Source organism: Mesorhizobium sp. M0244, from assembly GCF_040321795.1.
Lineage (GTDB): Bacteria > Pseudomonadota > Alphaproteobacteria > Rhizobiales > Rhizobiaceae > Mesorhizobium.
The window spans coordinates 1-56,505 of record NZ_JAMYSE010000033.1 but is presented as its reverse complement, the minus strand read 5'-3'; the positions used below and the strand labels follow the sequence as shown (position 1 = coordinate 56,505).

Genomic DNA, 56,505 nt, shown 5'->3' with positions numbered 1-56,505 from the left:
AAAGCCGGCACGACATTAAGCGCGAACTGCCTCTCAGGCCTTCGGCATAGGCATTTCCTTGACGGTCGAGGAATCGGCCGGTGCGTCGCTGCCGAACCACTTCTTGTGAATCGCGGCGAGTGAGCCGTCCGTCTTCATCGCGGTCAGCGCGTCGTTCAGCTTGCCGAGCAGCGGGTGGTCCTTGGTCATCATCAGGCCGTACTGCTCGCCGGTCTTGATACGCTGCTTTACGGCGAGATCCTTCATCTTGGTGAAGGAATATTCCAGGCCCGGAATGTCGCTGACCGCCGCATCGACGCGGCCGGAGCCGAGATCGAGCAGCAAATTCTGCTGCGTGTCGTAGCCTTTCACCTCGCTGAACCCGTCCGCTTCCTGGTGCGCCTTGACCCAGGCTTCGCCAGTCGAGCCGGACAGCACGCCGACGATCTTGCCCTTGAGGTCGGCCTCGGCCTTGATTGGGCTGTCGGCCTTCGCGGCGATGCCCATGTCGGAATCATAGTAGGGCTGCGTGAACGACTGCGACTTCAGCCGCTCCGGCGTAATCGTGATCGATGAGATGGCGACGTCGATGCGCTTCGAGGTGGTGGCGGCGAACAGCGCCTGGAAACCGAGGTCGGCGATATCAGTGGTCATCCCGATACGCTTTGCCGCTTCGTTGATGATGTCGACTTCGAAACCCTCGAATGTGCCGCTCTCGTTCTTGTATTCGAAAGGCGGATTGGTCGGATAGGCGCCGACATTCAGCGTGCCTTCGGCATAGGCCGGGCCGCCGGCGATGCCGATGGCGGCCGCAAGAAGTAGCAGGTTGCGACGGGTGAAGTTCATTTTCGTTCCCTCTGGTTGTGATCGGGCGGGTTTGGCCCCGCACGGTTTTTGATGCGCCAATTGACCGGACTGCCGGAAAGCCCTCCCGGCACGGCAGTCGTAAGACATCGGATGCTATCCAAAGTACGGCGCTTTTCAAGGCGAAAGTTTAAGCTTAAAAAATTGCCGCGTGATGCCAGGCAGACGAGCTTGCAGGCGCCAAGGGCCGGTGTTTCAGGCCTACCGCCCCTCGCGGAATGCGGGTCAGTCCGGAATAACCGCCGTAGCCTGGACCTCCACCTTGGCGCGATCCTCGACCAGCGCCATCACCTGGATGGCGGCCATCGCCGGAAAATGCCGGCCGATCACCTCGCGATAGGCCTCGCCGATTCCCTTGAGATTGGCCAGATATTCGGCCTTGTCGGTAAAATACCAGGTCATGGAGGTGATGTGCTGCGGCTTGGCGTCGGCCTCGGCGAGCACGGCGACGATATTGGCCAGCGTCTGCCGCACCTGGCCGACAAGATCGTCGGTCTCGAAGCGGCCCTGTCCGTTCCAGCCGACCTGCCCGCCGACGAAGACAAGCTGCCCACGCGCGGCGACGCCATTGGCGTAGCCGACGGGTTTCGCCCAGCCTTCCGGCTGCAGGATGGTGTGCATATCAAAGCCTCCCAATGCTCAAATCCGGTCACTCAAAACTCGAAGACAATCAATTCTTCCACACAAACTCCGGTCTCAGGCCGCTCCCATCACTTGCCGTGCAATCACCACCTTCTGCACGTCGGACGCTCCCTCGTAGATGCGCAGTGCCCGGATCTCGCGATACAGTCTTTCGACGATATGGCCCTTCCGGACGCCGTCGCCGCCATGCAGCTGCACAGCCTTGTCGATCACCTCTTGCGCCTTGTCGGTGGCGAACAGCTTCGCCATAGCGGCTTCGCGGGTAACGCGAGCCGCGCCCATGTCCTTGGTCCAGGCGGCACGATAGACCAGCAACGCGGCGGCATCGACATCCAGCGCCATATCGGCGATGTGGCCCTGCACCATCTGCAACTCGGCCATGGGTGCACCGAACAGCCTGCGCTCGGCCACTCTTGTGATGCTTTCGTCCAGCGCGCGCCGGGCAAAGCCGAGCGCCGCTGCGCCGACAGTCGAACGGAACACGTCGAGCACGGACATGGCGATGCGAAAACCGTCGCCCGGCCGGCCGATCAGCGCCGAGGCTGGAACGCGGGCGTTGTCAAAGGACAGGCGGGCGAGCGGGTGCGGTGCGATCACCTCCAGCCGTTCGGCGATGGTCAGGCCTTTTGTCTCGGCCGGCACGATGAAAGCTGAAAGCCCCTTGGCGCCGGGCGCCTCGCCGGTGCGGGCGAAAACGACGTAGAGATCAGCGATGCCGCCATTGGAGATCCAGGTCTTTTCGCCGGATAGCACGTAGCTGTCGCCATCGCGCGTTGCCGTCATCTCCATATTGGCGACGTCCGATCCCGAGCGCGGCTCCGACAGCGCGAAAGCCGAAATCGCCTTGCCGGCGCGCGTCTTCGCCAGCCAGCGCTGCTGGTCGGGCGTGCCGAACAGGCTGAGTGCGCCGGTGCCGAGCCCTTGCATAGCGAAGGCGAAATCGGCCAGCCCGTCATGCCGGGCCAGCGTCTCGCGCGTGAGGCACAGCGTCCGCACGTCGAGCGGCCCAGAGTTTTCGGTGTCGAGTGCAGTCGGCTTCAGCCAGCCGTCCTGGCCGAGTTTGGCTACCAGCTCGCGGCAGGCGGCGTCGACATCGTCATGCGAGACCGGCAGGTTTTTCGCGCACCATGCTTCCAGCCGCTCGGCCAGCTCACGATGGTGGTCCTCGAAGAACGGCCAGGAGAGGAAGGATCGGTCAGGCATGACTGCCTCCGCTCTGCTTCGGGCCTGCCAACCTGTCCATTCCCGGGGATGCAGCTTCCATGCTAATTTCCCTCGAACACCGGTTTTTCCTTGGCGACGAAAGCCGTGTACGCCCGCTCGAAATCGCCCGTCTGCATGCAGATCGCCTGCGCCTGCGCTTCCGCTTCGATCGCCTGGTCGAGGCCCATCGACCATTCCTGGTTCAGCTGCGTCTTGGTGATGCCATGGGCGAAGGTCGGGCCGGAAACGATGCGCGCGGCCATGTCGAGCGCGTCGGCCTCGAGCACTTCGGCATCGACCAACCGGTTGTAGAAGCCCCAGCGCTCGCCTTCCTCGGCACTCATCGTGCGGCCGGTATAGAGCAGCTCGGCGGCGCGGCCCTGGCCGATGATGCGCGGCAGGATCGCGCAGGCGCCCATGTCGCAGCCGGCAAGACCAACGCGGGTGAACAGGAAAGCCGTTTTGGCCTGTTGCGTGGCGATGCGGATGTCGGAGGCCATGGCGATAATTGCGCCGGCGCCGACCGCCACGCCGTCGACCGCCGCAATAATCGGCTTGCCGCAATTCAGCATCGCCTTGACGAAATCGCCGGTCATGCGGGTGAAGGCGAGCAGCGCCTTCATGTCCATCTTGACCAGTGGACCGATAATGTCGTGGACATCGCCGCCGGAGCAGAAATTGCCGCCATTGGGCAGGAACACCACGGCATCGACATCGTCGGCGTAGACGAGGTCGCGAAAAGTGTCACGCAATTCGGCATAGCTATCGAAGGTCAGCGGGTTCTTGCGTTCGGGCCGGTCGAGCCGGATTTTTGCGATCTTGCCTTCGACCTGCCAGAGGAAATGCTTCGGCTTGCGGCCGGCCATCTTTGTCATTCCCGTCCCTCCCAATTGCTGCGGAAGGAGGTCAGCATGCCGGTCAGCCGGCGCGCCTCGTCCTCGCTCACATTGCCCAGCAACTCGCCGACCCATTTTTCATGTGCGGCGGCGATAACGGAGAAAGTCTTCGACCCCTCTTCCGTCAGCCGAACCACCGAGGTGCGGCGGTCGCCATTGCGTCGGGCCCGCATGACCAATCCTTCCGAGACCAGCCGGTCGATAATGCCGGTGACATTGCCGTTGGACACCAGCAGGAAGCGCGACAGGTCGCTCATCAGCATGCCTTCCGGCGCGCGATAGAGCGCCGCCATCACGTCGAAGCGCGGCAGCGTGGTGCTGAATTCCTGCCGCAAGCGTTCGCGCAGTTCGGCCTCGATGGTGCGCGAGGCGCGCAGCAGGCGTATCCACAGCCGCAGGCGGTCCTTGCCGGGTCCGGACGGGGCGGGCAGGGGACCGGCTACCATGTCTCACCTCCGGAGATCGAAATCGTCTGCCCGGTGATCGACCGGGCGGCATCGCCGCACAGATGAAGCACGGCGGCCGCGACCTCTTGTGGCTGGATGAAGCGGCCTTGCGGGTTGGTCGAGGCAAGGCTTGTCCGTGCCTGCTCGGCCGAGCGGCCGGTCGTTTCGGCGATGCGCTGGACGGCGCCTTCCAGCATCTCGGTTTCGACGAAACCCGGGCACACCGCATTTACGGTCACGCCGGACTTGGCGGTCTCGACGGCAAGTGCCCGCATCAGGCCGACGACGCCATGCTTGGCTGCGACATAAGCTGCGACATAGGGATAGCCTTTCAGTCCGGCGGTGGAAGCGATGAATATGATACGGCCCGTCTTGCGCGCGGCCATGCCGGCCAGCGCCGGCTTCACGGTCAGGAACGCACCGGTCAGGTTGACGTCGAGCGTGCGCTGCCAGTCTGCCAGCGAGGTCCGTTGCGCCGGCGCACTGCCGGACATGCCGGCATTGGCGACGACGATGTCGAATGGTCCACGTGCCGCTTCCGCGGCCTCGTGTAGCGACGCCATTGCCGCTTCGTCGGTGACATCGGCGACAATGGCGAAGATGCGCTTGTTCTCAGCGGCGACCGCAGCCAGCGGCTCTTCACGCCGGCCGCAGATGGTCACGTCGATGCCGGCGCCGGCAAGCGCCAGCGCGATCGCGCGGCCGACGCCGGATCCGCCGCCGGTGACCAGCGCATGCCGCCCCGAAATCGTCGCGGCGGCACTCATACTTTCAGCCCCGCTGCTGCTTCGCGTTCGGCCAGCCGGTAGAGCTGGTCGCGGCCGGGCAGATAGGGATCCGGCCATTTGACGCCGCGATCGCCAAGCGTGACGGCCGCATGCAGCGTCCAATAGGGATCGGCAAGATGTGGCCTCGCCAGTGCGACGAGATCGGCCCGGCCGGCCATCAGGATCGAATTGACATGGTCCGGCTCATAGATATTGCCGACCGCCATGGTCGCCATGCCGACCTCGTTGCGGATGCGGTCGGAAAACGGCGTCTGGAACATGCGGCCATAGACCGGCCTTGCCACGGCCGAAGTCTGGCCGGCCGACACGTCGCAGATGTCGACGCCGGCTTCATGCAGCAGCCGCGCGATCTCGACGGCATCGGCCGGCGTCACGCCCTCGATGCCGAGCCAGTCATTGGCGGAGATGCGCATCGAGATCGGCTTCTCGGCCGGCCATGCGGCGCGCACCGCATGAAAGATTTCCAAGGGATAGCGCATGCGGTTTTCCAGCGAGCCGCCATAGGCGTCGGTGCGCCGGTTGGTCAAGGGCGTGATGAAGGAGGACAGGAGATAGCCGTGCGCGGCGTGGATTTCGAGCATGTCGAAGCCGCAGCGCGCCGCCATCTCGGCCGAAGCGACAAACTGCTCGCGCACCATATCCATGTCGGCGCGGTCCATCGCCTTCGGCATCTGGTTCTGCGGCGACCACGGCACGGAAGATGCCGCCATCACAGGCCAGTTGCCCGAGGTCAGCGGCACGTCGGTTCCTTGCCAGCCGAGCCTAGTTGACCCCTTGGCGCCCGAATGGCCGATCTGGGCACAGATCTTGGCCTCCGTCTCGGCATGGACGAAATCGACCAGCCGCTTCCAGGCGACCCCGTGCTCGGGCGCATAGAAACCGGGGCAACCCGGCGTGATGCGGCCTTCCGGGCTGACGCAGGTCATCTCGATGTAGACGAGACCGGCGCCGCCTTTGGCCCGTTCGGCATAGTGGGCGAAATGCCAGTCGGTCGGACAGCCGTCAACCGCCTTGTACTGCGCCATAGGCGAGACGACGACGCGGTTCTGCAGCACCATGTCGCGCAGCCGGAAAGGCGCAAACATCGGCGTGCGGCGCAGACTGTTGCCGCCGGCGCCGGCCTGACGCTGGAACCATTCCTCGGCGCCGGCAAGCCATTCGGCGTCGCGCAGCCGCAAATTCTCGTGACTTATGCGCTGCGAACGCGTCAGCAGCGAGTAGTTGAACTGCACCGGATCGAGGCCGAGATAGCGCTCGACCTCTTCGAACCATTCGAGGGAATTGCGCGCCGCCGACTGCAGCTTCAGCACCTCGGTGCGCCGCGCGTCCTCATATTTGCGGAAGGCTGCTTCGAGGTCTGGCTCGGACTCGACATAGTCGGCCAGCGCCACCGCGCTTTCCAGCGCCAGCTTGGTGCCGGAACCGATCGAGAAATGCGCGCTCGCCGCGGCGTCGCCCATCAGCGCCAGATTCTTGTAGGACCAGCGTTCGCACAAGATGCGCGGAAAATTGATCCAGGCCGAGCCGCGGATGTGATTGGCGTTGGTCATCAGCTCGTGGCCGCCCAGATGGCTGGCAAAGATGCGCTCGCAGACGGCAATCGATTCCTGCTGCGACATCGCGCCGAAGCCGAATCGCTGCCAGGTCTGCTCGCTGCATTCGACGATGAAGGTCGCGGTGTCGCTGTCGAACTGGTAGGCATGCGCCCACACCCAGCCATGCTCGGTTTTTTCGAAGATGAAGGTGAAGGCGTCGTCGAATTTCTGACGGGTGCCGAGCCAGACGAACTTGCACTTGCGGACATCGATATCGGGCTTGAACACGTCGACGAAGCTGGCGCGGGCTTTCGAGTTCAGCCCGTCGGCGGCGACGACCAGATCGTGCGTCTCCATATACGGCCTGGGGTCGGCGATATCGGTCTCGAAGACTAGCTTGACGCCGAGTTCGCGCGCCCGCCGCTGCAAAAGGGTGAGCAGCCGCTTGCGGCCGATGCCGCAAAAACCGTGGCCGGTCGAGACCGTGCGCACGCCGTCATGGATGACGGCGATATCGTCCCAATAGGCGAAATGCTTGCGGATCCAGACGGCGCTGACCGGATCGTTCCTGGTCAGGTTTTCCAGCGTTTCGGCCGACAACACGACGCCCCAACCGAACGTATCGTCGGCACGGTTGCGCTCGAACACCGTCACCTCATGCGCGGCGTCCCTGAGCTTCATCGAAATGGCAAAGTAGAGGCCGGCTGGTCCACCGCCGAGAACCGCAACCTTCATTGTGCGATCTCCTCTTCGCTTCTGTTTGTCGAGTTTACGCCTGAGGCTGATTAATTCAAGCTTGAAGTTTCAAGATTGAAACAATCCGCTTCGGATGACTCCGACTTGCCGTCGGTCGGTTTCAACAGGGCGCGTAATATCCCGGCTATTTTTCCGGGTTCTTCGGGCTCCACAGCACCGTTTCTGCATCTTTTTCATAAGCCATGCCATTGGGATAGCTGATTGCTTCCAACTGCAAGCCCCAGGGCGCCTGGAAATAAAGGATGGTCTGGCCGGCGGCCGGGCCTTCGGTAACCGGCAGCGGCCCCATACGCGTCTTGATGCCCCTTTGATCGAGATAGGCTTTTGCGGCGGCGATATCGTCGACATAGAAGGCGATGTGGAAGCCGCCTATGTCGCTGTTGCGGGGCGTCAGGTCCTTCTGGTCCGGTGCAGTGTATTTGAACAGCTCGATGTTCGACCCGTGTCCGCAGCGGACCAGGGTGATCTCCTCGATCACCGCCTTGGGATCGACGCCCAGCAGATCCTGCATGAATGTGCCCTTGTCGTCGGCGAACGGACCGAAGGACATCGCCTTCTTGCAGCCGACCACCTCGGTAAAGAAATCGACCGCCTGCTTCATGTCGGGGACAGTAATGCCGGTGTGGTCGTGGCCGCGCATGCCGGGAATGGAGCTGGCACAAGCGGTGCCGATGCTTCCCAGCACGGTGGCTGCAAGCGTAGCGTATCGGATTGCATTCTTCATATCTGTCATCCTCCATCGCGGGACACTTGCGGACGCACGCCCGAGGCCCGCTCTTCGGCGTGCGGTTGAAGTTGCAGGTGTTTCATGCCGGCGCCTTTGCGGCGGGCAGTAGCCAGCCGTCATCGATCTCGGGCAGTGGAATGGCGGCGATGAGGTCGCGCGTGTAGGCCTGCTGCGGGTGCTCGAACAAAGCGTCGGTCGCGCTGGCTTCGACAATCGCCCCTTCGCGCATGACGATCACTTGCCGGCAGAGCCGCCGGATCACCGACAGGTCGTGGCTGATAAAGGCAACGGTCAGGCCCATTTCGGCTGCGAGTTTTTCCAGCAGCGTCAGGATTTGCGCCTGGGTCGACACATCGAGGCCGGAGACGATTTCGTCGGCCAGTACGAATTTCGGCGACAGTGCCAAGGCGCGGGCAATGCCGACGCGCTGGCGCTGGCCGCCCGACAGTTCGTGGCGGTAGCGGCTGGCGAAACCTTGCGGCAGGCCGACGCGCTGCAGCGCCTCCGCGACACGGTCCCTGAGATTGTCGCCAAGCCCGTTTTGCTTCAGGGGTGCTGCGATGATGCTGAAGATGGTGCGGCGCGGATTGAGCGACGACATCGGGTCCTGGAAGATCATCTGCAGATTGCGACGCAGCGGCCGGAGTTCCGCCTCGGGCAGATGCGTGATGTCGCGGCCGTCGAAAATGACATTGCCGGCGCTGGGCTCCAAAAGGCGCACCAGCGTGCGGCCAAGCGTCGATTTGCCGGAGCCGGATTCGCCGACGATGCCGGTCACCGATCCCCTTGGCAGGTCGAAATCCAGCCCTTTCAGGATCTCGGCCTGCGGCGCCCGGCCGATCAGCGGCTTGCGCGTCATGTCGGGCAACGCAACCTTCAGTCCGCGCACGGAAAATAGCGGCTCAGCCATGCGGCCGCCTCCATGCCCGGTCGGCGGCGGCGATCTCCGCGGCCAGCCCGGCCAGTACCTTGTCGTCGACCGGCTTCAGCGACGCGAACGGATCGGTGTAGCGCGGCGTCGCCGCCATCAGTGCCCGCGTATAAGGATGCTGCGGTGAAGCGAAGAGGGCTGCCGTCTCGGCCTCCTCCACCACCTTGCCGGCATAGAGCACCGAAACTTTCTGGCTGATCTTAGCAACGACACCGAGATCGTGAGTGACGAACAGGATCGCCGTGCCGTGCTCGCGCTGCAATTGCGCGATCAGCCGCAGTATCTGCTTCTGCACCGTCACGTCGAGCGCCGTTGTCGGCTCGTCGGCGACGATCAGCCTTGGCTCGGCCGCGAACGCGGCGGCGATCAGCACGCGCTGGCGCATGCCGCCGGACAGCTCGTGCGGATAGCTTTTGAGCACACGGTCCGGGTCGCGGATCTGCACCTCGTCCAGCAGCTGGCGGATGCGGGCATCGGCCTTCTCACCGCTCCAGCCGAGGATGCGCACCAGCCGGTCGGTCATCTGCGGGCCGATGCGACGCGACGGGTTGAGGGCGGTCAGCGGATCCTGCGGGATCAGCGCGGTGCGCGCGCCGATCAGCGCACGTCTTGCCTTGGGCGCCAGCCGGCCGAGGTCCTCGCCTTCGAGCAGCATATCGCCTTCGACGATGCGCACGCTCAGTGGCAGCACGCCGAGCACCGCCTTGCCGATCATCGTCTTGCCGGCGCCGCTCTCGCCAACCAGCGCGCGAACCTCGCCGGGCTGAACGGAGAGCGATACCGAGCGCAACACGCGTACGCCATTCGGCAGCACCGCGCTCAAGTCTCTGATGGCAAGGCACGGTTTCGCGTTCATCGCAGCACCGGATCGAAACGCGCCCTGAGGCCCTCGCCGAACTGGCTGAACGACAGCACCGTCAGGATCAGAGCGACCAGCGGAAACACCAGCACCCACCAGGCCTGATGGATCGACAGGCGACCCTCGGCGATGATGCTGCCCCAGGTCGGGTCGTCGGTCGAGATCGACAGATTGACGAAGGACAGGATCGCCTCGACGATGACGGCGATACCCATTTCGAGCGATAGCAGCGCCACGATCGACGGCACCACGTTGGGCAGCACCTCGCGCAGCATGATGCCGATCCGGCCGTAGCCGGCGATGCGGGCGTTCTCGACATAGTCCATGCGCGACTGGCCCATGGTCTCGGCGCGGATCACCCGGCAGAAGCGCGTCCAGTCGATGACAACGATGGCGATGATGACCGAGCTCAATCCGGTGCCGAGCACGGCGACCAGGAGGATTGCGAACAGCACCGGCGGAAACCCCATCCAGATATCGACGATACGCGAGATGATGCGGTCGGCCAAGCCGCCGAAATAGCCGGCGATCAGCCCGAGCGCCGAGCCGACCAGGCATGCAGCGATAGCCGCTGCGAAGGCGACAATGAAGGCGATGCGGGCACCGAAGATCAACCGCGACAACAAATCCCGGCCGAGGCTGTCTGTGCCGAGCCAATAGCCAGGCTCGGCGCCATTCAGCCAGAATGGCGGCAGCCGCTCCAGCATCAGATCCTGCGCCAGTGGGTCTTGCGGTGCGACCAGCGGCGCGAAGATCGCGGCAAGCAAAGCCAGCAATAGCCAGCCGCCGGCAAGCCACAGCCTTGCGCCCGAGCCATGTCTCGAAATACGCCCCTCATCCATGGCGCAGCCTCGGATTGAGCAGCGCATACATCATGTCGACGGCAAGGTTGATCAGCACGAACAGCAGTGCGAAGACCAGCACGATGCCCTGGATCAGCGGCAGGTCGCGATTGATGACGGCATCGATCGCCATATTGCCGAGACCTTCATAGGAAAACAGCCGCTCGACAATGACCGTACCGCCGATCAGGAAGGTGAATTGCACGCCGACCAAAGTGAGCGTCGGAAGCGCGGCGTTCTTCAGCGCCTCGCGTAAGATGACCTGCGTTTCCGAAAAGCCCTTCACCCGCGCCAGCACGACATAGTCGAGATCGAGCACTTCCTTGAGAGACTGTTTCAACAACTGCGAAATGATCGCGGCAAGCGGCAGCGCCAGTGCAATCGCCGGCATCAGCATGTGCGCCAGCAGGTCCTTGGTCAGGTCGAAGCGCAGCCGCACGATGCTCTCAAACAGATAGAATTGCGTGACGAAGGGCAGGTCGAGTTGCGGCGACACCCGGCCGGAAATGTCGAAAACCGGCACCAGCACGCCGAACAAAAGGATCAGCACCAAGCCCCACAGGAAATCGGGAATCGAGAGCGCCGCACCGCTGGCGATGTCGATGCCTGCCTCGACCGCGGTGCCGCGTTCGCGCGCGCCGAGGATCGCCGTCGTGCCGCCGATCGCCAGCGCCATCAAGAGCGCGACGATCGCGAGTTCCAGCGTCGCCGGCAGGCGGTTGAAGACCAGCCCCAGAACATCCTGCCGGAGCGAAATCGAAGTGCCGAAATCACCTCTGATGACACCGGCCAGCCAGATGAAGAATTGCTGGACGATGGTCTTGTCCAGCCCGTAAAGCGCGCGCAGACGCGCGATGTCGGCATCGGTGGCACCGGGCGGCAGCATCATCGCGATCGGATCGCCGGGGGCGACACGGATCACGACGAAGACCACGACGGCGACGCCGAACAGCGTGATCGCCATCGTCAGAAGACGGATCAGGAATCTCTGCAGCAGCATGGTCGCCCGTGGCGGAAAATGCGCGCCGTCGTTCTGGACGGCGCGCGGCAAGCCCAGGACCGTCTCAGGCCGGGGTCATCAGCGCCGGCAAAAGCGCGCCGGACACATGCTGCACGACATTGACGCCCTTGGCATGCACGATCGGCTGCGCATACTGGATCAGCGGCAGCACATAGGCCTGCTCGGCAATGTACTTGTCGACGGCCTTCCAGCCGGCAATGCGCTTGACCTCGTCCTTCTCGCCCCATAGCGGGTTGATCATGTCGATCAAATCCTGGCTGTCCCACACCGAATGCGGGCTCGGGCCATACATGGCAAAGCCGGTCGAGGTGGTGGGGTCGCCGATGGCATTGCCCCAATTGTAGAAGGCGGCTGGTGCCAGCTTGTCGGCGGCGCGCAGTTCGTAGTGCTTGGCGATCTCGTAGACCTCGATCGTCGCCTCGATGCCGACCTTGCGCCACATGCCGACGATCGCCTGGATCATCTCGTAATCTTTGGGCTTGAAGCCCTTCGTCGTCTGTATCGTGAACTTGACCGGTTTTTCCGGCGAATAGCCGGATGCCGCCAGCAATTCCTTGGCCTTCTCCGGGTTATGCTCGACCTTGATCGACGGATCGTAAGCCGCGTATTCCGGCGTTTCCAGCGTATCGATCGGCTGGCCGTAGCCGCGCAGCAGTCGGTCGACGAGCAGCTTCTTGTCAACCGCCATCACCGCCGCCTGGCGCACGTTCTTGTCCAGCATCACGTCGATGTCGTTGAAGAAGATCATGCCGATGTCGGAAACGTTCTTGCAAGAGCCTGCAAGCTCTTCCGTGGCGATCAGGCGGTCATACTCCTCATAGGGAATTTCGAGCGTCACCTGCGAGGAACCGGACTCGATCTCGGCGACGCGGCTCGCCGCGTCGGTGACGAACTTGATGGTCACGTTCTCGAAGGCCGGCTTGCCGCCCCACAAGTTGGGATTGGCCTTGAGCCGCAGGAAGGCGTTGCGCTCGAATTTGTCGACCATATAGGGGCCGGTGCCGATCGGGGCTTTCTCGAAGCCCTCGGCGCCGACCTTCTCGTAATAGGCCTTCGGCATGATGTAGCCGGTGAGGAACGACATCCACTTGAAATACACCGGGTCGAACTGCACGATATCGCCGGTGATCTTGTTACCGTCGATCTTGAAGTTGTTGACGTTCTTCCAGACGAACTGGATCGGATTGCCGGTCTTTTCGTCGCCCGCCCGCTGCAACGACCAGACCACGTCTTCGGCCGTGAACGGCGAGCCGTCATGCCAGGTGACGCCCTCGCGCACCGTCATCGTGATCTTGCTGCGATCCTCGTTCCAGCCCCATTCGGTAAGCAGGCCGGGAGCGAAGGAAAGGTCCGGCTTCTGCGGGATGAACTGGTCGAACACCGACTGGTAGAGGCCCTGGATGGTCGGGTTGACCGCCGAAGGCCCGGTGGTCGGGTCCCAGGACGGCAGGTTGACATTGTAGGCGATGGTCAGTTCACCGGCTGCCTTGGCGATTTGCGGCAGGCCGATGACGGTGGCGCCAAGCGCCGCTGCGCCATATCCAAGCAATTCTCGTCTGTTGATTGTCATGGTCGTTCCCCTGTTGGTTTTTATGCGCGGTGTCGCTGTCGATTGGTGGGTTCAGGCTCCTGGGCAACCGCGCACTGTCCTCCTTCACCCTAAATGAAAAATGCGGCTCTTACCTCCCGCCAAGTTGTTGCGCGAGCATGAAGCCCGAGGCCGCACCTGTGCCGGCGCCCGGCCATGTTGCCGCCCCGGTCAGATGCAGATTGCCGACCGGCGTGTTCCAGCCGGCGTAACCGCGCGCCGGCCGAAACAGGAAGTTCTGCGCCAGATGATGGCTGCCGCAGATCTGGTCGCCGCCGACAAGGTTCGGGTTCTCGCGTTCGAGGTCGATCGGCGAGAACACGGCACGGCCAAGGATCTTCCGGCGAAGGCCTGGCGCATAGGTCTCGATGATGTCGAGAACGCGCTCGGCGTAGCGTTCCCTAACCTTGTCCCAGTGATCTGGCGCGATCTTGTCCGCCGCATCGCCTGATATTTCGGCGGGCAGCATACGCACCTGCACCCACAGCACGTGTTTGCCGTCCGGCGCGCGCGACGGGTCGACCGCCGTCGGCTGGCCGACGACCAGCACCGGTTCGTCCGGCAGCGTGCCGGACATCGCCTGCTGATAGGTCCGCGACATGGCGTCGAGCGACGGCGACAGATGCACATAGGCGAACTGCCGAAGTTCGGCGCCGGCGCGCCAGTCCGGCAGATCGTCCAGTGCCAGATGGATCATCATCGTCCCCGGCGCGTGGCGGAACTTTTTCATTGCCGCGTCGAAGTCGGCGTCGCCGGAGCCGTTTGGCAGCAATTTCCCGGTCAGCGCTCTGGGCGCGACACCTGCGATGACCGCCTTGGTGGCGCTATGGGTTTCGCCGGAAGCGAGCCGCACGCCGGTCGCCTTGCCGGCCGAAACCGTGATCTCGGCCACGTCAGCCCCAGCGACGATCTTGCCGCCGGCAGCCGTGAGCATGCCCGACAAGGCCCGGATAATCGTGTCGGCGCCGCCTCTGCCGAGCACCATGCCGAAGCATTGGTTGGCCATGGATTCGAGGTAAGGAAACACCGCGCCGCCGGCGATGTCAGGCGCGAAATCAAGATGCATGCCCCAGGTGGCGAGCGTCGCCCTGACATGCGGCGACTGGAAAGTCTCCTCGAGCCACGCGCGGGGTGAGGAAAGCAGTAATCGACCGGTATCGAGCGCGCCGGCAAAACCCTTCTTGCGCCAGAGGTTCCAGGCGGTGCCGGCGAGCGCACGGCCGCTCATCGGCGAGCCCAGCAGCCGGAACAGGTGCTCGGCCTCTGCAGGGAAAGCCGCAACCAGACGGCGCCATGTCTGTGCATCGCCCTCGGAAAAAGCCGCCATGCGCGCGGCAGTCTTTTCCAGATCGCTGCTGACGCCGAACCAGCTTCCGTCCGGGAAGGCGCTGGCAAAGCTATCGGCCACCGGCGCGAATTCCAGCCCGTGGGTTTTCAATTCATTTGCATATTTCTTGTGAAAGGCCGAGCCGGCGAAAAGGCTCAGATTCATCGCGCCGAAATCGTGCCGGAAGCCGGGCAGCGTAAATTCGCGCGTCTGGACGGCGCCGCCGATCGTTGGATTGCGTTCGAAAACCGCTGTGTTCCAGCCTTTGAGCGCCAGATGCGCGGCGCATGCCAGACTGTTGTGGCCCGCCCCGACAAATATGGCGTCGAACTCGCTCACGCCCCGTCCCATTCCTTTATGCTTAAAGATAATTGCAGATGCATATGTTTTCGTCTAGTAGGATATTAAGGGCCGCAACGAGCCTTCAGAGCCATCCAAGAAGAGGGAACAGAGACCATGGACACGCAACAACTCCTCGGCGAAGTCGCCGGCCAGCTTCTTTCAGGCGCCATCCAGGTGGTCGACCTGACGGCGCCGCTCGGGCCCGACACGCCGCTGATCAAGCTGCCGCCGGAACTCGCCGTCGACACGCCGAAGATCGAGATCCATGCCATCTCCGCCTATGACAAGAACGGACCTTGGTGGGCGTGGAACTGGCTGAAGCTCGGCGAGCATTCAGGCACGCATTTTGATGCGCCCAATCACTGGATCACGGGCAAGGATTATCCGGACGGCGCTACCGACACCATTCCGGCTCAGAACTTTGTCGGACCCGTCAATGTCATCGACTGTTCGAAGGAAGCGGCCGCCGATCACGATTTCCTGCTCACCGTCGACTACATCAAGGCATGGGAAGCCAAACATGGCACGATCAACGCCGGCGAATGGGTGGTGATGCGCACCGACTGGTACAAGCGTAACGGCTCGGAAGCCGAATTCCTCAACGCCGACGAGACCGGACCGCACACGCCCGGCCCGACCGCCGAAGCCATCCAGTATCTGATCAGCAAGGACATCAAGGGCTGGGGCAGCGAGACAATCGGCACGGATGCTGGCAAAGCAGGGGGAATGGAGCCGCCATTCCCGGCGCACAGCCTGATGCACAAGGCCAACCGCTACGGTCTCGCCAGCCTCTGCAAGCTCGACCGGCTGCCGCCGAAAGGCGCCATCCTGATCGCCGCACCGCTCAAGATCGAGCACGGCACCGGCAGCCCGATCCGCGCGCTGGCGCTGGTGCCGCGCGCTTAAGCGACAGGCCACGCCGATGAGCGATATCGACCACATCATCGTCGGCAGCGGCATCAATGCGCTGGTCTGCGCGGCGATGCTTGGCGGCAAGGCGGCGAAGGTGCTGGTGCTCGAGCGCAACGACCGCATCGGCGGCTGCATGCGCACCGAGGAGATCACCGCTCCAGGCTTCATCCATGACGTGATGGCGACGACCTTCGTCCTGTTCATCACCTCGCCGGCCTATGCGGCGCTGGGCAAGGACCTGGCGCGGCACGGCCTGGAGTTCTGCAACACCGGCACGCCGACCGGCGTGCTGCGGCCGGACGGCAGCCATGCCGTCGTGCGTACCGACCGACCCGCCAATGTCGCGGCTGCCAATGCGCTTGCCGCAGGCGACGGCGACCGGCACCGCAGCGATGTCGGTGAGATCGAGCGCAATGCCGGCCTGCTGTTCGGGCTGCTCGGCGGCAGCCTGTGGTCCTATCCCACGGCCAGGCTGCTGGCGGGCGAAGCCTGGCGGCGCGGGCCGCGCGGCCTTGCCGCCTTTCTCGGCGAAGCGCTGGTTCCGGCACGCGGCTGGCTGGAGAGCACTTATCAGTCGGAAATCACCCGCGCGCTGTGGGCGCCCTGGGTGCTGCATGCCGGCCTTGGGCCTGAAGACGCGTTCTCCGGCCAGATCGCCAGGGTTATCGCCTTTGCGCTGGAAGCTGCCGGCGCGCCGATCGTCAGGGGCGGCGCCAAGAATCTGCTTTCTGCCTTCGAAGCGCTGATCAAGGAGCGCGGCGGCGTGATCCGGACTGAAGGGGACGTTGCCTCCATCATCCAGAGTGGAGGCCGAGCCACCGGCGTGCGGCTGGCTTCGGGCGAAACAGTCAACGCGAAGAAGAGCGTGATCTGCTCGGTCACGCCGACCCAACTTTACGAGCGGCTGCTCGGCAAGGATGCTGCAAAGGACGACATCGAGGCGGCGCAAAAATACCGCTACGGCAAAGGCAATTTCCAGATCCACTATGCGCTTGACCGGCCACCGGCATGGCGCGTCGAAGGGCTCGACAAGGTCGCGCTGCTGCATTTGACGCCTGGATTGGATGGCGTGTCGAAGGCCTGCAACGAGGCCGTGCGCGGCATGCTGCCGGAAGTGCCGACCATCTGCGTCGGTCAGCCGCACGCGCTCGACCCTTCGCGCTGTCCGGACGGCAAGGCGATCCTATGGTTGCAACTGCCCGAGGCGCCACGCTATATCAAGGGCGACGCCGCCGGCAAACTGCAGACACCGGCGGACGGCCGTTGGACCGAGGCATTGCGCGAAGCCTATGCCGACCGTGCCGAAGCGATCCTCGCCAGCCATATCGACGGGTTCAAGGACAGCGTCATCGCACGCCACGCCTATTCGCCGGCCGATCTGGAAGCGATGAACATTAATTTGGTCGGCGGCGACCCCTATGGCGGTTCCTCGACCATCGACCAGTCGTTCCTGTGGCGGCCGTTCAAGACGAGCCGCAACCACGACACCGGGGTCAAGGGCCTCTACCATATCGGCGCCTCGACCCATCCCGGCGCCGGGCTTGGCGGCGGCTCCGGCTTCCTGCTGGCGGGGAGGCTGTGATGGAACAGAAGGTTGAAAAGCGCCAGCGCATCTCGACTTTGGGTCAGATCGGCCTGCAGCAGTTCGCGCCCTATCTGATGAACCGCATTATGGGCCGCTACAACGCCACCTTGCGCGACGATTTTCGCAAGCAGGGCCTGACCATCCCACAGGTGCGAACACTCGCCGTGCTGTCGGTCACCGATGGCGTCACCGTCAATGACCTTTCGGTGTATACTGTGATCGAGCAATCGACGCTGAGCCGCACGCTTGATGCCTTGGAAACGCAAGGCCTGGTGCGGCGCGAGCCCGGCGACACCGACAGCCGCGTTCGCAAGGTGTTCCTGACCGATGACGGCCGCGCCGAGTTCGCGCGCGCCTGGCCGGCCATGCATGATGCGTTCGAGGCCATGTTCGACGACGTCGACGATGCCGAATATGCGGCGTTGATCGCCACGCTGCAGAAGATGCTGAAGAACATTCGCAAGCACGACATCTGATCTTACGCGCCGCCAAATTGCCGGCGGCAACGGAAGGAGCAAAAAATGGCCGAACGGTCTTTTGCCAAGGAAGTCGAGAAGCTCAGGCTCGGCGCCGGCGAGGAGTTTTCCGGCGAAGGCATTCTCGCCATCACCAAGGCGCTGCTGCAATGCGGCGTCGGTTATGTCGGCGGCTATCAGGGTGCACCGATCAGCCATTTGATGGACGTGCTGGCCGACGCGCAGGATATTCTGGGCGAGCTTGGCGTGCATTTCGAGGCAAGCGCCTCGGAAGCCACCGCCACCGCCATGCTGGCGGCATCGGTGCACTATCCGATCCGCGGTGCGGCGACCTTCAAGTCGACGGTCGGCACCAATGTCGCGTCCGACGCGCTCGCCAATCTGGCCTCCGGCGGTGTCACCGGCGGTGCGCTGATCATCGTCGGCGAGGATTATGGCGAAGGCTCGTCGATCATGCAGGAGCGCAGCCATGCCTTCGCCATGAAAAGCCAGGTCTGGCTGCTCGACCCGCGACCGAACCTGCCGTCGATCGTCAAGGCGGTCGAGGACGGCTTCGAGCTTTCGGAGGTTTCCAACACGCCGGTCATGCTGCAGGTCCGCATCCGCTGCTGCCACGTCCATGGCCATTTCATCGCCAAGGACAACAAGCGCCCGGCAATGACGGTCGCCGATGCGCTCGATGCGCCGCGCCGCGACACCGGCCGCATCGTGCTGCCGCCCGCGTCCTTCCTGCACGAGAAGGAAAAGGTGCAGAAACGCTGGCCGGCGGCGGTCGATTTCATCCGCAAAAACAAGATCAACGAGTTCTTCGGTCCGGAGCACGGCGCGGTCGGCATCGTCATGCAGGGCGGCATGTACAATTCCGTCGTTCGCGCGCTGCAGCGCCTCGGCCTGGCCGACACCTATGGCGACACCGACGTGCCGCTCTATGTGCTGAACGCCGTCTATCCGCTGGTCGATGACGAGTTCCTGTCCTTCTGCGAGGGCAAGGACGCCGTTCTCGTCGTCGAGGAAGGCCAGCCCAACTACATCGAGCAGGCCTTTGCCGCGATGCTGCACAAGGCCGGGCGCGGCACCAAACTCGTCGGCAAGGAGCATCTGCCGATGGCCGGCGAATACACCGGCCAGGTGATGCTCGACGGCATCGGATCGTTCCTGCGCGCCACCATCCCGCATCTGCTGCCAAGCGAGGTCCGCGCGCCGAACAAGATCGGCGATGGGCTCGACACCGCCGACCTGATCAATGTCGTTCCGGGGCGCCCGCCCGGCTTCTGCGTCGGCTGCCCGGAACGACCGATCTTCGCCGCCACCAAGCTGGTCGAGCAGGAGTTGGGCAAGCACCACATTGCCTCCGACATTGGCTGCCACCTGTTTTCGATCATGCCGCCCTTCGAGCTGGGCGCCACCACCATGGGCTACGGGCTGGGGCCGGCCTCGGCCTCGGCGTTCAACTCGCCCGATGCCAAGCGCCGCTCGATCTCCTTCGTCGGCGATGGCGGCTTCTGGCACAACGGCCTGACCTCTTCGATCGGCAATGCGGTGTTCAACAAGAACGACGGCGTCATCGTCATCGTCGACAATTTCTATTCCGCCGCGACGGGAGGGCAGGATATCCTTTCATCCCGCGCCGGCAACAAGACGAAGTCGACAAAGCATCCGATTACCGAGGCGGTAAAGGGCATGGGCGTCAAGTGGCTCCGCCACATCGACCGCACCTACGACGTAACCAAGATGCAAGCCACGTTGCGCGAGGCGCTGACGACGGACGAGAAGGGCCCAAAAGTTATCGTTGCTTCGTCCGAATGCATGCTCAACCGGCAGCGTCGCGAAAAGCCGCTGGTCGACAAGGCGATCAAGGGCGGCGAGCGGATGGTCAAGCCGAAATTCGGCGTCGACGAGGACATCTGCACCGGCGATCATGCCTGCATGCGGCTCTCCGGCTGTCCGTCGCTCTCGGTGAAGTCGCTCGACGATCCGTTGCGCGACGATCCGGTGGCGCATATCGACCAGAGCTGCGTCGGCTGCGGCAATTGCGGCGAGGTGGCCGATGCGGCGGTGCTCTGCCCATCCTTCTACCGCGCCGACGTGGTGCACAATCCGAGCCGCTGGGACCGTTTCCTTGAAGCCGCTCGCCGCGCCACGATCGGCCTCTTGCAGCGGCGCCGCGAAAGCCGGCGCCTGATATTCGCCGATGCTTGACGCTGTCCCTTCATCCCGCTCCAGGGCGGGCGCGCCGGACGACGAGCCCGTCATCAAGCTTGCCGTGTTGGCGGTCGGCGGCCAGGGCGGCGGCGTGCTGGCCGACTGGATTACCGACGTTGCCGAGCGCAACTTCTATGTCGCCCAATCGACCTCGGTCGCCGGCGTTGCCCAGCGCACCGGCGCCACCATCTACTATGTCGAAATGTGCCGCGACACCGGCCGCCTGCCGGTCTTCGCGCTGTCGCCGTCGCAAGGCGACGTCGATATATTGATCGCCGCCGAACTGATGGAAGCGGGCCGCGCCATCATCCGCGGCTTCGTCACGCCCGAGCGCACCACGCTGATCGCCTCGTCGCACCGCATCGCCGCCGTGTCGGAAAAGATCGAGCCCGGCGACGGCCGCGCCTCGTCCTCGAAGGTGCATGCCACGGCGGAAGCCGCCGCCAAGCGCTTCATCGCTTTCGACATGGAGAAGATCGCCGCCGACAATGGCTCGATGATCTCGGCCAGCCTGCTCGGCGCCCTGGCGGGGTCCGATGCGTTGCCGTTCACGCGCGAGAGCTATGAGCAGGCGATCGGCGCCGGCGGCCGCGGTGTGAAGGCCAGCCTCGCCGCCTTCGGCGCCTCCTTTGATCGGGCCCGCGGCGTCGCGAGTGCGCCATCGGGCGACAAGACTGCACAGCCGGTGGCCGCTAAAACCGGCTCGGGCGCGGCGACAAAAGTCAGCGGCCCGGAAAGCCTGTTGAAGGGCTGGCAACAACTGGCGTCGCGCGTCGCTGCGCTGCCTGTACCCGTGCACGACATGGCGCTTCGCGGCCTGAGGAAGGTCGTAGACTATCAGGACGTCGCCTATGGCGGTGAGTATCTCGACAGGCTCGATAAGGCAGTCGCTCTGGACGATGCCGAACATGGCTACGCGCTGTCGAACGCCGCGGCAAAGCATTTGGCCAACGCCATGTGCTACGACGACATGATCCGCGTCGCCGACCTGAAGACGCGCTCGAGCCGCGACCAGCGCGTGCGCCGCGAGGTCGGCGTCAAGCAAGGCGCGGTCCTGCAGGTGACGGAATATTTCCATCCGCGCATCGAGGAATTCTGCGGCACGCTGCCGGCCGGCCTCGGCAGCTACATCGAGGCGCGGCCGAAGCTTGCCGCCTTTCTCGACCGCCGCATCAATCGCGGCCGTCACATCCGCACCGACAGCTTTGCCGGTTTCGCCGCTTTGTGGTTCATCGGCGGTCTGCGCCGCTGGCGCCGCCGCCTGCTGCGCCACAAGGTCGAGACCGCGCATCTCGAGCGCTGGTACGCGCTGGCGCTCGGCCATGTCAGCCAGGACTATGCGCTCGCCGTCGAAATCCTCAATTGCCGCCGCCTGATCAAGGGCTACAGCGACACTCACGCCCGCGCGCAGTCGAAATTCGACCGCGTGCTGTCGGCGCTCGACCTGCTCGAGGGCCGCGCGGATGCCGCCGACTGGATCCGGCGCCTGCGCGAAGCCGCGCTGAAGGACGAGAAGGGCGACATGCTCGACGGCGCGCTGAAGACGGTGGCGTCGCTTAGTGGAACCCGGTGAGCTGCGCGGCGGTTTTCGAGTCTCGGGGCAGCGGTTGCTTCGCAGATATCCGCTTCGCCGGTCTTGCCGACGCCTGCTGCCGTGGCCACCTGCCTGTTCTGTGGGCTTCAAGCCTACGGCAGCGGCAAACATATCGGACTCCGAGACAATTGACGTCCGGTTCCGAGCGGCGAGGTGCCAAATCACCGCGGCCATATGAACGAGCGTGTTGCACTCATTGCCTACTGCTGTACCTTCAATGTTCTGGAGGCGCGGGCTTGATGCTGCTTGAGCGAGAGGATCCACTTCGAGGCGGCATATATGGTGATCATGATCACGCCGGGCCCGATCGGGCTCGCGACCGGCAGCCTTGCCTCCCTGCACGGCTTTGGCAGGACGATCCCGCTGGTGGCCGGGATCGGCGCCGGAACCGCCGTGCTGGCAGCCCTGGTGGCGTTTGGCGCCGTTCACCTTTCCGGGTCGCTGTCGGTGCCGGCGGTCAAGATCGCCGGTGCGGCCGTCCTCGGCTGGGTGGCCCTGCGCATCGCCAGAACGGCGCCGCCGACCGCCGGCGAAGAGCCTCGGCAAGCTGGATTGTTTGCCGGCGGGTTTCTCATCAGCATTCTCTCGCCTGAAACCGCCACCTTCTTTGCCGTCGCCTTCATGGGGCTGATGCTGCCGCTCCGGAATTCGGGCGAGATGCTGACGGTCGCGGTCATCGTCGCGATCATCGACATAGGCTGGTACGGACTTCTAGCTGTCGCCCTTTCGCGTCCGCTCGTGCGCGCTGCCGCGATGCGGCATCACCGGCTCATCTGCCGGGCGGCTGGGGTCGTGCTGGCAATGCTCGCCCTCGTCTCGGCTGCGTCAGCCTTTCCGCTCAGCTGAGCGCTAGTTGAAGAAGGCGCGCGGGATAAGTCGTTTGGTGCCGCTTAGGTGACTCGAACACCTGACCCCATCATTACGAATGATGTGCTCTACCAACTGAGCTAAAGCGGCCCGGGAAGCCGAGCTTCCAAGATGGGCTGGGTGATAGACGCAACCAGCGTTGAATTCAAGATGGCAGCCGCGAATTCAAGACGAAGCTTGGCAATTCGTGTCGGTCGCAGGCCGGGCGCAAGCGCAGCCGCCGCGCCGATCCGCCATAGGTCGCGCGATGCCACACCGGCAGGCCGCCCGCCGCCGTGACGGGAAAATCAGCGAAAAATGTTGATTCCTTTACCGAAAACTGCCGAAATGAGCTTTGTACCCCTCGCCAACGCAGAATGCGGCCGCTCGCTTGTTGATTGATTGGTCGCCTGCGGCTAACGATCATGACAATGTGAGCGAAATTGCAGAGGGAACTCGCTTGGACGCGATCGAAAAAGCGATCCGCAATGCCTTCGAGAAAGGCAATGCCGACGACCGGGCGTTTCGCGAGCGGGTCTATCGATCGGCTTTCGCGGCACTGGACCGTGCCCTGCAGGCCAATCCAAACGTGACCGTGGAAGTCGCCATCAAGCGCCGCAAGGCGGTCCAGGCGAAGATCACCGAAATCGAATCGGAATTCCTGCCGGCGGTTCCCGACGTCGCCACGCCGACCGACAGTTCCGAGGCCGCACCGGCGGTGGAGCCTCCGGCTGAAGCCGAAGCCGAGCCCACGCCCGATGTCGTCGTGGAGGGGCCGGCGGAGCCGCCCGAATCCGAAGCGCCCCGGTCGCGCGTCTTGCCGGTCGTCCCCGACATCATGCCCGACGCGCCTGTTCCCGAGGCGCCGGTGATCGACATGTGGGCGCCCGCTCCGACCGAGGCCGCCGACGCGGAAGTGACGCCCGACCGCGACGACCGGCGGGCGAGGCGGCGGCGCCTGCCTTTGACCGCGATCTTCTTCGGTGTGACGCTGCTCGCAGCCGCCGGCATCGGCCTTTATTTCGCCAACCAGACCGGCGTCTTCAAATCGGCGACCGAGCTCGACACGGCGCCACCGGAAGCGCCGCCAACGGTGGACGGCGATGATTTCACGCCGGACGACACCGCTTCGCCGCCAAAGCAGGGCGAGCAGGACCAGGCGCGCGACTGGATCAACGTGTTTTCGCCGGGTGACCCGACGCAGGTCAATGCGCCGTCGGACGCCAAGGCCGACGTTATCCAGGACGAAAGCGGTTCCTTCCTGCGCATCCGCTCGGGGGCATCCGGCTCGGCCATCAGCTTCGACGTCGGGCAAGGCGTGCTGGAGAGGATCGCCGGCAAGCATGCCACATTCGACATCATCGCACGCTCCGAGGAGGGGCAGGAGACGCAGATTTCCGTCGACTGCAATTTCGGCGAACTCGGCGACTGCGGCCGCAAGCGCTATGCGGTCGGTCGCGAGCGCAATGAATATCTGTTCGACGTGCGCCTTCCCGACAAGCGTCCGGGCGCTGCCGGCACCATCGCCATCAATTCCGACTTCGACAAGCAGGGCAAGTCGGTCGACATCTACGAGATCCGCGTTTCAGTCGTTCCCTAAAGCGCGTCGCGTTCGATCGGCCTCATGCGACGCGCTTTAGGTTCTTGTTTTGATGCATGTCGTTATTGCAAAACCGCTGCACACCTTTGCGCGACATGCATTAACTGTCGAGCAGAGCCTGCAGCGTCTCGATGCGGTCAGCTTCGGCCGCCGGCTTATCCCAGCGCAGCCGCGAAATGCGCGGAAAGCGCATGGCAACGCCCGACTTGTGCCGCGTCGAGCGGTTGAGCCCTTCGAACGCCACCTCCAGCACGAGGCCTTGTCTGCGGTCGGCACGCACAGAGCGCACCGGGCCAAAGCGCTCGATCGTGTTGTCGCGGACATATTTGTCGATTTGCCTCAGTTCCTCGTCGGTGAAGCCGAAATAGGCTTTTCCCACCGGCACCAGTTCCTCTGATCCTTCCGGCCCGGACCAGACGCCGAACGTGTAGTCGGAGTAGAAGCTCGAACGCTTGCCGTGGCCGCGCTGGGCATACATCAGCACCGCGTCGACCGTGTGCGGATCGCGCTTCCATTTGAACCACGGGCCCTTCGGCCGCCCGGCCACATAGGGCGAATCCCAGCGCTTCAGCATGACACCTTCGATGACCGGATGCAGCGGCTTGCGGCGCAATTCCTCCAGCGCCTGCCAGTTGGTGAATTCGACCAGCGGCGACAGATCGAAGCGGCTCGGATCGAGTGTCCTCGCGAAGGCCTCGAGCCGGCCGCGCCGTTCGCGGAAGGGAAGTCCGCGCAAATCCTCGTCCCCAATCTGCAGCACGTCGTAGCAGCGCATAAAGGCGGGGTATTGCTGCTGGATCTTAGGCGCTACGCTCTTGCGGTTCAGCCGCTGCTGCAGGTCGGAGAACGTTCCCGTCGCCTGCCGGGGGTCACCGACCAGAAGCTCGCCGTCGAGCGCGCCTGAAAAATCCATCGCCTCGGCAAGATCGGGAAAGGCGCCGGAGACATCGTCACTGGTGCGCGAATAGAGCCGGCGAATGCCGCCTTCGCAAACCGCCTGGACGCGGATGCCGTCCCATTTCCATTCGGCCGCGTAGTCGGCCGGGTCGAGTTTTTCGAGGTCGTTGTCGCCGACGGCATTCGCCAGCATCACCGGCCTGAACAGCGCCAGCGCCGTCTTCCTGGGTTTTTCCGCCTTGCCTTCCAGCCAGGCGAACAGCCCGGTATAAGGCGGCGTCAGCCCGTGCCAGAGTTCCTCGATCTCGGCGATTTCGACCTTGCCGAAATCGGCGAGCGCCTGCTTGGCCAGCCGCGCCGAGACGCCGATGCGCAGGCCGCCGGTGACCAGCTTTATGATGGCAAAGCGCGCCGAAGTGCTGGCGCTGTCGAGCAGCCGGGCCAGCACCTGCGGCCCGTCGGAACGGCTCGCCGCCTGCAGCTTCGCCACCACCTCGGCCAGCGTCGGCTCGTGGTTCGCAATGTCGACCGGCGCTTGCGGCCAGACCAGCGATACGGTCTCGGCCAGGTCGCCGACATAATCGTAGGAATAGCCAAACAGCACCGGATCCATGCGCTCGACGACCAGCGTCCGCAGCATCGCCGGCTTGACCGCGGCGATGGACAGATCGCCGGTGATGGCAGCCAGCGCCAGCCCGCGGTCCGGATCCTCGACGCTGCGGAAATAATCGGTCAAAAGCGTCAGCTTGCCGTTGCGCGACGGCGTCAGCACGAGGCGGTCGAGAAGCTCGGCGAAGCGGTTCATGACGGTGAGAACCATGGGCGGGCGTCGCGTTCTGTCGCGCCCCCCTCTGTCCTGCCGGACATCTCCCCCACTTGGGGGGAGATCGGATGGCTTCGGCGATTTCGCCAACCATCAACGTTGCAGAACGAGCGCCGGCGAAGAAGCTGCCAATCTCCCCCCAAGTGGGGGAGATGTCCGGCAGGACAGAGGGGGGCGCCGTAGGGCGCTGCGTTGGCGATTGCTGCCATCAATCGCCCTCGTCCTCATAGCCAACGAGATGCAGCGGCCTGGCCGCAATGCCTTCGAGCTCGCACCAGCGCACCAGCGCCTCCTCGCGGCCATGCGTTACCCAGATTTCTTCCGCGCCGGTCTCCTTGATCGTCGCGGTCAACTCGTCCCAGTCGGAATGGTCGGAAATGATCAGCGGCAGTTCGACGCCGCCCTGCTTGGCGCGCTGGCGGATGCGCATCCAGCCTGAGGCGAAGCACGACATCGGATCGGGAAAACGCCGCGCCCAGCGATCGGCGAAGGCGGATGGCGGGCCGATGACGATGGCGCCGGCAAAGTCGCTTTTTTGGCCGGTCTCGACGGTCGCCGGCTCAAGCTTGCCGAGATCGATGCCCTGGCTCTGGTAATACTCGCTGAGCTTGGCCAGCGCGCCATGGATGTAGATCGGCTTTTCGTAGCCGGCATCGCGCAGCAGCCGCATGACGCGCTGCGCCTTGCCCAGCGCATAGGCGCCGACCAGATGCGTTCGCTCGGGAAACTGCTCGGTCGATCTCAGCAGCCGGGCGATCTCTTCGGAATCGGGCGGATGGCGAAACACCGGCAGGCCGAACGTCGCCTCGGTGATGAAGACGTCGCATTTGAGCGGCTCGAACGGCTCGCAGGTCGCGTCCTTCTGGCGTTTATAGTCGCCGGACGCGACGATGCATGTGCCCTGATGCGCGACCTTGATCTGCGCCGAACCCAGCACATGGCCGGCCGGGTGAAAGCTGACGGTGACGCCGTCGAGCGCAATCGTCTCGCCGAGCACGGCGGCTTGCGTCGTTCCGGCAAAACTGTCGCCGTAGCGCAGCCCCATGATGTCGAGCGTCTGCTGCGTCGCCATCACCGAGCGGTGGCCGGAGCGGGCATGGTCGGAATGGCCATGTGTGATCAGCGCCCGGTTGACCGGCCGCACCGGGTCGATGAAGAAATCGCCGGGCGAGCAATACAGCCCTTCCGGCCGGGGATGAAGCAGGTCGCTGGCGCGCATGGCCCCAAGATAGGCGCTAATTCCGGCGCGGGAAGCCTGTTGTAAGTCACTGCTGACTCCAGCATAGAGCGCAAGCCGGCTGCAAACACCCGGCGGAACCCGATCGCATGAAACCGCTCCAGACCTCGTCCGGCGATTTGACCGCCGACCGCCGCGCCGACTATGCCGAAATGCTCTATGCATCCGGCGATCATGCGGCAGCGGCGGAATTGCTGCTCGGCGCGCTCGAACTGGCGCCGCAATGGCCAGCCGGCTGGTTCCGCCTCGGCGAGATGCAGGAAGCGGCGGGCGCGCGCGATCGTGCCGCGCAGGCCTGGACGACGGCACTGCGGCTCGACCCGGCGGACAGGCTCGGCGCGGTGCTCAAGCTGCAATTGATCGGCAGGGCAGCGGCGGCCCAGGCGCCGCCCAGCGCCTTTGTCGAGACGCTTTACGACCACTATGCCGGGAGCTTCGAGGCTGAGCTGGTCGACACGCTCGGCTACCGTCTGCCCGAATGCCTCGACCGCGCCATCCGGGCAGCACGGCCGGGCCGGTTTTCGCTGGCGCTCGATCTCGGCTGCGGCACCGGCCTCATGGGCCAGAAGCTGCGGCCGATCACCGATCGGCTGGAGGGTTACGACATCTCGGCCGGCATGCTGAGGCAGGCGCGCGCCAAAGGCGTCTACGATCTGCTCGTCAAGACGGACCTGCAGGATTTTTGCTATTCTGGCCCGAAAGCCGATCTGGTGACGGCGGCCGATGTGTTCATCTATGTCGGCGCACTCGACAGGGTGGTGAACAAGATTGCCGGAATGCTTGCCGGCGGCGGTCTGTTTGCGTTCTCCGTCGAGACGCTGGCTTGTGACGGATTGTCTGGCAGCGCCGGCTTCGCCCTGCAGCCGTCCCGCCGCTACGCGCATTCGCAAGGCTATGTAGAGCGGGTTCTCGACGCCAACGGCTTTTCGGTCCTGTCGCTTCAGGCAACGGTTATCCGGCAGGATCGCCGCGAACCGGTCGAAGGGTTGGCCGTAGTGGCAAACTTGCTTTCCGGCAGCGCAAAATCTGGATAAGATTTTGGCCGTGGCATGAGAGGCGGCGGCTGCGAAAGACAAGGAGCAAGTTTTCCATGCGCTGGAACATGATGGTCTTGGCATCTTGCCTGGCGATGGCCGGCTGCGTCGGCAATTCGATGTCCGAACGGCAGGACGAAAACGTCCAGTCCTCGCTGCAATATGACAAGGTGCCTTGCGATCAATTGCTGGCGCAACGAAACGGCCTGGCGCAGCAATATCATTTGCCGGTCGACGCCAAGCCGTCCTTCTCCAACCCGGCGATGGGCTTCGGCCCGTTCACGCCGGATACGCGCTCCAAAGCCAAGCGCGACGCCGACCAGGCAAGCGGCAAGATCGACGCCATGAACCGGTCGATTGCCCGCCGCGAATGCGGCAAGCCGGCCAAACAGAACAAGCTCGGCCTGACCTGACCGGATCCTAATCCGCCACCTTCCACTGCTCGCGCGAGGCGCTGGCGGGATAGACGCCGAGGATGCGCATTTCGCGCGAGAAGAAGGCGAGTTCGTCGAGCGCCAGCTTCACCAGCGGATCGTCGGGATGACCCTCGATATCGGCGTAGAACAGGGTCGCTGTAAACGCGCCGAGCTGGTAGCTCTCCAGCTTGGTCATGTTGATGCCGTTGGTGGCGAAGCCGCCCATCGCCTTGTAGAGCGCGGCCGGCACGTTGCGGACGCGGAAAATGAAGGTCGTCATCATCTTGGCGTCGGCCGAGGGCCGGTCGGCCCATTGCTTGTTCTTGGTCAGCACGACGAAGCGGGTGACGTTGCTGTCGGTGTCCTCGACATTCTCCTCGACGATGTCGAGCCCGTAGAGCGTCGAGGCCAGCGACGGCGCCAGCGCGGCCATGGTGCGGTCCTTCATCGCGGCGACCATCTTGGCGGCGCCCGCCGTGTCGCCGGCCACCGTCGCCTTCCAGCCGTTCTTGCGGATGTATTTGCGGCATTGGCCGAGCGCGTGGATGTGGCTGTGCACGGTCCTGATCTCGTCGCGCCTGACACCGGGCAGCACCATCAGCTGGAAATGGATCGGCAGAAAATATTCGGCGATGATGTGCAGCTTCGATTCCGGCAAGAGGTGATGGATGTCGGCGACGCGGCCGGCAATGGTGTTCTCGATCGGGATCATGGCCAGATCGGCCTTGCCGGTCTCGACCGCGTTGAAGGCATCCTCGAAGGTCGGGCACGGCAACGGCTTCATCGACGGGAACATGTTGCGGCAGGCGGTGTCGGAATTGGCGCCCGGCTCGCCCTGGAAGGATATTTTGTTGGTCTTGTCAGGCATGCACAGAGTCTCGGGATTGGGGAAATTTCTTAATTTGCAAGGAGCGCCCTGGCGCGTTCGAGATCGTCCGGCGTATCGACGCCAAGCGGCACCGACTGCACGATCTCTGCATCGATGCGCATGCCGGCCTCCAGCGCCCGCAACTGCTCCAGCCGCTCGCGGCGCTCCAGCGGCGACGGCCTTAGCGCAACGAAGCGTTCGAGTGCGGCGCGCCGATAGGCGTAGAGGCCGATATGATGGTAGAGCGGGCCTTCGCCCCAGGGGGCGGTGGCGCGGGTGAAATAGAGCGCCCTGAGCCGCGTCGCCGAGAGTGGCGAGCCGACCAGCTTGACGACGTTCGGATTGGTCTTTTCCTCGTCGCGGACGATCTCGACGCAGAGCGTGGCGATGTCGACCGCGGCATTGTCGAGCGGCTTCAACGCGGCGCCGATGATGTTGGGATCGATGGTCGGCAAATCGCCCTGCACGTTGACGATCGTTTCGACCGCGTGTCCGGGGTCCAAAATGGTCAGTGCCTCGAAGATGCGGTCGGAGCCGGTTTCGTGGTCCGCCCGCGTCATCACGGCCTCGAAATCATGCGCGCGCACCGCCTCCGCAACGCCTTGCGTATCGGTGGCGACGACCACCCGGCCGAGCCCGGCCTCGGCGGCGCGGCGCGCGACGTGGACGATCATCGGCGTGCCGGCAATGTCGGCCAGCGGCTTGCCCGGCAGGCGGGTCGAGGCCATGCGGGCCGGGATCAGGATAAGCGTGGACATGAGGCGGGCAAAGGGCTCGAAAAGAGGAGGACAAAAGTGGCAAAAGGTCTCACTGGCAGCGCCCTTATAGGTGTTGCAACGCCGGAGCAAAAGACCTAGTTTCCGCGCGATTTGGCCGGCTCCGCCGGGTAGATCACGATACCGACGGACGGAGTGGACGGATCGGTCCGCCGGAAAAGGGAGCCTGGGGCGTATGGATTCCAACGAAGTCAACAAGCTGCTCGCCGGTTTCCTCGGAACCGTGTTCATCGTCTTTTCCGTTGGCATCGTGTCCGACGCGCTGTTTGCCTCGCCGGCGCCTGAAAAGCCCGGTTTCGCCATCGAGGCGACCGAGCCCGCCGAAGGCGGCCCGGCCGCTCCGGCCGCGGCGGTGAAGCCGATTGCCGAGCTGCTGACCACCGCCAACGCCGAAGCGGGTGCCGCCATCTTCAAGAAATGCCAGGCCTGCCACTCCGGCGAAAAAGGCGGCCCGAACAAGGTCGGCCCGGATCTGTGGGACCTTATCGACCGTCCGGTCGCCGAGCATGCGGGCTTTGCCTATTCGGCCGGCATGAAGGAGTTCTCCAAGGGCGGCACCGAGAAGTGGACCTACGACAACATCAATCACTTCCTCACCTCGCCGAAGAAGTTCGTAAAGGGCACGGCGATGGGCTTCGCCGGCCTGCCGAAGGATGAGGACCGCGCCAACGTCATCGCCTATCTGCGCACGCTGTCGGACAATCCGAAGCCGCTGCCGGCGCCCGGCGCCTCGGCCGAGAATGCGCCGGCCAAGCCGGCCGAAGGCGCTGCCCCTGCCAAGCCGGCAGAAGGCGCGGCGCCAGCCGCTCCGGCTGCTCCGGCGCCGGCTGCGCCCGCAAAATAACAAAACTGTAATGGCATAATCCTTGAAAAAGCCGGGTTCAGCCCGGCTTTTTCGTTAGGAAAAATGCATATGCGACGACAAAGCCGCTGCGTTGCGGTTTTCAGCGCCGTCAAATGATCTAGATTGGGCACGGATAGCTATCGAAACCGATCGCAAAGAGGAGAACGCATGACGGTTGGCCGAGCGCGGACGCTTCTGAAATCAGTGCTGTTTGTGGCTGCTCTCGCGGCCGGCCTGCAGGCAGCCTTCGCGGACGAATGGCGCACGACCTCCTCGCTGATCGGTGACTCCAAATATGGCGACAATTTCCAGCATTACGACTACGTCAATCCGGATGCGCCGAAGGGCGGCACGGTGAACTCAGTGGTGCTTGGTACCTTCGACAGCTTCAATCCTTACATCGTGCAGGGGTCGCCGGCCGCCGGCTTCGCGCAGTTCGGCGGCGGACTGCTCTACGACACGCTGATGGAGCAGGCGACGGACGAGGGCAGCACCAGCCATACGCTGATCGCCGACGGCTACAAATATCCGTCCGACTATTCCTCGGCGACCTACCGGCTCGATCCACGGGCCAAATGGCATGACGGCAAGCCGATCACCACCGAGGACGTGATCTGGTCGTTCCAGGTGCTGAAGGCCAACAGCCCGATGTACAGCCGCTATTTCGAAAACGTCACCGACGCCGTCGCGGTGTCCGACCGCGAGGTCGAATTCCACTTCAGCCAGAAGGGCAACCGGGAGCTACCGAAGATCATCGGCGATCTCGTTGTGCTGCCCAAGCACTGGTGGGAAGGCACCGACGCCAACGGCAAGAAACGCGACGTCACCAAATCCACATTGGAGCCGCCGCTGGGGTCGGCCGCCTACAAGATCGCCAGCTTCAAGCCGGGTTCGGAAATCGTCTGGCAGCGTGTGCCCGACTACTGGGGCGCCAAACTGCCGGTGAAGATCGGTCGCGAGAATTTCGACAGGCAGCGTTTCAGCTACTTTCTCGACGACAATGCCGCCTGGCAGGCCTTTACCAAGGGCGGCCTTGAAGACATCAAGCAGGAAAATAGTTCGAGGCGCTGGAACACATTCTATGATTTTCCGGCGGTCAAGGCCGGCGACGTCATCAAGAAGGAATTCAAGACCGCATCGCCCGAACCGATGCAGGCCTTCATGCTCAACACCAGGCGTCCGCTGTTCCAAGATCGCCTAGTGCGCGCTGCGCTGATGTATCCCTTCGACTTCGAGACGATGAACCGGACCCTGTTCTTCGGTTCCAACACCCGCACCAGCAGCTATTTCCAAGGCACCGAACTGGCGTCGAGCGGCCTGCCGCAAGGCAAGGAGTTGGAGATCCTCGAACAGTATCGCGACAAGCTGCCGCCTGAAGTCTTCACCCAGGAATTCAAGCTGCCGGTCTACGACACCCCGCAGGCGGAGCGCAAATACCTGAAGACCGCGGTCGATCTGTTCGCCAAGGCGGGCTGGGTCATCAACGGCGGCAAGATGGTCAACGCCAAGACCGGCGAACCGTTCAAATTCGAAATCCTCGGCTGGAACGACACCGACCAGGTCATCGCCAGCCCGTATATCGCCAATCTGCGCAAGATCGGTGTCGACGCCACGCTGCGCCTGATCGATCAGACCCAGTACATCAACCGCGTCAAGCATTTCGATTACGACGTCATCATAGGGCAACTTGGCCAGTCGGACTCTCCCGGCAACGAACAGCGCGACTTCTGGAGCTCCAAGGCTGCCGATACGCCCGCGTCGCGCAATTACGCCGGCATCAAGAACCCGGTCGTCGATGCGCTGGTCGACCGGATCATCTTTGCCACCGATCGCGACGATCTCGTTGCCGCCACCCATGCGCTCGATCGGGTGCTGTTGTGGAATTTCTACGTCGTGCCGCAATATTACCGCGCCGTGGTCTGGCTCGCCTACTGGAACAAGTTCGGTATGCCGGAAAAGCAGCCCGCCTACAGCGGCGTCGACCAGAATTCCTGGTGGATCGACCCGGACAAGGAAAAGGCGCTGGCTGCCAAATACAAGAGTGGCAATTGATGGCGGCGCTGCCCCGTCGCGACTTCCTTGCCCTGGGCGGTGCCGCCGCCGCTGCGGCACTGCTGCCAGGCCGAGTTTTCGCGGCCATTCCGACCGGCGTGAAACTGCACGGGTTGTCGGCCTTCGGCGATCTCAAATATCCTCCGGATTTCACGCATTTCGACTATGTCAATCCGGACGCGCCCAAGGGCGGCCGGATGAATTTCGCCCCGCCGAACTCCACTCTCAATCAGAGCTTCCTGACTTTCAACACGCTGAACTCGCTGGTGTTGAAAGGGGATTCGCCGCCGCGCACCGAGCTCTGCTTCGATTCGCTGATGGCAAGGGCAGTCGATGAGCCGGATGCGGTCTACGGCCTGCTTGCCGAATCCGTTACCTTGTCGCAGGATCGCAATGGCTACCGCTTCAGCCTGCGGCCACAAGCGCGCTTCCATGACGGCTCGCCGCTGACCGCCGAAGACATTGCCTTTGCCTTGAACCTCTACAAAGACCGGGGACATCCGAACCTTTCCCAAGCCCTGCGGCATATGACGGATGCGGTCGCAATCGATCCGCTTACAGTCAGCCTTACCTTCAACGGCCAACAGTCCTCGCAGAATATCCTCGCGATCGTCGTAATGCCGATCGTGTCCAAAGCCTTCTACACGGCCAATGATTTCGACGCCTCGACGTTAACCCCACCGCTTAGCTCCGGACCATACAGGGTGGGACGGGTCGTGGCCGGGCAGACTGTCGAATATGAACGCGTCGCCGACTATTGGGGCCGCGATCTGGCCGTGAACCGCGGCCTTAATAATTTCGACCGCATCCGTATCGATTTCTACCTTGATCGCCAGGCAGCCTTTGAAGCGTTCAAGAAAGGGGATACGCATTTTCGCGAGGAGTTCACCGCGCGGGTATGGGCGACCGGCTACGACTTTCCAGCGCTGAAGGATGGCAGGGTCGTCAAACGCGAATTTCCCGGCGAGAAAACGCCATCCATGCAGGCTGTCGCGCTCAATCAGCGCCGTCCGCAGTTCCGCGACATTCGCGTGAGACGGGCAATCGCCTATTGCTTCGACTTCGAATGGACCAGGCGGGTTCTGTTTTTCGACTCCTACGAGCGTTCGCAATCGAACTTCGAGCGATCGGATTACAAGGCCAAGGGCCTGCCCTCACCCCAGGAATTGAAACTGCTGGAGCCGTTTCGAGCCGAGTTGCCGCCGGAGACCTTCGGCGAACCGGTGATGCAACCCGTCTCCGACGGTTCTGGGCACGACCGTAAGCTGCTGCGCGAGGCTTCGAGGCTGCTTGCCAAAGCCGGCTGGAAGCGAGCGGGCAATTTCGTCGTCAACGACAAAGGCGAGCGACTGCAGGTGGAAATGCTGGCCGAGGACGAGGGTCTCGTTCGCATTTTCGCGCCGTGGTCCGAGAATATGAAGGCGATCGGCATCGACGCTTCGATCCGGCAGGTCGACTCGACGCAATTTGAAGCGCGGCAGAGCAATTTCGACTTCGACTTCAATATGCTTGCATGGTCGATCGGAGCGACGCCCACCGCCGACGGTTTGGAGATTCTCTATGCTTCCCGGATGGCGAAAACGCCGGGGATGCGCAACTATCCGGGTACGGAAAGCAAAGCCATCGACGCGCTGATCGAGGCAGCCGGCAAGGCGCAGAGCCGGATCGAACTCGTCACAGCGCTCAATGCGCTCGATCGGGTCTTGCGCGCGCGGCTAGACTGGATTCCAACATATCATCTGGCGAATCACCGGGCAGCCTTCTGGGACATGTTCGGCTTTCCCGCCCAAAAGCCGGATTATGACTTTCCGGTCGAGACGCTGTGGTGGTTCGACAAAGACAAGGCGGCAAAAATTGGCAAAGGCTGAATTTCTTGCGGGCGTTGGCGCCGCCCCTCACCTGCCTGCCGGCATCCTCTCCCCGTATAGCGACGGGGAGAGGGGCGCTGTCATCGACGATTTCGCCAATCACAAGTGTCGCAATAAAAGCCCCGAGACTACGGCCAGCCCCTTTCTCCCCGTCACTATACGGGGAGAAGTGCCCGGTCCACCCTCCGCAGCTGCAGCGCAGCTGCTGCGGAGGACGGGCAGGACAATGAGGGGCGGCGCCGGCGTCGACAATTGGTCCGAAGCGATTGCCTTGGGGGCACCTTCAGACACAATGGTCGTCCTCAAGGAGGATAAAAACTGATGGGCGCCTATATACTGCGCCGCATCCTGTTGATGATCCCGACCCTGTTCGGCATCATGGCGGTGTCCTTCGCCGTCATCCAGTTCGCTCCAGGTGGACCGGTCGAGCAGGTCATCGCCAGGCTGACGAACCAGGGCGGCAGCGATCGCCTCGGCGGCGGCGGCGGCGATGCCGGCGGCGGCAATGTCGACGGCGCCGGCGACGTCGGCTCGAAATACCGCGGCGCGCAAGGGCTCGATCCGGAATTCATCAAGAAGCTGGAGAAGCAGTTCGGCTTCGACAAGCCGCCGCTCGAACGCTTCGGCATGATGCTGTGGAACTATCTCCGCTTCGATTTCGGCGACAGCTATTTCCGCGACATCTCGGTGCTCGACCTGATCCTGGAAAAGATGCCGGTGTCGATCTCGATCGGGCTGTGGATCACGCTTTTGTCCTACCTGATCTCAATCCCGCTCGGCATCCGCAAGGCGGTCAAGGACGGCTCCACTTTCGACGTCTGGACCAGCGGCGTCGTCATCGTCGGCTACGCCATTCCGGGCTTCCTGTTCGGCATCTTGCTGATGGTGCTGTTTGCCGGCGGCTCGTTCTGGGACTGGTTTCCGCTGCGCGGCATCACCTCCGACAATTGGGACCAACTGTCCTGGCCGGCGCGGATCGTCGACTATTTCTGGCACATGACCTTGCCGCTGACGGCGCTGGTGCTGTCGGCCTTCGCCACGACGACGCTTTTGACCAAGAATTCCTTCCTCGAGGAAATCCGCAAGCAATATGTGGTCACCGCCCGCGCCAAGGGCCTGTCGGAGCGGCAGGTGCTCTATGGCCACGTCTTCCGCAACGCCATGCTGATCGTCATCGCCGGTTTTCCCGGCGCCTTCATCTCGGCCTTCTTCACCGGCTCGCTGCTGATCGAGAACATCTTTTCGCTCGACGGCCTCGGCCTGCTCGGCTTCAACTCGGTGGTGCAGCGCGACTATCCAGTGGTCTTCGCCAATCTCTACATCTTCTCGCTGCTTGGCCTGTTCGTCGGGCTGCTGTCCGACCTGATCTACACCTGGGTCGACCCGCGCATCGATTTCGAGCGGAGAGACGTCTGATGGCGCAGGCCACGGTCGAAACGGCGCCGGCTCGGATCGCGCGGCCCTTTCTGTCGCCGCTCAACCAACGGCGCTTGCAGAACTTCAAGTCCAACCGGCGCGGCTACTGGTCGTTGTGGATATTCCTGTTCCTGTTCGTGCTGTCGCTGGTTTCGGAATTGGTCGCCAACGACAGGCCGATCATCGCCTCCTACAAGGGCGAGATCCTGTTTCCGGTCCTGGTCGCCTATCCCGAGGAGAAGTTCGGCGGTTTCTACGCGGTCACCGACTATCGCGATCCGGTCATCCAGGACGAGATCAATGCCAATGGCTGGATGATCTGGCCGCCGGTGCGCTACTCCTACCAGACCGTCAACAACGCCATTCCAGAGGCAGCACCGACCAAGCCGTCCTGGCTCTACGACAAGAAGACGCGCTGCAACCAGTATCCGAAAGGCGAGGCGGACCCCAATTGCATCGTCGGCAACTGGAACTGGCTGGGCACCGACGACCAGGCCCGCGACGTGCTGGCGCGCGTCATCTACGGCTTCAGGGTCTCGGTGCTGTTCGGGCTGATCCTGACCGCCGGCTCGGCGCTGATCGGCGTGGCGGCCGGCGCTCTGCAGGGCTATTTCGGCGGCTGGACCGACCTTCTGTTCCAGCGCTTCATCGAGATCTGGTCGGCGATCCCGGTGCTGTATCTGCTGCTGATTGTCGCCGCCATCCTGCCGCCCGGCTTCTTCATCCTGCTCGGGCTGATGCTGCTGTTCTCCTGGGTGGCGCTGGTCGGCGTGGTGCGGGCCGAGTTCCTGCGCGCCCGCAACTTCGAATATGTCAACGCGGCGCGCGCGCTCGGCGTATCCAACGTCACCATCATGTTCCGGCATCTGCTGCCCAACGCCATGGTGGCGACGCTGACCTTCCTGCCCTTCCTGCTCAGTGGCTCGATCTCGACGCTGACCTCGCTCGACTATCTCGGCTTCGGTCTGCCGCCCGGCGCCGCCTCGCTTGGTGAGCTGTTGAAGCAGGCGCAGCGCAACCTTAACGCGCCATGGCTCGGCATTTCCGGTTTCGTCGTCATCTCGCTGATGCTGTCGCTGCTGGTCTTCGTCGGCGAGGCGACGCGCGACGCCTTCGATCCGCGCAAGACGTTCAGATGAGCGATACCCCGCTGCTCTCGGTCCAGAACCTCAGCGTCGCCTTCGCGCAAGGCGGCAATCAGCCGATCGCGGTCGACCATATCTCATTCGACCTCGCCAAGGGCGAGACGGTGGCGCTAGTCGGCGAATCCGGCTCCGGCAAGTCGGTCACCGCGCTGTCGGTGCTGAAGCTGCTGCCCTATCCGACCGCCAGCCATCCGTCGGGAAAGATCCAGTTCCTCGGCGCCGACCTGCTTGCCGCGGACGAGAAGGAATTGCGCCGCGTGCGCGGCAACAAGATCACCATGATCTTCCAGGAGCCGATGACTTCGCTCAATCCGCTGCACACGATCGAGCAGCAGATCGTCGAGGTGCTGAAGCTGCACCAGGGCCTGGGGGACCGCAACGCCAAGGCGCGCACGCTGGAACTTCTGCACGAGGTCGGCATCCGCGAGCCGGAGAAACGGCTCGACGCCTATCCGCACCAGCTTTCCGGCGGCCAACGCCAGCGCGTCATGATCGCCATGGCGCTGGCCAACGAGCCTGAACTCTTGATCGCCGACGAGCCGACGACGGCGCTCGACGTCACCGTCCAGGCGCAGATCCTCGAACTGCTCGCCGGCCTGAAAAGCCGCAAGAACATGTCGATGCTGTTCATCACCCACGATCTCGGCATCGTCAGGAAGATCGCCGACCGGGTCTGCGTGATGACCAAGGGCAAGATCGTCGAGACCGGGCCGACCAAAGAGATATTCGCCAATCCGCAGCACGCCTATACACGGCATCTGCTTGCCGCCGAGCCGAAAGGCAAGCCGCCGGCGGCCAACGAAGCAGCCAAGCCGGTGATGGTAGGCAACGATATCAAGGTCTGGTTCCCGATCAAGAAGGGTTTCTTCCGGCGCACCGTCGACAATGTGAAGGCGGTCGATGGCATCGACGTCACCGTGCGGGCCGGCCAGACGCTTGGCGTCGTCGGCGAATCGGGCTCCGGCAAGACGACACTCGGCCTGGCTCTGGCCAGGATGATCTCGTCGACCGGGAACATCCAGTTCAACGGACGCGGCATCGATCAGCTGTCCTTCAACGAAATGCGGCCGCTGCGGCGCGAACTGCAGATCGTCTTCCAGGATCCGTTCGGCTCGCTCAGCCCGCGCATGTCGGTCGCGGAGATCATCGAGGAAGGGCTGAAGATCCACGAGCCGAAGCTGTCGCCCGATGAGCGCGACGAGCGCGTTGTCGACGTGCTCGGGGAAGTCGGCCTCGATCCGGCGACGCGCAACCGCTATCCGCACGAATTCTCCGGCGGCCAGCGCCAGCGCGTCGCCATTGCGCGCGCCATGGTGCTCAACCCGCGCTTCGTCATGCTGGACGAGCCGACCTCGGCGCTCGACATGAGCGTGCAGGCGCAGGTCGTCGACCTGCTGCGCAGCCTGCAGGCCAAGCACGACCTCGCCTACCTCTTCATCAGCCACGATCTGAGGGTCATCCGCGCGCTGGCCAATGACGTCATCGTCATGCGCAATGGCAGGATCGTCGAGGCCGGCCGTTCCGAACAGATTTTTGGCAACCCGCAGACCGATTATACAAGGGCGTTGATCTCGGCCGCCTTCAAGATCGAAACGGCGCCGGTCGGCATCGTCAGCGAGTAGATTTTCGCTGACGATCATGCACAAAATCAAAACGCTGCAGCGCCCTTGCACGTTGGGACGCGAACGCTGTTGGTAAAAAGGAAAAAAATCCGCAATGGAAAAAGGCCGCATCCTGCTTGCCCTCACCGGTATTCATCCGCTGCGCTGGCGCGAGCTGCTGTCGGCGGAGCGCGAGGTGGTGCTCGAGCCGAATGGCGCCGGCGATCCTTCGATCACCTATGCGGTGGTGTGGAAACAGCGGCCTAACCTCTTGTCGTCGCTGCCCAATTTGCGCGCCATCTTCTCGATCGGCGCCGGCGTCGACCACATTTTCGCCGATCCCACCTTGCCCGACGTACCGGTCGTCAAGGTGGTGGCCGACAACCTTACCCAATATATGACCGAATACGTCGTCTGGCGGGTGCTCGACCACCATCGCCAGGGCATGCTCTACCGCGCCCAGCAGCAAAAGAAGATCTGGCACGAGCCGCCGCAGCGGCCGGCCGGCGACATCTCTGTCGGCATTATGGGGCTCGGCACGCTTGGTCGCGCGGCGGCGTCGGTGCTTTTGTCACTCGGCTTTCCGGTCAATGGCTGGTCGCGCAGCGACCGGCCGATGCAAGGTGTCTCGACCTATACGGGCGAGGCCGGCCTGATCCCGTTCCTCAACGCCACCGACATCCTGGTGGTGCTTCTGCCGCTGACGCCGCAGACGCAAGGCATCATCAACCATGGCGTGCTGAGGGAGCTGCGAAAGCGCAACGGCCTTGGCGGCTCGGTGCTGATCAATGCCGGACGCGGCAGGCTGCAGAAGGACGCCGACATTTTGCGCGCGCTGGACGACGGCACGCTGAAGGAAGCCAGCCTCGACGTGTTCGAGGTCGAGCCGCTGCCGAAGACCAGCCGGCTATGGAGCCACCCGAAAGTGTTCGTGACGCCGCATGCGGCGGCGACCTCCGATCCGGTCCACCTGGCGCCGATCATGCTGCGCCAGATGGACGCCTTCGAGCGCGGCGAAGCGCTGGAAAATGTGGTGGATCGCGACGCGGGGTATTAGAGCAATTCCAGGAAAAGTGTGAACGGTTTTCCGTCCGGAATTGCGTCAACAAAAAGATGGACCGGTTCGGCGTTTCCGTGAAACGATGAACCGTTCTAGAGCGCCGCGTCGGTCGGCTGCGGCAGTGTTTGCTGTCGAGGCCCCGATCTTCGCCAAATCCACGTTGCAGCCGCCTGAGGCCCGGGCATGGCGATCGTCCCAGTCTCAGCCCCAGCCGAGCGGCACGTAGTCGATCTCCATAAACGCCTCGACCTCAGGGATCCAGCGGTCGCGGACGAAGGCGACGTGGTCGGGGTGGTCGTTATAGCCGGAATAGGCCCTCTGATCGGCGAACTCCATCGAGAAGCCGAAGCGGTAGTCGTTCTTGGGGCTGACCTGCCGCAATTGCTCGAAATGCGTGACGCCCTTTATCGCCGTGAGGATTCTCTTGGCGTCGGCGAGGAACCTTTTTTCCTCGAGCGAATGCGGCGGATGTTTCAGCGTGAACACGACGGTGTGACGGATCATTTTCTGCTCCTGCGATGTCGATCCTGTTACGCGCTGTCGGCCCAGGCGCGGATCAGGTTATAGGCGATCGCCCCCTTCGGCGGCGTCACCAGGCCGCCCGGATGCTCCCTGGCCAGCATCGAAAGCACCTCGTCGCGAAAGAACCAGCGGCAATCTTCCAACTCGTTGAGATCGGGATGGATGTCGTCGTTGAGCGGTTCGCCGAAGCAGCCGATCATCAGCGAATAGGGGAACGGCCAGGGCTGGCTGGCATGGTAGACGACGCGGCCGAGCCTGATGCCGGCTTCCTCCAGCGTTTCGCGGCGCACCGCCGCCTCGATCGTCTCGCCCGGCTCGATGAAACCGGCGAGCGCCGAATACATGCCGGGCCCGAAATGCCGGCCGCGGCCGAGCAGGCATTTTTCACGCGTCGCCGTCAGCATGATCGCCACCGGGTCGGTGCGCGGAAAGTGCTCGGTGCCGCAGGCCGGGCAATGCCGCTTGTAGCCGCCGGCCCGCATCTCGGCTTCGGTGCCACATTTGCTGCAGAAGCGATGGCTGGCATGCCAGGCGAGCAGGGCCGCCCCTTGCGCCAGCGCGCCGGCCGCTGCTTCGTCGATCAGCCCCTGCATATAGACCGAGCGATAGTCGATGGCCTTGATCGTCTCGGGAAGCTGCTCGGGCTCGACCCCGGCCGGCACCGCCAGCACCGGGCCGCTTTCGGAAAAGCCGAGCAGGACGCCGTTTTCGAGCGATGCCTCGAGCGGCCGGCTTTCGGCCGCGCCGAACCAGGGATCGAATGCGCCTTGCGCAAGCTTCAGATAGAGCCGGCCGCCATGCATCAGCAAAAGCCGCGCCGAGGGATCGGCGAGCGCCTTTTCGACGGAATCGTCGGTGCGGTTTTCGGACTGCCGGTCGATAATGTTGCCGGCGAAGCCGACGAACTGGCTCGGCTCGCGCACGGGCGCGTCAAACAGGCTGAAGCTCATGCAGACTCGGGAAGGTTCAAGATGGACAGGTTCACGATGGACACGGGAGAGGCTTATAGCGCTGCCTTGATCTTTTCCGCAAACCGGCGAAGGTCGGAGCGCTGGTAGGGCTCGCGCAGGCCGTGCCCCCATACCGGGCCAGGCCAGCCGGGATCGCCTTCCGAGCGCGCGATGACATGCACGTGCAATTGCCGCACGATGTTGCCCAGCGCGCCGGTGTTGATCTTGGTGCAGCCGGTCACCCGCTTCAGCGCCAGCGCCACCATGTTGGTCTCGAAGGTCAGCATCGCCTGGTCGAGCGGCGTCATGTCGTGGATTTCCTCGGCGCCCGGCCGCTGCGGCACCAAAAGCAGCCACGGCCAGCGGCGGTCGTTCATAACGCGCAATTCGCACAGGCCGAGCCACATCAGCTGCTCGCTGTCCGCTTCCAGCCGCGCGTCAAGCGTGAATCCGGCCTTGAGGCCCGGCAGCATTGGCGTTTCCTCGATTATGACGTTTTTTGAACTTTATGGACGCTAGAGCGGCTGCCGGGGGGCCGCAAGGGGCAGCAGGCAAACATTGGCCATCGTGGCGCTGATTGTCCGGCGAAGAATTCAGGCCTGGGGCAAATCGCTTCAGGTTTGCGCTGCCCCTCACCGTTACCTTCTCCCCGTTGTTCACGGGGCGAAGGTGCCGGCAGGCAAATGAGGGGCAGCACCGAGGTAAAAAATTGACCGCAGTCATATTTTGTTCTTGCTTTGTGCCGGCAGCTATGCTATTAATTTCCATATGGTGCTTATTGGCGCCAGCGACCCGCCCGCCGAGGCGGGTTTTTGTTTCAGCTTTCGCCGTCCTTCACTACTCTATCATCCGCACTTGCATTTCATCGCCGGATTGCCGATATGGGGAGCGGGAGGTTGGTGGTGGACGATCCACTCGCCAACCGGGTCAGGTCCGGAAGGAAGCAGCCCTAACGAGCCCGGAACGGGTCATTGTTCCAGCCTCCCGCCTCTTCGCCTTTTGCCCCGACATTGACGGCGCCAAGCCGTGCGGGCGAAACTATGCGCAGGAATCGGCCGCCTCCAGTGGCAGCCCTGGGAGCTTAACGGGCGAATGAGCGAAGCCGGAAACGAGGCCGGGAAGTCGGGCAAGCCTGCCGCCTATCGCGTGCTGGCGCGCAAATACCGACCGTCGAATTTCTCCGAACTGATCGGCCAGGAGCCGATGGTCCGCACGCTGACCAATGCCTTTGCCCCCGGCCTCATCGCCGAGGACTGGATGCAGACCGGCGTGCGCGGCGTCGGCAAAACGACGACCGCGCGCATCCTGGCGCGGGCGCTCAACTACAAGACCGCCACCGTCGACCAGCCGTCCGTCGACCTTGCCGTGCTCGGCGAGCATTGCCAGGCGATCATGGAAGGCCGCCATGTCGATGTCATCGAGATGGACGCAGCCTCGCATACCGGCATTGACGACATCCGCGACATCATCGAGCGCGTGCGCTACGCCCCGGTATCGGCGCGCTACAAGGTCTACATCATCGACGAAGTGCACATGCTCTCCACGCAAGCCTTCAACGGCCTGCTGAAAACGCTGGAAGAGCCGCCGCCGCACGTCAAATTCATCTTCGCCACCACCGAAATCCGCAAGGTGCCGATCACCGTCCTGTCGCGCTGCCAGCGCTTCGACCTCAGGCGCATCGATGCGGCAATGATCAAGGCCGACCTTGCCAGGATAGCCGGTCTGGAGGGCATCGAAGTCGAACACGATGCGCTGGCGATGATCGCGCGCGCGGCCGAAGGCTCGATGCGCGACGCGCAGTCCATCCTCGACCAGGCGATCGCCCATGGCGGCGGCGCGGTCAGCGCCGAGGCGGTGCGCGCCATGCTCGGCCTGGCCGACCGTGCCCGCATCGTCGACCTGTTCGAACATGTCATGAAGGGCGACATCGCCGCCGCGCTTGCCGAATTCCGCGCCCAATACGATACCGGCGCCGATCCGGCAGCGGTGCTGACCGACCTTGCCGAGTTCAACCATCTGGTCACCCGTCTGCGTTTCGTGCCGGCGGCCGTCGACGACGCCTCGCTGTCCGAGGACGAGCGCCGGCGCGGCGCCGATTTCGCCAAGACGCTGTCGGTCAAGGTGCTGTCGCGGACATGGCAGATGCTGCTGAAGGGCATTCCCGAGGTGCAGACCTCCAACCGCCCGGTCAGTGCCGCCGAGATGGTGCTGATCCGGCTGGCGCATGCCGCCGACCTGCCGACGCTGGACGAGGCGCTGAAATCGCTGGAGAACGGCTTTTCCCCGCCGGGTGCCGCGCCGCGCGCGAATGGCACACCGGCAAGCCCCGGCCCAGCAAACCATGGGCCTGCAAGCGGTGGTGCCAGTGCCGTTGCGCAGGCGCGGATGCCGACTGCCAATGGCGGCGCGCAGACCATGCGGCTGGTCGAGGCCGAGCTGACACCCACAGCCTTCGTCGCAGTGCCGAAACCTGTGGACGAGGCGCCGCCGGTGCCGGTGAAATCGCTGGCCGACATTGTCGCCCTTGCCGACGCCCAGCGCGACATGGCCTTCAAGGTGCTGGTGAAGCGCTGCGTGAGGCTGGTGCGCATCGAGCCCGGCCGTATCGACGTCAGCCTGACCGACGATGCGCCGAAGATGCTGCTCAACGATTTGACCGCCAAGCTGCGCGCCTGGACCGGCCGCAACTGGCTGGTGTCGCTGTCGAAGGAGGAGGGCGGCCAGACCTTGGCCGAGATGGAATCGACAAAGCGCGAAAACGCCTTCCTCGATGCCAAGAGCGACCCGACCGTCGCCGCCATCCTGGCGCGCTTTCCCGGCGCCAAGATCATCGACGTGCGCATTCCCGACGCGCCGGAAGCCGATGCGGCCGAGGCCGAAGTGCCGGTCGAGCCGCCGTCGGACGACGACGAAACCTAGAGCATGATCCCGAACCGAAGGTCAGCGTAGCAAAAAGTGGGACCGGTTTTTCGGCGAAGATCATGCTCAAATAGAGATACAACAGCAACCAGCACCAACTGCAAAGGACCATGCGATGAAAGATCTTCTTGGCCTGATGGGCAAGGCAAAGGAAATGCAGGCCAAGTTCCAGGCCATGCAGGACGAGATCGCCACGCTGGAAGCCACCGGGCAGGCCGGCGGCGGCCTGGTCAGCGTGACGCTGACCGGCAAATTCGAGATGAAGTCGCTGAAGATCGACCCGTCGCTGTTCAAGGAGGACGAGGTTGAGATTCTCGAGGACCTGCTCCTCGCTGCCCACAACGACGCCAGGACCAAGGTCGAGCAGACCATGCAGGAGAAGACCAAGGCGCTGACCGCGGGACTGCCGATACCGCCGGGAATGAAGCTGCCGTTCTAGTGATGAAAACCTGACATTTGGTACCCCGCGAGGGATGGCAGGGTTCGACCCTTTAAGTCGCTCGGGCGAATGCCGCTGAACGGCTCAAAAAGGGTGAAAAGGTGACGTTCAATACTTATCGCGAAACAATGAAATCCCCGCCGATTGATTAATCCAGAAAATCCCACGGAATCTCACTTTTGAACCTCGCAATGGCCTCCTCTACCAACTCCAACGGAATGTCCGCTCGGTAGAGGGTTACTTCTCTGGCACGCTTTGTGTCATCACGAAAAATCTCCAATACAAGGTCGCCTTCAATCAAAAGCTCGACGCCGATTCCGTCCCGGTCACTTACGTCGCTCGCGACTATCCAAGAATGTTTCGGTGCTGCGGCCATTAGGCAAATCCGGAGTGTGCGGCTAAGCGAGTGTATCTCCACCAATGAAGGTCTGAAAAGGGGTACTTCCAGACATCTGTTGAACGAGTACTCGGCGGCCGCTTTCCACCCTGAGCAGTAGTTGAGTTTCGGATACCATTCGTCAGGTTTTCACTAGAGTTGAACTTTAGCGTTTCAGCGGCGCCATGACCGAGGAGCCGTCCGCCAGGCCGATAGAGCAGCGCGTGCGAAACCGGATCTACGAGATCCTGGATATCCTTGCCTATTGCGACGACGCCGTCGATCTCGTCGGGATCAGCGGCTATTTCAACCTGTTCGACGATTTCGTCCATCGTCCGTCCGCCGAGATCGCCATGCCGGTGCTGTCGAACGATGAACGCGCGATCGTGCTGGAAGTCGCCGAGTTGCTGGAGGCTGCCTGCGCGGCAACGCCAGACTTCACCAGGGCCGAGTTCGTCGATAGCGGCTGGCCGCGGCAGATCGCGCCGAAGGCAAGGGACGCGCGGAGCCTGTTCCTGCGGCGCGGCTTGTTTTCGGAGGAATTCGAAGAATACGAGCCCGGGCAACCGGCGGTCGTACCGGCAGGCAGATAGGCCAGTCTTGCCCGCCAAGCTGTGTCTATTGGGCAACTCCCCACACTTAATAACGCTTTAGCCATCTTTTTGCCTGAAAGTGTCTCATTCTTGCCGCAACCAGGGGCGGGCTGGCAGCAGAATTGAGGGGACACCTGTTGATCTCTACCCGATGGAAGACGCCGTTGCGGCTCGGCGTCGTTATCTCGCCGCTGTTTTTGGCCGCCTGCAGTCAGACCGCCTCGCACGGCATGTCCAGCCTGACCGATGCCATTACGCCGAGTTTCCTGAACTCGCGCTCCTACAATTCCACGCCGAAGGAAAAGGAGTGCCTGGAGCGGGCAATGTTCTTCGAGTCCAACCGGTCGAGCCGTGACGGCATGATTGCGGTCGGCACGGTGGTGATGAACCGGCTGCGGTCCGGCAATCACGGCAGCACCATCTGCGAAGTGGTTGGCGAGCGCGGGCAGTTCGCGCCGGGCCTCATGACACGGCCGATGAATTCGAAGGCGATGCCCGACGTCGAGGAAGCCGCCGAGGCGGTGCTCAAGGGCGAGCGCAAAGCCAAGCTGAAGAACACCATGTTCTTCCACACCGCCGGCCTGCGCTTCCCCTACAAGAACATGCACTACACCATGGTCGCCGGCGGCAATGCCTTCTATGAAAAGCGCGGCCGCAACTGGCAGCCGCTGCCGGACGAACCGGTAGTCGCCGTGGCCCAGGCCAAGCCGCAAGCGCCTGCCGCTCAGGCCATACTTGTCGCCTCGGCGGAGCCGGCACGCAGCGCCAAGCCGACATTCGCCAAGGCGACCTATGTGACCGCCGCGGCATCGCAGCCGGCAAAGCAGACAAGGGTGACTGCCGGGATGGCAACCGCGGCGAGGGCGACACCGGAGAAGCCGATGCTTGTAGCGCTGCAAGAACCAATGCAGGAGCCGGATGCGGCCCGCTTCGGTGGAACCGTGAGCGCGCGGCCTGTCACCTCCTTCCAGGCCGCGCCGGCAGAGCCGACAATGTCGTTCGAGGCGACGCCCGAGAACACCGACGCCATCGGCGCGATGATCGCCGGCCAGACCCGGCCACTGGAAGAAAACTGAGGCGGTCGATTGTTGAGGGCGCCGCCGCCCTCATCTGGCTGCCGCCATCTTCTCCCCGTATAGTGACGGGGAGAAGGACGCCTTTGCAAAGGATTTCGCCAATTTCCGGCGCTGCAAAAAGGGTGCCGAGGTCGCGGTTGGCCCTTTCTCCCCGTCACTATACGGGGAGAAATGCCCGGCAGGGCAATGAGGGGCGGCGCAAACCTAAAGCGATTGCCTCTTTGCGCGTCGAACAGCACGCGCCTCAGCAGTGTTCCAAAGCCGGTTGAAAAATCCTAGAGCCGGATCCATTCCGATAGATCGGAATGGGGCTCTATCGTCTTGTTTGACCATGATCTTTTCCGAAAACCGGTTTCCACTTTTCGGGATCATGGTCTAAACCGGTGCGATGTCGAAGCGAATCGCCGGTCCCGAGATCGAACGCCTGATCCAGCTGCTGGCCAAGGTGCCGGGGCTCGGTCCGCGTTCGGCACGCCGCGCCGCGCTCCACCTCATCAAGAAGAAGGAACAGCTGCTGGCGCCGCTCGCCGCCGCCATGGGCGAGGCGGTCGACAAGGTGCGCATCTGCTCGACCTGCGGCAATGTCGATACCTCAGATCCATGCATGATCTGCACCGACCCGCGCCGCGACCCCACTACGCTCATCGTCGTCGAGGACGTGGCCGACCTTTGGGCGCTGGAGCGGGCGACAGCCATGAACGTGCGCTACCATGTGCTCGGCGGTACGCTGTCGCCGCTCGACGGCATTGGTCCTGATGAGCTAAACATCCGTTCGCTGGTCGATCGCGTCGCCGGCGGCGAAGTCAAGGAAGTGATCCTCGCGGTCAACGCCACGGTCGAGGGCCAGACCACCGCGCACTACCTCACCGACCAGCTTTCCGGCTTCGACATCAAGGTGACGCGGCTGGCGCACGGTGTTCCGGTCGGCGGCGAACTCGATTATCTCGACGAAGGCACGCTGGCCGCCGCACTGCGCTCGCGGACGGTGTTTTGAGGAAGTTGGGGGGAGAGTGCTTCCGAGATGATTGCGTTCCGTCGCGCCCCCCTCTGTCCTGCCGGACATCTCCCCACTTGGGGGGAGATTGGATGTCACGCCGGCTTTCGCCAACCTCCAGCGCCGGAGAAAAGGCGCCATCGTCAAAGCTGCCAATCTCCCCCCAAGTGGGGGGAGATGTCCGGCAGGACAGAGGGAGGCGCGACAGAACGCCGAGCTCGCACACTAGCCTGCCTCTCGTTTCTAGCAGCCCTACTTGGGTTGATCCTCGCCACTCCCGCCCCCGCGGCAAAAATCGACGACCAGTTCCGCGCCTGGCTTGGCAACGACCTCTGGCCCGAAGCCAAGGCCAATGGCATCTCCAAGAAAACCTTCGACGCCGCCTTCGACGGCATCAAGCCGAACCTGAAGCTGCCCGACCTGGTGCTGCTCGGCGAGAAGGCGACGACGCCGCGGAAGCAGCATCAGGCCGAGTTCGGTTCGCCCGGCGCCTATTTCGCCGAAAAGATAGTTCGCGCCGTCACCACCGGCGGCCGCACCCGCGAGGCGGCCAATGCGAGCACGCTTGCCGCGATCGAGAAACGCTATGGCGTGCCGGGCGAAGTGCTGCTGGCGATCTGGGGCCGCGAGAGCGGCTTCGGTGCGGCAAAGCTGCCCTATGACGCCTTCGAGGTGCTGGGCACCAAGGCGTTCATGTCGACGAAGAAGGCGTTTTTCCGCACCGAACTGCTGGCGGCGCTCGAGATCGTCGAGCGCGGGCTTGCCCCGGTCGGCGCGATGAAATCGTCATGGGCAGGCGCGCTCGGCCAGCCGCAGTTCATGCCGACATCGTTCCTCAAGCATGCGGTCGATTTCGACGGCGACGGCCGCACCGACATCTGGAATTCGACGCCGGACATACTGGCGTCGATCGCCAATTATCTCGTGCATTATGGCTGGGTCAGGGGCCGCGGCTGGGGCTTCGAGGTGACGGTGCCGGACAGCGTCTCGTGCTCGCTCGAAGGTCCGGACCAGGGCAAGAAGATTTCGCAATGGGCTGATATGGGCATCAAGCGTGTATCGGGTAAACCGTTTCCTGCGAGCGAACTGAAAGCCGAAGGTTTTCTTTTGATGCCGGCCGGGCGCAGCGGCCCGGCCTTCATCGTCACCCCCAATTTCTACGTGCTGAAGCAGTATAACACCAGCGATCTGTATGCCTTGTTCATCGGCCATGGCGCCGATCGCATCGCCCATGGCGACAGCAATTTCTCAGGCGGCTGGGGGGCGGTCGGCGGGCTCTATCGCTCCGACATCGCTGCCCTGCAGCGGGCGCTGGAGGCAAAGGGTTATGATGTCGGCAGCGCCGACGGCCTGCCTGGTTTCAAGACACGCCGCTCGATCGGCAAATGGCAGGCCAGCAACGGCCGTTCCGCCACCTGCTTTCCCGACACCGACCTGGTTACCGCGCTGAAATAGCCGGATTTTCGCACCGCGATCTGGTCCAATCGACCGTTCTGCAAATGCTCGTTGCCGCGCTCGAAACTGCCGGATATGGTGAGTCGGAACTGCACAAAAATTGCCAAGACAACGGTCCGGGAATCACCGTTCGACGCGGCAAGAAAATGCCACAACCTTGAGCCGGGAACTCAGGTCAACAAAAACAGGGAACAGTTAAAATGATGATGGAAAAGTTTGCTCTACGCTCCCGCTTCTTGTTCGCGGGCGCGGCCCTGTCCGCGCTGCTTCTGGCCGGTGCGCCTGCCTTCGCGGTCACGCCCGCCGACACGCTGGTCGAGGGTTTCGCAATCGACGACATCATCACCATGGATCCGGGCGAAGCGTTCGAATTGTCGACCGCCGAGGTCACCGGCAACACCTACGATCTTCTGGTACGCCTCGACCTCAGCGATACCTCCAAGGTCAAGGGCGATCTCGCCGAAAGCTGGAGCGTCTCCGACGACGGCCTGACCTACACATTCAAACTCAAGCCCGGCCTGAAATTTGCTTCGGGCAATCCGATCACGGCGGCCGACGTCGCCTATTCGTTCGAACGCGCCATCAAGCTCGACAAGAGCCCGGCCTTTATCATCGGCCAGCTCGGCATCGATGGCGGCAACGTCACCGACAAAGCCAAGGCCGTCGACGATAAGACCTTCCAGTTCACCGTTGACAAGGCCTATGCGCCAAGCTTCGTCTTGAACTGTCTGTCGGCGACCGTCGCCTCGGTCGTCGATGCCAAGCTGGTCAAGGAGCATGTCGCGGCGGTCACGCCGAGCGCCGACTACAAATGGAACAATGATTTTGGCAATGCCTGGCTGAAGACCGGCTATGCCGGCTCCGGTGCCTTCAAAATGCGTGAATGGCGGGCCAACGAGGCCGTCGTCCTTGAGCGCAACGACAATTACAATGGCGAAAAAGCCAAGCTCGCCCGTGTCATCTATCGCAATATGAAGGAAAGCTCGGGTCAGCGCCTGGCGCTGGAAGCCGGCGACATCGACGTTGCCCGCAATCTCGAACCGAACGACCTCGACGCCATTGCCAAGAACGCCGATCTCACCACCACCAGCGCGCCGAAGGGCACGGTCTATTACATCAGCCTCAACCAGAAGAACCCCAATCTCGCCAAGCCCGAAGTTCGCCAGGCCTTCAAATATCTGGTCGACTACGACGCCTTGGGCTCGACCATCCTCAAGGGCATCGGCGAGATCCACCAGACCTTCCTGCCGAAAGGCGTACTGGGCGCGCTGGACGAAAACCCGTTCAAACTCGACGTTGCTAAGGCAAAAGAGCTGCTCGCCAAGGCCGGCCTCGCCGACGGCTTCAGCGTCACCATGGACGTGCGCAGCGTCCAACCGCAGACCGGCATGGCGGAATCGATCCAGCAGACGCTGGGACAGGCCGGCATCAAGCTGGAGATTATCCCCGGCGACGGCAAGCAGACGCTGACCAAATACCGCGCCCGTAACCACGACATCTATATCGGCCAGTGGGGCCAGGATTATTTCGATCCCAACTCCAATGCCCAGACCTTCGCCAGCAACCCCGACAATTCGGATGAAGGCAAGACCAAGACCCTTGCCTGGCGCAACGCCTGGGACATTCCGGACCTGACCAAGCAGACCGAAGCCGCCCTTGTCGAGAAGGATGCGGTCAAGCGTGCCGCAATGTACCAGGATCTCGAGAAGAAGATCCTCGATACCAGCCCGTTCGTCATTATCCACCAGCAGCTGGAAGTGGCCGGCCTGCGCAAGAGCCTCAAGGGCTTCGCGCTCGGCCCGAGTTTCGACACCAACTTCGTCGGTCCCGTCTCGAAAGAGTGATGCCGGGGAGTGACGCCGGCGGACGCGCCGCATGAGTGTGGCTGAAAGCGAAGTGACGGCAGGGCGCGGCAGCGCCCGCGCTGTTGCCGTGGCCTCATCGATCGCCCGGTTCCTGGTTATCGCGATAACGACCTATCTCGGTCTGCTCGCGGTGACCTTCTTCATCGGCCGCGTGATCCCGATCGACCCGGTGCTGGCGGTGCTCGGCGACAGGGCGCCGGCCAATGTCGTCGAGCGCACGCGCCGCGAGATGGGCCTCGACCTGCCGCTGGTCGAGCAGTTCTACATCTATGTCAAACATGCCCTGAACGGCGATTTCGGCACTTCGGTGCTGACGACCAATCCGGTGATGACCGATATCCGCCGCGCCTTTCCGGCAACGCTCGAACTGGCGACGCTGGGGACGCTGATCGGTTCGGTGATCGGCGTACCGCTCGGTGTGCTGGCCGCGGTGCGGCGCGGCAGCATCATCGACCAGATCGTGCGGATCATCGGCCTTGTCGGCTATTCCGTGCCGATCTTCTGGCTGGGGCTACTGGCGCTGGTGCTGTTCTACGCCAAGCTGCAATGGGTCGCCTTTCCCGGCCGCCTCGACGTCGTCTACGAATACACCTTCACGCCGATTACCGGCTTTTACCTGCTGGATGCACTCTGGCAGCGGCAGTGGGACGTATTTGCCGATGCCTTCCGCCACATCATCCTGCCGGCCTCGCTGCTCGGCTATTTCTCGCTCGCCTATATCAGCCGCATGACACGCTCGTTCATGCTGAACGAACTCACCCAGGAATATATCGTCGCCGCGCGCGCCAAGGGCCTGTCGGAAACGCGCATCATCTGGGGCCACGCGCTGCGCAACGCGGCGGTGCCGATGGTCACGGTGATCGCCTTGTCCTATGCCGGGCTGCTCGAAGGCTCGGTTCTGACCGAGACGGTGTTTTCGTGGCCGGGTATCGGCCTCTACATCACCAATTCCCTTCAGAACGCCGACATAAACGCCGTGCTCGGCGGCACCATCATCATCGGCTCGGTCTTCATCGCCATCAATCTATTCTCCGACCTGCTCTACCGGGTGCTTGATCCGAGGACCAAGGCAGGATGAGCACAGAAGCGATTCAAACCCGCCGCGACTGGCTGCTCAGCGAGCGGCCGGCGTCGCGCGTGCAGGCAAGGCTCGGCCGCGCCTATGTGGCCTGGCGGCGCTTTTCCGCAAACCGGCTGGCCTTTGTCGGCCTGCTCATCATCATCGCCCTGCTGGTGGTCGCGGCCTTCGCCGATGTGCTGGCGCCTTATTCGCCGACATTCGGCGACCTCAAGGGCTCGCGGCTGCTGGCGCCAAGTGCCGCGCACTGGTTCGGCACCGACGATCTCGGCCGCGATATCTATTCGCGCATCATCTTCGGCTCGCGTTGGACGCTCTATGTCGTCATTCTGGTCGCCATCATCGCCGCGCCCATCGGCTTGCTGGTCGGCACCGTTGCCGGCTATGCCGGTGGCTGGACCGATGCGATCCTGATGCGCATCACCGACATCTTCCTCGCCTTTCCGAAGCTGATCCTGGCGCTGGCCTTTGTCGCCGCGCTTGGCCCCGGCATCGAAAACGCCGTGCTCGCCATCGCCATCACCTCGTGGCCGCCTTATGCCCGCATCGCGCGCGCCGAAACGCTCACCGTGCGCAATTCGGATTACATCAAGGCGGTGCAGCTGATGGGTGCTTCGCCGTTCCGCATCGTGCTTCGCCACATCATGCCGCTCTGCATCTCCTCGCTGATCATCAGGGTGACGCTCGACATGGCCGGCATCATCCTGACCGCGGCCGGTCTCGGCTTCCTCGGTCTCGGCGCGCAGCCGCCGTTGCCCGAATGGGGCGCGATGATCGCGTCCGGCCGCCGCTTCGTGCTCGACCAATGGTGGGTGGCGGGCGCCCCGGGCTTTGCCATCCTCATCGTCAGCCTCGGCTTCAACCTGCTCGGCGACGGCCTGCGCGACGCGCTCGATCCCCGAAGCGGTGACCAATGAGCGGCGACCCCATGAGCGGTGACCAATGAGCACGCTCCTCGAAGTCGACGATCTGCGCGTCACCTTCCCGACTCGCACCGGCCTGATCGAGGCGGTGCGCGGCGTTTCCTTCTCGCTCGGGCGCGAGCGGCTCGGCATCGTCGGCGAGAGCGGTTCGGGCAAGTCGCAGACCGGCCGCGCCATCATGGGAGTAACCCCGCCGCAGGCCGAGGTGACCGCGAAGACGCTCGCTTTCGACGGCATCGACCTGCTTGCCGCCTCGCCGCGCGAGCGCCGGGCACTGCGCGGCAAGCGTATCGCCATGATCCTGCAGGATCCGAAATACTCGCTCGACCCGGTGATGAGCATCGGCCGCCAGATCGTCGAGACGCTGCGCACGCATGAGAAGGTCTCCAAGGCCGAAGCACGAGACCGCGCGCTTGCCATGCTGGAGGCCGTGCAGATCCGCGATCCGGCCCGTGTCTTCGACCTGCATCCGCACGAGGTTTCCGGCGGCATGGGCCAGCGCGCCATGATCGCCATGATGCTGATCGCCGGGCCGGAAATGATGATCGCCGACGAGCCGACCTCGGCGCTCGACGTCACCGTGCAGCTCGACGTGCTCGGCATCCTCGACCGCCTGGTCAGCGAGCGCGGCATGGGGCTGATCTTCATCTCGCATGACCTCCGCCTGGTCTCGTCCTTCTGCGACCGGGTGATCGTCATGTATGCCGGCAAGGTGGTCGAGCAGCTCAAGGCATCCGAGCTCGGCCGCGCCCAGCATCCCTACACGCGCGGCCTGCTCAACTGCATGCCGAAGATCGGCGCCGACCGCCACCCGCTGCCGGTGCTCGACCGCAAGCCGGAGTGGGCGGCATGACGGCAGCGCTTTCCGTCGATCGGCTCGAGGTGGTCTTCGACCGTTTTCGCGCGCTGAAGGGCGTCAGCCTCGAGGTGAAATCCGGCGAGTCTTTCGGCCTGGTCGGCGAATCCGGTTCCGGCAAGTCGACGCTGCTGCGGGCGATTGCCGGTCTGGCGCCGGCCGCTTCGGGCACCATTACCGTCAATGGCAAAAAACTCGACGCGCGCCGCGACAAGGCGTTCTACCGCGAGGTGCAGATGGTCTTCCAGGACCCGTACGGCTCCCTGCACCCACGCCAGACCGTCGACCGCCTGCTGCAGGAGCCGCTCGCCATTCACGGCTTCGCCGACGGCGAAAAGCGTATCCAGCGGGCACTAGACGAGGTCGGCCTGGGGACCGGCTTCCGCTTCCGCTATTCGCATCAACTGTCGGGCGGCCAGCGCCAGCGCGTGGCGATCGCCCGCGCCCTGATCCTCGAACCGTCGATCCTGCTGCTCGATGAGCCGACCTCGGCGCTCGATGCTTCGGTGCAGGCGGAGGTGCTGAACCTGCTGGAAGAGATCCGGCGGCGCCGCAAGCTGACCTTCCTGATGGTCAGCCACGACCTCGCCATCATCACCCATATGTGCGAGCGGCTGATGGTGATGCAGAACGGCGAGGCGGTCGAGCACCTCAGCGCCGGCGACCTCGTCGAGCGCCGGGTCACCAAGGACTACACGCGCAATCTGCTGAGAGCGAGCGAGGGGTTTGTCAGGACGGCGTGACGGACGCGGCGTTCGGTTTGCTTACGTCGGCACCGGCAGGCCCAATCGCCCGGCGATGGTGCCAACTTGAGGAAAACCTGAAATAGGCCCAGAAGAGTCTCAACAGCCATCAAACGAGAGCGGGCGCCGGCCCGGCGAGGGGTACGATGACAAATTCAGCCATTTCCGAACGCAAGAACCAGTCGATCTCGCGCGGCGTCGGCATGACCACGCAGATCTATGCCGACCGCGCCGAAAACTCGGAAATATGGGACGTCGAAGGCCGCCGCTACATCGATTTCTCGTCCGGCATCGCTGTCGTCAACACCGGCCACCGTCACCCCAAGGTGATCGAAGCGGTCAAGGCGCAGCTCGACCGCTTCACCCACACTTGCTACCAGGTCGTGCCCTATGAAAGCTATATCAGGCTGGCCGAGCGGCTGAACGGCATGCTGCCCGGCAAGTTCGACAAGAAGACGATTTTTGTCACCACCGGCGCCGAGGCGGTTGAGAATGCCATCAAGATCGCCCGCAGCGCCACCGGGCGGCCGGCGGTCATCGCCTTTGCCGGCGGCTTCCACGGCCGCACCTTCATGGGCATGGCGCTGACCGGCAAAGTGGTGCCTTACAAGGTAGGCTTCGGCGCCATGCCGGCGGATGTCTTCCATGCGCCGTTTCCGGTGGCGCTGCACGGCGTCTCGGTCGCCGATTCGCTGGCGGCGCTCGACCGGCTGTTCAAGGCCGACGTCGATCCGGCCCGCGTCGCCGCCATCATCGTCGAGCCGGTGCAGGGCGAGGGCGGCTTCTACGAGGCGCCGCGCGATTTCATGACCGCATTGCGCAAGATCTGCGACCAGCACGGCATGCTGTTGATCGCCGACGAGGTGCAGACCGGCTTTGCCCGCACCGGCAAGATGTTCGCCATGGATCACCATGAGGTGGCGGCCGATATCACCACCATGGCCAAGAGCCTGGCCGGCGGCTTCCCGTTGGCGGCGGTCACCGGGCGTGCCGAGATCATGGATGCACCGAACCCCGGCGGGCTCGGCGGCACCTACGGCGGCAGCCCGATCGGCGTCGCCGCGGCGCATGCCGTGCTCGACGTCATCGACGAGGAGAAGCTCTGCGACCGCGCTAACACGCTGGGCAACCGGCTGAAGCAGCGCCTGCAATCGATCCGCGACGAAGCGCCGGAGATCGTCGATATCAGAGGCCCCGGCTTCATGAACGCGGTCGAGTTCAACGATGTGAAGAAGGGCTTGCCGGCGCCGGAACTTGCCAATGCGGTCCGGCTGAAGGCGCTCGACAAGGGCCTGATCCTGCTCACCTGCGGCGTCTACGGCAACGTCATCCGCTTCCTCGCGCCGATCACCATCCAGGACGCCGTCATGAACGAAGCGCTCGACATCCTGGAAAGTTCGATCCGAGAGGCCCGCGCCGCCTGAGCGGCGAGGATATCGCCTAGGATTCAACTGCGGCGAAGGCCGAGATAGGTGGCAAGCCGCCGTTCAACGCCCTATGCGAGCACGAAATTCGGCAGTCGAATTGGTGCGTGGAAACGGTTCGGAAGGCAACTGTACATCGAGAAAGGCACAAAGCGGCTCCCACCCTTCGGAGGCCTGATAAGTAAGAAGGCGTTCAGGTGGCAGCGTTGATTTCACGGAAGCGTTATGTGCTTCATAGACAGCGATTGCGTGATCACGGTTATCAAATCGACCGCCAAAGACAGTGTTTCCAAC

General features: G+C 63.5%; 51 protein-coding genes, 1 tRNA gene and 1 other RNA gene. 29 read left to right on the top strand and 24 right to left on the bottom strand.

Translation table 11 applies throughout. The annotated features are described in order from the left end of the window. Positions 1 to 33: 33 nt before the first annotated feature. The 14 genes from NKJ08_RS20045 to NKJ08_RS19980 all read right to left on the bottom strand — a co-directional run bounded on the left by NKJ08_RS20045 (position 34) and on the right by NKJ08_RS19980 (position 14,743). Positions 34 to 825, bottom strand: coding sequence for an ABC transporter substrate-binding protein (locus NKJ08_RS20045; RefSeq protein WP_352522681.1), 792 nt, complete (start codon positions 823 to 825; stop codon positions 34 to 36). A 243-nt stretch (positions 826 to 1,068) separates the two neighbouring features. Continuing rightward, entirely contained in the window at positions 1,069 to 1,464 is a 396-nt protein-coding gene (locus tag NKJ08_RS20040) for a RidA family protein (protein ID WP_352522682.1), read from the bottom strand. A gap of 75 nt (positions 1,465 to 1,539) precedes the next feature. Continuing rightward, the gene (locus tag NKJ08_RS20035) at positions 1,540 to 2,688 is read right to left on the bottom strand and encodes an acyl-CoA dehydrogenase family protein (protein WP_352776209.1); all 1,149 of its coding nucleotides are present in this window, start codon (positions 2,686 to 2,688) and stop codon (positions 1,540 to 1,542) included. Positions 2,689 to 2,750: 62 nt separating this feature from the next. Further along, positions 2,751 to 3,563: an enoyl-CoA hydratase family protein gene (locus tag NKJ08_RS20030; protein ID WP_352522684.1), complete on the bottom strand. Its 813-nt coding sequence runs from the start codon at positions 3,561 to 3,563 to the stop codon at positions 2,751 to 2,753. After that, the gene (locus NKJ08_RS20025; RefSeq protein WP_352522685.1) at positions 3,560 to 4,030 is read right to left on the bottom strand and encodes a MarR family winged helix-turn-helix transcriptional regulator; all 471 of its coding nucleotides are present in this window, start codon (positions 4,028 to 4,030) and stop codon (positions 3,560 to 3,562) included. The genes NKJ08_RS20030 and NKJ08_RS20025 overlap by 4 nt, the downstream gene beginning before the upstream one ends. Continuing rightward, on the bottom strand, positions 4,024 to 4,797 hold the full coding sequence (locus NKJ08_RS20020) for an SDR family NAD(P)-dependent oxidoreductase (RefSeq protein WP_352782908.1): 774 nt from the start codon (positions 4,795 to 4,797) through the stop codon (positions 4,024 to 4,026). The genes NKJ08_RS20025 and NKJ08_RS20020 overlap by 7 nt, the downstream gene beginning before the upstream one ends. Then, complete coding sequence (locus NKJ08_RS20015; RefSeq protein ID WP_352522687.1) at positions 4,794 to 7,088, bottom strand: bifunctional salicylyl-CoA 5-hydroxylase/oxidoreductase; 2,295 nt, start codon at positions 7,086 to 7,088, stop codon at positions 4,794 to 4,796. The genes NKJ08_RS20020 and NKJ08_RS20015 overlap by 4 nt, the downstream gene beginning before the upstream one ends. Positions 7,089 to 7,233: 145 nt before the next feature. Further along, entirely contained in the window at positions 7,234 to 7,833 is a 600-nt protein-coding gene (locus NKJ08_RS20010) for a VOC family protein (RefSeq protein WP_352522688.1), read from the bottom strand. An 82-nt stretch (positions 7,834 to 7,915) separates the two neighbouring features. Then, entirely contained in the window at positions 7,916 to 8,746 is an 831-nt protein-coding gene (locus NKJ08_RS20005; RefSeq protein ID WP_352522689.1) for an ATP-binding cassette domain-containing protein, read from the bottom strand. Further along, a complete protein-coding gene (locus tag NKJ08_RS20000; RefSeq protein WP_352522690.1) occupies positions 8,739 to 9,623 on the bottom strand; it encodes an ABC transporter ATP-binding protein in 885 nt (294 codons plus the stop codon). Before NKJ08_RS20000 ends, NKJ08_RS20005 begins: the two co-directional genes overlap by 8 nt. Next, the gene (locus NKJ08_RS19995) at positions 9,620 to 10,468 is read right to left on the bottom strand and encodes an ABC transporter permease (RefSeq protein WP_352776205.1); all 849 of its coding nucleotides are present in this window, start codon (positions 10,466 to 10,468) and stop codon (positions 9,620 to 9,622) included. The genes NKJ08_RS20000 and NKJ08_RS19995 overlap by 4 nt, the downstream gene beginning before the upstream one ends. Beyond that, positions 10,461 to 11,468, bottom strand: coding sequence for an ABC transporter permease (locus tag NKJ08_RS19990; RefSeq protein ID WP_352776246.1), 1,008 nt, complete (start codon positions 11,466 to 11,468; stop codon positions 10,461 to 10,463). Before NKJ08_RS19990 ends, NKJ08_RS19995 begins: the two co-directional genes overlap by 8 nt. 64 nt (positions 11,469 to 11,532) lie before the next feature. Beyond that, a complete protein-coding gene (locus NKJ08_RS19985; RefSeq protein ID WP_352782903.1) occupies positions 11,533 to 13,059 on the bottom strand; it encodes an ABC transporter substrate-binding protein in 1,527 nt (508 codons plus the stop codon). Between the two features lie 109 nt (positions 13,060 to 13,168). After that, positions 13,169 to 14,743: a phytoene desaturase family protein gene (locus tag NKJ08_RS19980; protein ID WP_352782900.1), complete on the bottom strand. Its 1,575-nt coding sequence runs from the start codon at positions 14,741 to 14,743 to the stop codon at positions 13,169 to 13,171. Positions 14,744 to 14,860: 117 nt separating this feature from the next. Here NKJ08_RS19980 and NKJ08_RS19975 point away from each other — a divergent pair, with 117 nt between their 5' ends. The 6 genes from NKJ08_RS19975 (at position 14,861) to NKJ08_RS19950 (ending at position 22,361) form a co-directional block, all read left to right on the top strand. Continuing rightward, on the top strand, positions 14,861 to 15,652 hold the full coding sequence (locus tag NKJ08_RS19975; RefSeq protein WP_352522694.1) for a cyclase family protein: 792 nt from the start codon (positions 14,861 to 14,863) through the stop codon (positions 15,650 to 15,652). 16 nt (positions 15,653 to 15,668) lie between these two features. Beyond that, positions 15,669 to 17,240, top strand: coding sequence for a phytoene desaturase family protein (locus tag NKJ08_RS19970; RefSeq protein ID WP_352776199.1), 1,572 nt, complete (start codon positions 15,669 to 15,671; stop codon positions 17,238 to 17,240). After that, positions 17,240 to 17,719, top strand: a complete 480-nt coding sequence (locus NKJ08_RS19965; RefSeq protein ID WP_352522696.1) for a MarR family winged helix-turn-helix transcriptional regulator — start codon at positions 17,240 to 17,242, stop codon at positions 17,717 to 17,719. Before NKJ08_RS19970 ends, NKJ08_RS19965 begins: the two co-directional genes overlap by 1 nt. Before the next feature lie 45 nt (positions 17,720 to 17,764). After that, the gene (locus NKJ08_RS19960) at positions 17,765 to 19,918 is read left to right on the top strand and encodes a thiamine pyrophosphate-dependent enzyme (RefSeq protein WP_352776197.1); all 2,154 of its coding nucleotides are present in this window, start codon (positions 17,765 to 17,767) and stop codon (positions 19,916 to 19,918) included. Continuing rightward, entirely contained in the window at positions 19,911 to 21,494 is a 1,584-nt protein-coding gene (locus NKJ08_RS19955; RefSeq protein WP_352776195.1) for an indolepyruvate oxidoreductase subunit beta family protein, read from the top strand. The genes NKJ08_RS19960 and NKJ08_RS19955 overlap by 8 nt, the downstream gene beginning before the upstream one ends. A 267-nt stretch (positions 21,495 to 21,761) precedes the next feature. Further along, positions 21,762 to 22,361 (top strand): LysE family translocator, encoded by a 600-nt coding sequence (locus tag NKJ08_RS19950; protein WP_352776193.1) that lies wholly within the window; start codon positions 21,762 to 21,764, stop codon positions 22,359 to 22,361. A 35-nt stretch (positions 22,362 to 22,396) separates the two neighbouring features. Here the strand turns inward: NKJ08_RS19950 and NKJ08_RS19945 are convergent. After that, positions 22,397 to 22,472 (bottom strand) — tRNA-Thr (locus NKJ08_RS19945). 349 nt (positions 22,473 to 22,821) lie between these two features. On the opposite strand from NKJ08_RS19945, the gene NKJ08_RS19940 reads away from it, so the two are divergent. Then, positions 22,822 to 23,961 carry a hypothetical protein gene (locus tag NKJ08_RS19940; protein WP_352776191.1) on the top strand — a complete coding sequence of 380 codons (1,140 nt, stop codon included), beginning with the start codon at positions 22,822 to 22,824 and terminating at the stop codon, positions 23,959 to 23,961. A 100-nt stretch (positions 23,962 to 24,061) separates the two neighbouring features. On the opposite strand, the gene NKJ08_RS19935 is transcribed toward NKJ08_RS19940, so the two are convergent. Next, positions 24,062 to 25,663 (bottom strand): cisplatin damage response ATP-dependent DNA ligase, encoded by a 1,602-nt coding sequence (locus NKJ08_RS19935; RefSeq protein WP_352776244.1) that lies wholly within the window; start codon positions 25,661 to 25,663, stop codon positions 24,062 to 24,064. A gap of 226 nt (positions 25,664 to 25,889) precedes the next feature. Continuing rightward, positions 25,890 to 26,900: a ligase-associated DNA damage response exonuclease gene (locus tag NKJ08_RS19930; protein WP_352776189.1), complete on the bottom strand. Its 1,011-nt coding sequence runs from the start codon at positions 26,898 to 26,900 to the stop codon at positions 25,890 to 25,892. A gap of 107 nt (positions 26,901 to 27,007) precedes the next feature. On the opposite strand from NKJ08_RS19930, the gene NKJ08_RS19925 reads away from it, so the two are divergent. Together NKJ08_RS19925 and NKJ08_RS19920 are read left to right on the top strand one after the other, a co-directional pair. Further along, positions 27,008 to 27,952, top strand: a complete 945-nt coding sequence (locus tag NKJ08_RS19925; RefSeq protein WP_352782894.1) for a methyltransferase domain-containing protein — start codon at positions 27,008 to 27,010, stop codon at positions 27,950 to 27,952. Between the two features lie 56 nt (positions 27,953 to 28,008). Further along, entirely contained in the window at positions 28,009 to 28,365 is a 357-nt protein-coding gene (locus NKJ08_RS19920) for a hypothetical protein (protein ID WP_352776188.1), read from the top strand. Between the two features lie 7 nt (positions 28,366 to 28,372). Here NKJ08_RS19920 and NKJ08_RS19915 read toward each other — a convergent pair whose 3' ends face one another. Both NKJ08_RS19915 and NKJ08_RS19910 read right to left on the bottom strand, forming a co-directional pair. Next, entirely contained in the window at positions 28,373 to 29,236 is an 864-nt protein-coding gene (locus tag NKJ08_RS19915) for a prephenate dehydratase (RefSeq protein ID WP_352782891.1), read from the bottom strand. Positions 29,237 to 29,265: 29 nt separating this feature from the next. Next, positions 29,266 to 29,994 (bottom strand): 3-deoxy-manno-octulosonate cytidylyltransferase, encoded by a 729-nt coding sequence (locus tag NKJ08_RS19910; RefSeq protein WP_352776185.1) that lies wholly within the window; start codon positions 29,992 to 29,994, stop codon positions 29,266 to 29,268. A gap of 193 nt (positions 29,995 to 30,187) precedes the next feature. Between NKJ08_RS19910 and NKJ08_RS19905 the strand changes: the two genes are divergently transcribed. The 7 genes from NKJ08_RS19905 to NKJ08_RS19875 all read left to right on the top strand — a co-directional run bounded on the left by NKJ08_RS19905 (position 30,188) and on the right by NKJ08_RS19875 (position 39,995). Further along, positions 30,188 to 30,856, top strand: coding sequence for a c-type cytochrome (locus NKJ08_RS19905; RefSeq protein ID WP_352776183.1), 669 nt, complete (start codon positions 30,188 to 30,190; stop codon positions 30,854 to 30,856). A 168-nt stretch (positions 30,857 to 31,024) separates the two neighbouring features. Next, entirely contained in the window at positions 31,025 to 32,908 is a 1,884-nt protein-coding gene (locus NKJ08_RS19900; RefSeq protein ID WP_352776182.1) for an extracellular solute-binding protein, read from the top strand. After that, the gene (locus tag NKJ08_RS19895; RefSeq protein WP_352782886.1) at positions 32,908 to 34,776 is read left to right on the top strand and encodes an extracellular solute-binding protein; all 1,869 of its coding nucleotides are present in this window, start codon (positions 32,908 to 32,910) and stop codon (positions 34,774 to 34,776) included. The genes NKJ08_RS19900 and NKJ08_RS19895 overlap by 1 nt, the downstream gene beginning before the upstream one ends. Positions 34,777 to 35,097: 321 nt before the next feature. After that, positions 35,098 to 36,192, top strand: a complete 1,095-nt coding sequence (locus NKJ08_RS19890) for a microcin C ABC transporter permease YejB (RefSeq protein ID WP_352782884.1) — start codon at positions 35,098 to 35,100, stop codon at positions 36,190 to 36,192. Beyond that, complete coding sequence (locus NKJ08_RS19885) at positions 36,192 to 37,331, top strand: ABC transporter permease (protein ID WP_352522743.1); 1,140 nt, start codon at positions 36,192 to 36,194, stop codon at positions 37,329 to 37,331. The genes NKJ08_RS19890 and NKJ08_RS19885 overlap by 1 nt, the downstream gene beginning before the upstream one ends. After that, positions 37,328 to 38,959, top strand: a complete 1,632-nt coding sequence (locus NKJ08_RS19880) for an ABC transporter ATP-binding protein (RefSeq protein WP_352782882.1) — start codon at positions 37,328 to 37,330, stop codon at positions 38,957 to 38,959. Before NKJ08_RS19885 ends, NKJ08_RS19880 begins: the two co-directional genes overlap by 4 nt. Positions 38,960 to 39,053: 94 nt before the next feature. After that, entirely contained in the window at positions 39,054 to 39,995 is a 942-nt protein-coding gene (locus NKJ08_RS19875; protein ID WP_352776177.1) for a 2-hydroxyacid dehydrogenase, read from the top strand. 204 nt (positions 39,996 to 40,199) lie between these two features. Here NKJ08_RS19875 and NKJ08_RS19870 read toward each other — a convergent pair whose 3' ends face one another. Genes NKJ08_RS19870 through NKJ08_RS19860 form a run of 3 tightly spaced genes read right to left on the bottom strand, consistent with a single transcriptional unit; the run spans position 40,200 to position 41,943 of the window. Continuing rightward, positions 40,200 to 40,502, bottom strand: coding sequence for a Dabb family protein (locus NKJ08_RS19870; RefSeq protein ID WP_023676866.1), 303 nt, complete (start codon positions 40,500 to 40,502; stop codon positions 40,200 to 40,202). A 26-nt stretch (positions 40,503 to 40,528) separates the two neighbouring features. Continuing rightward, positions 40,529 to 41,470 (bottom strand): NAD(+) diphosphatase, encoded by a 942-nt coding sequence (gene nudC / locus NKJ08_RS19865; protein ID WP_352776175.1) that lies wholly within the window; start codon positions 41,468 to 41,470, stop codon positions 40,529 to 40,531. Between the two features lie 53 nt (positions 41,471 to 41,523). Beyond that, positions 41,524 to 41,943: an HIT family protein gene (locus NKJ08_RS19860; RefSeq protein ID WP_352522747.1), complete on the bottom strand. Its 420-nt coding sequence runs from the start codon at positions 41,941 to 41,943 to the stop codon at positions 41,524 to 41,526. 418 nt (positions 41,944 to 42,361) lie between these two features. Here NKJ08_RS19860 and ffs point away from each other — a divergent pair. The 3 genes from ffs (at position 42,362) to NKJ08_RS19845 (ending at position 44,828) form a co-directional block, all read left to right on the top strand. After that, positions 42,362 to 42,458, top strand: an RNA gene (ffs, locus tag NKJ08_RS19855) — signal recognition particle sRNA small type. A 104-nt stretch (positions 42,459 to 42,562) separates the two neighbouring features. Next, positions 42,563 to 44,389 carry a DNA polymerase III subunit gamma/tau gene (locus tag NKJ08_RS19850; RefSeq protein WP_352782878.1) on the top strand — a complete coding sequence of 609 codons (1,827 nt, stop codon included), beginning with the start codon at positions 42,563 to 42,565 and terminating at the stop codon, positions 44,387 to 44,389. Positions 44,390 to 44,504: 115 nt separating this feature from the next. Beyond that, positions 44,505 to 44,828: a YbaB/EbfC family nucleoid-associated protein gene (locus NKJ08_RS19845; protein WP_023719593.1), complete on the top strand. Its 324-nt coding sequence runs from the start codon at positions 44,505 to 44,507 to the stop codon at positions 44,826 to 44,828. 148 nt (positions 44,829 to 44,976) lie between these two features. Here NKJ08_RS19845 and NKJ08_RS19840 read toward each other — a convergent pair whose 3' ends face one another. Continuing rightward, positions 44,977 to 45,204, bottom strand: coding sequence for a hypothetical protein (locus NKJ08_RS19840; RefSeq protein WP_352782875.1), 228 nt, complete (start codon positions 45,202 to 45,204; stop codon positions 44,977 to 44,979). A 224-nt stretch (positions 45,205 to 45,428) separates the two neighbouring features. On the opposite strand from NKJ08_RS19840, the gene NKJ08_RS19835 reads away from it, so the two are divergent. The 10 genes from NKJ08_RS19835 to NKJ08_RS19790 all read left to right on the top strand — a co-directional run bounded on the left by NKJ08_RS19835 (position 45,429) and on the right by NKJ08_RS19790 (position 56,211). After that, on the top strand, positions 45,429 to 45,797 hold the full coding sequence (locus NKJ08_RS19835) for a hypothetical protein (protein ID WP_352522749.1): 369 nt from the start codon (positions 45,429 to 45,431) through the stop codon (positions 45,795 to 45,797). A 137-nt stretch (positions 45,798 to 45,934) separates the two neighbouring features. Continuing rightward, positions 45,935 to 46,873 (top strand): cell wall hydrolase, encoded by a 939-nt coding sequence (locus NKJ08_RS19830; protein ID WP_352782872.1) that lies wholly within the window; start codon positions 45,935 to 45,937, stop codon positions 46,871 to 46,873. Positions 46,874 to 47,261: 388 nt separating this feature from the next. After that, the gene (gene recR, locus NKJ08_RS19825) at positions 47,262 to 47,867 is read left to right on the top strand and encodes a recombination mediator RecR (protein WP_352448580.1); all 606 of its coding nucleotides are present in this window, start codon (positions 47,262 to 47,264) and stop codon (positions 47,865 to 47,867) included. A 177-nt stretch (positions 47,868 to 48,044) separates the two neighbouring features. Beyond that, positions 48,045 to 49,322: a lytic murein transglycosylase gene (locus NKJ08_RS19820; protein ID WP_352776168.1), complete on the top strand. Its 1,278-nt coding sequence runs from the start codon at positions 48,045 to 48,047 to the stop codon at positions 49,320 to 49,322. Between the two features lie 200 nt (positions 49,323 to 49,522). Then, entirely contained in the window at positions 49,523 to 51,166 is a 1,644-nt protein-coding gene (locus tag NKJ08_RS19815; protein WP_352776166.1) for an ABC transporter substrate-binding protein, read from the top strand. A 31-nt stretch (positions 51,167 to 51,197) separates the two neighbouring features. Next, the gene (locus NKJ08_RS19810; protein WP_352782868.1) at positions 51,198 to 52,265 is read left to right on the top strand and encodes an ABC transporter permease; all 1,068 of its coding nucleotides are present in this window, start codon (positions 51,198 to 51,200) and stop codon (positions 52,263 to 52,265) included. Beyond that, positions 52,262 to 53,182 carry a nickel transporter permease gene (nikC, locus tag NKJ08_RS19805; RefSeq protein ID WP_352526673.1) on the top strand — a complete coding sequence of 307 codons (921 nt, stop codon included), beginning with the start codon at positions 52,262 to 52,264 and terminating at the stop codon, positions 53,180 to 53,182. The genes NKJ08_RS19810 and nikC overlap by 4 nt, the downstream gene beginning before the upstream one ends. Positions 53,183 to 53,207: 25 nt before the next feature. Then, the gene (locus NKJ08_RS19800) at positions 53,208 to 54,041 is read left to right on the top strand and encodes an ABC transporter ATP-binding protein (RefSeq protein ID WP_254816190.1); all 834 of its coding nucleotides are present in this window, start codon (positions 53,208 to 53,210) and stop codon (positions 54,039 to 54,041) included. After that, the gene (locus tag NKJ08_RS19795; protein ID WP_352526674.1) at positions 54,038 to 54,787 is read left to right on the top strand and encodes an ABC transporter ATP-binding protein; all 750 of its coding nucleotides are present in this window, start codon (positions 54,038 to 54,040) and stop codon (positions 54,785 to 54,787) included. The genes NKJ08_RS19800 and NKJ08_RS19795 overlap by 4 nt, the downstream gene beginning before the upstream one ends. A 146-nt stretch (positions 54,788 to 54,933) precedes the next feature. Then, complete coding sequence (locus NKJ08_RS19790) at positions 54,934 to 56,211, top strand: 4-aminobutyrate--2-oxoglutarate transaminase (RefSeq protein WP_352782865.1); 1,278 nt, start codon at positions 54,934 to 54,936, stop codon at positions 56,209 to 56,211. Between the two features lie 63 nt (positions 56,212 to 56,274). On the opposite strand, the gene NKJ08_RS19785 is transcribed toward NKJ08_RS19790, so the two are convergent. Further along, positions 56,275 to 56,505 (bottom strand): sulfotransferase (locus NKJ08_RS19785; RefSeq protein WP_352782863.1); only part of this gene is annotated, 231 nt, incomplete at its 5' end.

Excerpts from the sequence above, each read along its gene's own strand:
- NKJ08_RS20005 (WP_352522689.1), bottom strand. The coding sequence starts at position 8,746 with ATGGCTGAGCCGCTATTTTCCGTGCGCGGACTGAAGGTTGCGTTGCCC.
- NKJ08_RS20000 (WP_352522690.1), bottom strand. The coding sequence starts at position 9,623 with ATGAACGCGAAACCGTGCCTTGCCATCAGAGACTTGAGCGCGGTGCTG.
- NKJ08_RS20045 (WP_352522681.1), bottom strand. The coding sequence starts at position 825 with ATGAACTTCACCCGTCGCAACCTGCTACTTCTTGCGGCCGCCATCGGC.
- NKJ08_RS19810 (WP_352782868.1), top strand. The coding sequence starts at position 51,198 with ATGAGTGTGGCTGAAAGCGAAGTGACGGCAGGGCGCGGCAGCGCCCGC.
- NKJ08_RS19860 (WP_352522747.1), bottom strand. The coding sequence starts at position 41,943 with ATGCTGCCGGGCCTCAAGGCCGGATTCACGCTTGACGCGCGGCTGGAA.
- NKJ08_RS20015 (WP_352522687.1), bottom strand. The coding sequence starts at position 7,088 with ATGAAGGTTGCGGTTCTCGGCGGTGGACCAGCCGGCCTCTACTTTGCC.
- NKJ08_RS19965 (WP_352522696.1), top strand. The coding sequence starts at position 17,240 with ATGGAACAGAAGGTTGAAAAGCGCCAGCGCATCTCGACTTTGGGTCAG.
- NKJ08_RS19960 (WP_352776197.1), top strand. The coding sequence starts at position 17,765 with ATGGCCGAACGGTCTTTTGCCAAGGAAGTCGAGAAGCTCAGGCTCGGC.
- NKJ08_RS19935 (WP_352776244.1), bottom strand. The coding sequence starts at position 25,663 with ATGAACCGCTTCGCCGAGCTTCTCGACCGCCTCGTGCTGACGCCGTCG.
- NKJ08_RS20040 (WP_352522682.1), bottom strand. The coding sequence starts at position 1,464 with ATGCACACCATCCTGCAGCCGGAAGGCTGGGCGAAACCCGTCGGCTAC.
- NKJ08_RS19915 (WP_352782891.1), bottom strand. The coding sequence starts at position 29,236 with ATGCCTGACAAGACCAACAAAATATCCTTCCAGGGCGAGCCGGGCGCC.
- NKJ08_RS20020 (WP_352782908.1), bottom strand. The coding sequence starts at position 4,797 with ATGAGTGCCGCCGCGACGATTTCGGGGCGGCATGCGCTGGTCACCGGC.
- NKJ08_RS19970 (WP_352776199.1), top strand. The coding sequence starts at position 15,669 with ATGAGCGATATCGACCACATCATCGTCGGCAGCGGCATCAATGCGCTG.
- NKJ08_RS19850 (WP_352782878.1), top strand. The coding sequence starts at position 42,563 with ATGAGCGAAGCCGGAAACGAGGCCGGGAAGTCGGGCAAGCCTGCCGCC.
- NKJ08_RS19800 (WP_254816190.1), top strand. The coding sequence starts at position 53,208 with ATGAGCACGCTCCTCGAAGTCGACGATCTGCGCGTCACCTTCCCGACT.
- NKJ08_RS19990 (WP_352776246.1), bottom strand. The coding sequence starts at position 11,468 with ATGCTGCTGCAGAGATTCCTGATCCGTCTTCTGACGATGGCGATCACG.
- NKJ08_RS19920 (WP_352776188.1), top strand. The coding sequence starts at position 28,009 with ATGCGCTGGAACATGATGGTCTTGGCATCTTGCCTGGCGATGGCCGGC.
- NKJ08_RS19890 (WP_352782884.1), top strand. The coding sequence starts at position 35,098 with ATGGGCGCCTATATACTGCGCCGCATCCTGTTGATGATCCCGACCCTG.
- NKJ08_RS19895 (WP_352782886.1), top strand. The coding sequence starts at position 32,908 with ATGGCGGCGCTGCCCCGTCGCGACTTCCTTGCCCTGGGCGGTGCCGCC.
- NKJ08_RS19840 (WP_352782875.1), bottom strand. The coding sequence starts at position 45,204 with ATGGCCGCAGCACCGAAACATTCTTGGATAGTCGCGAGCGACGTAAGT.
- NKJ08_RS19885 (WP_352522743.1), top strand. The coding sequence starts at position 36,192 with ATGGCGCAGGCCACGGTCGAAACGGCGCCGGCTCGGATCGCGCGGCCC.
- recR (WP_352448580.1), top strand. The coding sequence starts at position 47,262 with ATGTCGAAGCGAATCGCCGGTCCCGAGATCGAACGCCTGATCCAGCTG.
- nikC (WP_352526673.1), top strand. The coding sequence starts at position 52,262 with ATGAGCACAGAAGCGATTCAAACCCGCCGCGACTGGCTGCTCAGCGAG.
- NKJ08_RS19995 (WP_352776205.1), bottom strand. The coding sequence starts at position 10,468 with ATGGATGAGGGGCGTATTTCGAGACATGGCTCGGGCGCAAGGCTGTGG.
- NKJ08_RS19975 (WP_352522694.1), top strand. The coding sequence starts at position 14,861 with ATGGACACGCAACAACTCCTCGGCGAAGTCGCCGGCCAGCTTCTTTCA.
- NKJ08_RS19875 (WP_352776177.1), top strand. The coding sequence starts at position 39,054 with ATGGAAAAAGGCCGCATCCTGCTTGCCCTCACCGGTATTCATCCGCTG.
- NKJ08_RS20025 (WP_352522685.1), bottom strand. The coding sequence starts at position 4,030 with ATGGTAGCCGGTCCCCTGCCCGCCCCGTCCGGACCCGGCAAGGACCGC.
- NKJ08_RS20035 (WP_352776209.1), bottom strand. The coding sequence starts at position 2,688 with ATGCCTGACCGATCCTTCCTCTCCTGGCCGTTCTTCGAGGACCACCAT.
- NKJ08_RS19795 (WP_352526674.1), top strand. The coding sequence starts at position 54,038 with ATGACGGCAGCGCTTTCCGTCGATCGGCTCGAGGTGGTCTTCGACCGT.
- NKJ08_RS19930 (WP_352776189.1), bottom strand. The coding sequence starts at position 26,900 with ATGCGCGCCAGCGACCTGCTTCATCCCCGGCCGGAAGGGCTGTATTGC.
- NKJ08_RS19910 (WP_352776185.1), bottom strand. The coding sequence starts at position 29,994 with ATGTCCACGCTTATCCTGATCCCGGCCCGCATGGCCTCGACCCGCCTG.
- NKJ08_RS19845 (WP_023719593.1), top strand. The coding sequence starts at position 44,505 with ATGAAAGATCTTCTTGGCCTGATGGGCAAGGCAAAGGAAATGCAGGCC.
- NKJ08_RS19905 (WP_352776183.1), top strand. The coding sequence starts at position 30,188 with ATGGATTCCAACGAAGTCAACAAGCTGCTCGCCGGTTTCCTCGGAACC.
- NKJ08_RS19955 (WP_352776195.1), top strand. The coding sequence starts at position 19,911 with ATGCTTGACGCTGTCCCTTCATCCCGCTCCAGGGCGGGCGCGCCGGAC.
- NKJ08_RS19790 (WP_352782865.1), top strand. The coding sequence starts at position 54,934 with ATGACAAATTCAGCCATTTCCGAACGCAAGAACCAGTCGATCTCGCGC.
- nudC (WP_352776175.1), bottom strand. The coding sequence starts at position 41,470 with ATGAGCTTCAGCCTGTTTGACGCGCCCGTGCGCGAGCCGAGCCAGTTC.
- NKJ08_RS19815 (WP_352776166.1), top strand. The coding sequence starts at position 49,523 with ATGATGATGGAAAAGTTTGCTCTACGCTCCCGCTTCTTGTTCGCGGGC.
- NKJ08_RS20030 (WP_352522684.1), bottom strand. The coding sequence starts at position 3,563 with ATGACAAAGATGGCCGGCCGCAAGCCGAAGCATTTCCTCTGGCAGGTC.
- NKJ08_RS19880 (WP_352782882.1), top strand. The coding sequence starts at position 37,328 with ATGAGCGATACCCCGCTGCTCTCGGTCCAGAACCTCAGCGTCGCCTTC.
- NKJ08_RS19985 (WP_352782903.1), bottom strand. The coding sequence starts at position 13,059 with ATGACAATCAACAGACGAGAATTGCTTGGATATGGCGCAGCGGCGCTT.
- NKJ08_RS19925 (WP_352782894.1), top strand. The coding sequence starts at position 27,008 with ATGAAACCGCTCCAGACCTCGTCCGGCGATTTGACCGCCGACCGCCGC.
- NKJ08_RS19900 (WP_352776182.1), top strand. The coding sequence starts at position 31,025 with ATGACGGTTGGCCGAGCGCGGACGCTTCTGAAATCAGTGCTGTTTGTG.
- NKJ08_RS19870 (WP_023676866.1), bottom strand. The coding sequence starts at position 40,502 with ATGATCCGTCACACCGTCGTGTTCACGCTGAAACATCCGCCGCATTCG.
- NKJ08_RS20010 (WP_352522688.1), bottom strand. The coding sequence starts at position 7,833 with ATGAAGAATGCAATCCGATACGCTACGCTTGCAGCCACCGTGCTGGGA.
- NKJ08_RS19820 (WP_352776168.1), top strand. The coding sequence starts at position 48,045 with ATGTCCGGCAGGACAGAGGGAGGCGCGACAGAACGCCGAGCTCGCACA.